Source organism: Lacticaseibacillus hulanensis, assembly GCF_004010095.1.
Classification (GTDB): Bacteria; Bacillota; Bacilli; order Lactobacillales; family Lactobacillaceae; genus Lacticaseibacillus; species Lacticaseibacillus hulanensis.
The window spans coordinates 1-44546 of record NZ_RRYD01000025.1 but is presented as its reverse complement, the minus strand read 5'-3'; the positions used below and the strand labels follow the sequence as shown (position 1 = coordinate 44546).

General features: G+C 50.3%; 57 protein-coding genes and 1 other RNA gene. 10 read left to right on the top strand and 48 right to left on the bottom strand.

All coding sequences use genetic code 11. The annotated features are described in order from the left end of the window. Positions 1 to 178: 178 nt before the first annotated feature. Together EKN00_RS07435 and EKN00_RS07430 are read right to left on the bottom strand one after the other, a co-directional pair. The gene (locus tag EKN00_RS07435) at positions 179 to 1519 is read right to left on the bottom strand and encodes a glucose-6-phosphate isomerase (RefSeq protein WP_127849503.1); all 1341 of its coding nucleotides are present in this window, start codon (positions 1517 to 1519) and stop codon (positions 179 to 181) included. A gap of 299 nt (positions 1520 to 1818) precedes the next feature. After that, positions 1819 to 2676 (bottom strand): GRP family sugar transporter, encoded by an 858-nt coding sequence (locus EKN00_RS07430; protein WP_127849502.1) that lies wholly within the window; start codon positions 2674 to 2676, stop codon positions 1819 to 1821. Between the two features lie 554 nt (positions 2677 to 3230). On the opposite strand from EKN00_RS07430, the gene EKN00_RS07425 reads away from it, so the two are divergent. Beyond that, positions 3231 to 4280 (top strand): tagatose 1,6-diphosphate aldolase, encoded by a 1050-nt coding sequence (locus tag EKN00_RS07425; protein WP_127849501.1) that lies wholly within the window; start codon positions 3231 to 3233, stop codon positions 4278 to 4280. 114 nt (positions 4281 to 4394) lie between these two features. On the opposite strand, the gene EKN00_RS07420 is transcribed toward EKN00_RS07425, so the two are convergent. After that, on the bottom strand, positions 4395 to 5039 hold the full coding sequence (locus EKN00_RS07420) for a VanZ family protein (protein ID WP_127849500.1): 645 nt from the start codon (positions 5037 to 5039) through the stop codon (positions 4395 to 4397). Between the two features lie 274 nt (positions 5040 to 5313). Here EKN00_RS07420 and EKN00_RS07415 point away from each other — a divergent pair, with 274 nt between their 5' ends. From EKN00_RS07415 to EKN00_RS07405, 3 genes are all read left to right on the top strand, one after another. Next, the gene (locus tag EKN00_RS07415; RefSeq protein WP_127849505.1) at positions 5314 to 7497 is read left to right on the top strand and encodes an LTA synthase family protein; all 2184 of its coding nucleotides are present in this window, start codon (positions 5314 to 5316) and stop codon (positions 7495 to 7497) included. Positions 7498 to 7734: 237 nt separating this feature from the next. Then, a complete protein-coding gene (locus EKN00_RS07410; RefSeq protein WP_127849499.1) occupies positions 7735 to 8568 on the top strand; it encodes a hypothetical protein in 834 nt (277 codons plus the stop codon). 119 nt (positions 8569 to 8687) lie between these two features. Beyond that, positions 8688 to 9137: a hypothetical protein gene (locus EKN00_RS07405; RefSeq protein ID WP_127849498.1), complete on the top strand. Its 450-nt coding sequence runs from the start codon at positions 8688 to 8690 to the stop codon at positions 9135 to 9137. A 230-nt stretch (positions 9138 to 9367) separates the two neighbouring features. Here the strand turns inward: EKN00_RS07405 and EKN00_RS07400 are convergent, their stop codons facing one another. The 42 genes from EKN00_RS07400 to EKN00_RS07205 all read right to left on the bottom strand — a co-directional run bounded on the left by EKN00_RS07400 (position 9368) and on the right by EKN00_RS07205 (position 38104). Beyond that, on the bottom strand, positions 9368 to 9580 hold the full coding sequence (locus EKN00_RS07400) for a helix-turn-helix domain-containing protein (protein ID WP_127849497.1): 213 nt from the start codon (positions 9578 to 9580) through the stop codon (positions 9368 to 9370). A gap of 473 nt (positions 9581 to 10053) precedes the next feature. Beyond that, positions 10054 to 11235, bottom strand: coding sequence for a LysM peptidoglycan-binding domain-containing protein (locus EKN00_RS07395; protein ID WP_127849496.1), 1182 nt, complete (start codon positions 11233 to 11235; stop codon positions 10054 to 10056). Continuing rightward, entirely contained in the window at positions 11222 to 11644 is a 423-nt protein-coding gene (locus EKN00_RS07390) for a hypothetical protein (RefSeq protein WP_127849495.1), read from the bottom strand. Before EKN00_RS07390 ends, EKN00_RS07395 begins: the two co-directional genes overlap by 14 nt. Positions 11645 to 11646: 2 nt before the next feature. Beyond that, entirely contained in the window at positions 11647 to 11937 is a 291-nt protein-coding gene (locus tag EKN00_RS07385) for a hypothetical protein (RefSeq protein ID WP_127849494.1), read from the bottom strand. 36 nt (positions 11938 to 11973) lie between these two features. After that, positions 11974 to 12420, bottom strand: coding sequence for a hypothetical protein (locus tag EKN00_RS07380; protein WP_127849493.1), 447 nt, complete (start codon positions 12418 to 12420; stop codon positions 11974 to 11976). A gap of 154 nt (positions 12421 to 12574) precedes the next feature. After that, positions 12575 to 13030, bottom strand: coding sequence for a hypothetical protein (locus tag EKN00_RS07375; protein ID WP_127849492.1), 456 nt, complete (start codon positions 13028 to 13030; stop codon positions 12575 to 12577). A 168-nt stretch (positions 13031 to 13198) separates the two neighbouring features. After that, the gene (locus EKN00_RS07370; protein ID WP_127849491.1) at positions 13199 to 13633 is read right to left on the bottom strand and encodes a hypothetical protein; all 435 of its coding nucleotides are present in this window, start codon (positions 13631 to 13633) and stop codon (positions 13199 to 13201) included. An 18-nt stretch (positions 13634 to 13651) separates the two neighbouring features. After that, complete coding sequence (locus EKN00_RS07365) at positions 13652 to 14104, bottom strand: fibronectin type III domain-containing protein (RefSeq protein ID WP_127849490.1); 453 nt, start codon at positions 14102 to 14104, stop codon at positions 13652 to 13654. 13 nt (positions 14105 to 14117) lie between these two features. Further along, a complete protein-coding gene (locus tag EKN00_RS07360; protein WP_127849489.1) occupies positions 14118 to 14633 on the bottom strand; it encodes an Ig-like domain-containing protein in 516 nt (171 codons plus the stop codon). 16 nt (positions 14634 to 14649) lie between these two features. Continuing rightward, a complete protein-coding gene (locus EKN00_RS07355) occupies positions 14650 to 15624 on the bottom strand; it encodes a hypothetical protein (RefSeq protein ID WP_127849488.1) in 975 nt (324 codons plus the stop codon). 11 nt (positions 15625 to 15635) lie between these two features. After that, the gene (locus EKN00_RS07350; protein ID WP_127849487.1) at positions 15636 to 17546 is read right to left on the bottom strand and encodes a phage tail spike protein; all 1911 of its coding nucleotides are present in this window, start codon (positions 17544 to 17546) and stop codon (positions 15636 to 15638) included. Then, entirely contained in the window at positions 17546 to 18274 is a 729-nt protein-coding gene (locus tag EKN00_RS07345) for a phage tail family protein (protein WP_127849486.1), read from the bottom strand. The genes EKN00_RS07350 and EKN00_RS07345 overlap by 1 nt, the downstream gene beginning before the upstream one ends. Then, positions 18258 to 22445, bottom strand: coding sequence for a phage tail tape measure protein (locus tag EKN00_RS07340; protein WP_127849485.1), 4188 nt, complete (start codon positions 22443 to 22445; stop codon positions 18258 to 18260). The genes EKN00_RS07345 and EKN00_RS07340 overlap by 17 nt, the downstream gene beginning before the upstream one ends. Positions 22446 to 22517: 72 nt before the next feature. Further along, a complete protein-coding gene (locus EKN00_RS10850; RefSeq protein ID WP_164848069.1) occupies positions 22518 to 22667 on the bottom strand; it encodes a hypothetical protein in 150 nt (49 codons plus the stop codon). A gap of 58 nt (positions 22668 to 22725) precedes the next feature. Then, positions 22726 to 23049 (bottom strand): phage tail tube assembly chaperone, encoded by a 324-nt coding sequence (locus EKN00_RS07335; RefSeq protein ID WP_127849484.1) that lies wholly within the window; start codon positions 23047 to 23049, stop codon positions 22726 to 22728. 3 nt (positions 23050 to 23052) lie between these two features. Further along, positions 23053 to 23721 (bottom strand): phage tail protein, encoded by a 669-nt coding sequence (locus tag EKN00_RS07330; RefSeq protein WP_127849483.1) that lies wholly within the window; start codon positions 23719 to 23721, stop codon positions 23053 to 23055. Between the two features lie 3 nt (positions 23722 to 23724). Beyond that, entirely contained in the window at positions 23725 to 24114 is a 390-nt protein-coding gene (locus EKN00_RS07325; RefSeq protein WP_127849482.1) for a DUF806 family protein, read from the bottom strand. A 4-nt stretch (positions 24115 to 24118) separates the two neighbouring features. Continuing rightward, positions 24119 to 24517, bottom strand: a complete 399-nt coding sequence (locus EKN00_RS07320) for an HK97 gp10 family phage protein (RefSeq protein WP_127849481.1) — start codon at positions 24515 to 24517, stop codon at positions 24119 to 24121. Further along, positions 24504 to 24866 (bottom strand): phage head closure protein, encoded by a 363-nt coding sequence (locus tag EKN00_RS07315; RefSeq protein ID WP_127849480.1) that lies wholly within the window; start codon positions 24864 to 24866, stop codon positions 24504 to 24506. Before EKN00_RS07315 ends, EKN00_RS07320 begins: the two co-directional genes overlap by 14 nt. Further along, positions 24823 to 25146 carry a head-tail connector protein gene (locus EKN00_RS07310; RefSeq protein WP_206611271.1) on the bottom strand — a complete coding sequence of 108 codons (324 nt, stop codon included), beginning with the start codon at positions 25144 to 25146 and terminating at the stop codon, positions 24823 to 24825. Before EKN00_RS07310 ends, EKN00_RS07315 begins: the two co-directional genes overlap by 44 nt. 65 nt (positions 25147 to 25211) lie before the next feature. Beyond that, positions 25212 to 25493, bottom strand: a complete 282-nt coding sequence (locus EKN00_RS07305; RefSeq protein WP_127849479.1) for a hypothetical protein — start codon at positions 25491 to 25493, stop codon at positions 25212 to 25214. An 89-nt stretch (positions 25494 to 25582) separates the two neighbouring features. After that, entirely contained in the window at positions 25583 to 27292 is a 1710-nt protein-coding gene (locus tag EKN00_RS07300; RefSeq protein ID WP_127849478.1) for a phage major capsid protein, read from the bottom strand. Then, positions 27292 to 28395, bottom strand: a complete 1104-nt coding sequence (locus tag EKN00_RS07295) for a phage portal protein (protein ID WP_127849477.1) — start codon at positions 28393 to 28395, stop codon at positions 27292 to 27294. Before EKN00_RS07295 ends, EKN00_RS07300 begins: the two co-directional genes overlap by 1 nt. Beyond that, complete coding sequence (locus tag EKN00_RS07290; RefSeq protein WP_127849476.1) at positions 28392 to 28583, bottom strand: hypothetical protein; 192 nt, start codon at positions 28581 to 28583, stop codon at positions 28392 to 28394. The genes EKN00_RS07295 and EKN00_RS07290 overlap by 4 nt, the downstream gene beginning before the upstream one ends. A gap of 60 nt (positions 28584 to 28643) precedes the next feature. Continuing rightward, complete coding sequence (locus EKN00_RS07285; protein ID WP_127849475.1) at positions 28644 to 30548, bottom strand: terminase TerL endonuclease subunit; 1905 nt, start codon at positions 30546 to 30548, stop codon at positions 28644 to 28646. Further along, entirely contained in the window at positions 30548 to 31081 is a 534-nt protein-coding gene (locus EKN00_RS07280; RefSeq protein ID WP_127849474.1) for a phage terminase small subunit P27 family, read from the bottom strand. The genes EKN00_RS07285 and EKN00_RS07280 overlap by 1 nt, the downstream gene beginning before the upstream one ends. Before the next feature lie 224 nt (positions 31082 to 31305). After that, positions 31306 to 31560, bottom strand: a complete 255-nt coding sequence (locus EKN00_RS11055; RefSeq protein WP_241559470.1) for an HNH endonuclease — start codon at positions 31558 to 31560, stop codon at positions 31306 to 31308. Between the two features lie 271 nt (positions 31561 to 31831). After that, a complete protein-coding gene (locus tag EKN00_RS07270) occupies positions 31832 to 32650 on the bottom strand; it encodes a hypothetical protein (protein WP_127849472.1) in 819 nt (272 codons plus the stop codon). A gap of 75 nt (positions 32651 to 32725) precedes the next feature. Continuing rightward, on the bottom strand, positions 32726 to 32986 hold the full coding sequence (locus tag EKN00_RS07265; RefSeq protein WP_127849471.1) for a hypothetical protein: 261 nt from the start codon (positions 32984 to 32986) through the stop codon (positions 32726 to 32728). A 185-nt stretch (positions 32987 to 33171) separates the two neighbouring features. After that, positions 33172 to 33450, bottom strand: coding sequence for a crAss001_48 related protein (locus EKN00_RS07260; RefSeq protein WP_127849470.1), 279 nt, complete (start codon positions 33448 to 33450; stop codon positions 33172 to 33174). Beyond that, positions 33443 to 33856, bottom strand: coding sequence for a hypothetical protein (locus tag EKN00_RS07255; protein ID WP_127849469.1), 414 nt, complete (start codon positions 33854 to 33856; stop codon positions 33443 to 33445). The genes EKN00_RS07260 and EKN00_RS07255 overlap by 8 nt, the downstream gene beginning before the upstream one ends. Then, positions 33856 to 34083, bottom strand: a complete 228-nt coding sequence (locus tag EKN00_RS07250) for a helix-turn-helix domain-containing protein (RefSeq protein ID WP_164848068.1) — start codon at positions 34081 to 34083, stop codon at positions 33856 to 33858. Before EKN00_RS07250 ends, EKN00_RS07255 begins: the two co-directional genes overlap by 1 nt. After that, on the bottom strand, positions 34064 to 34282 hold the full coding sequence (locus tag EKN00_RS07245; RefSeq protein WP_127849467.1) for a hypothetical protein: 219 nt from the start codon (positions 34280 to 34282) through the stop codon (positions 34064 to 34066). The genes EKN00_RS07250 and EKN00_RS07245 overlap by 20 nt, the downstream gene beginning before the upstream one ends. Further along, positions 34279 to 34458, bottom strand: a complete 180-nt coding sequence (locus EKN00_RS07240) for a hypothetical protein (RefSeq protein WP_127849466.1) — start codon at positions 34456 to 34458, stop codon at positions 34279 to 34281. The genes EKN00_RS07245 and EKN00_RS07240 overlap by 4 nt, the downstream gene beginning before the upstream one ends. A gap of 2 nt (positions 34459 to 34460) precedes the next feature. Then, on the bottom strand, positions 34461 to 35276 hold the full coding sequence (locus EKN00_RS07235; RefSeq protein WP_127849465.1) for a rolling circle replication-associated protein: 816 nt from the start codon (positions 35274 to 35276) through the stop codon (positions 34461 to 34463). A 180-nt stretch (positions 35277 to 35456) separates the two neighbouring features. Then, on the bottom strand, positions 35457 to 35696 hold the full coding sequence (locus EKN00_RS07230) for a hypothetical protein (RefSeq protein ID WP_127849464.1): 240 nt from the start codon (positions 35694 to 35696) through the stop codon (positions 35457 to 35459). Beyond that, complete coding sequence (locus EKN00_RS07225) at positions 35680 to 35913, bottom strand: hypothetical protein (RefSeq protein ID WP_127849463.1); 234 nt, start codon at positions 35911 to 35913, stop codon at positions 35680 to 35682. Before EKN00_RS07225 ends, EKN00_RS07230 begins: the two co-directional genes overlap by 17 nt. 10 nt (positions 35914 to 35923) lie before the next feature. After that, the gene (locus tag EKN00_RS07220; RefSeq protein ID WP_127849462.1) at positions 35924 to 36325 is read right to left on the bottom strand and encodes an ORF6C domain-containing protein; all 402 of its coding nucleotides are present in this window, start codon (positions 36323 to 36325) and stop codon (positions 35924 to 35926) included. Continuing rightward, a complete protein-coding gene (locus tag EKN00_RS07215; RefSeq protein ID WP_127849461.1) occupies positions 36318 to 37196 on the bottom strand; it encodes a DUF3102 domain-containing protein in 879 nt (292 codons plus the stop codon). Before EKN00_RS07215 ends, EKN00_RS07220 begins: the two co-directional genes overlap by 8 nt. A gap of 12 nt (positions 37197 to 37208) precedes the next feature. Beyond that, complete coding sequence (locus tag EKN00_RS11085; protein WP_277749630.1) at positions 37209 to 37343, bottom strand: hypothetical protein; 135 nt, start codon at positions 37341 to 37343, stop codon at positions 37209 to 37211. Between the two features lie 11 nt (positions 37344 to 37354). Next, complete coding sequence (locus tag EKN00_RS07210; RefSeq protein WP_127849460.1) at positions 37355 to 37696, bottom strand: hypothetical protein; 342 nt, start codon at positions 37694 to 37696, stop codon at positions 37355 to 37357. A gap of 180 nt (positions 37697 to 37876) precedes the next feature. Continuing rightward, positions 37877 to 38104, bottom strand: a complete 228-nt coding sequence (locus tag EKN00_RS07205) for a hypothetical protein (protein ID WP_127849459.1) — start codon at positions 38102 to 38104, stop codon at positions 37877 to 37879. A gap of 81 nt (positions 38105 to 38185) precedes the next feature. Between EKN00_RS07205 and EKN00_RS07200 the strand changes: the two genes are divergently transcribed. After that, positions 38186 to 38527, top strand: coding sequence for a hypothetical protein (locus EKN00_RS07200; RefSeq protein ID WP_127849458.1), 342 nt, complete (start codon positions 38186 to 38188; stop codon positions 38525 to 38527). Here the strand turns inward: EKN00_RS07200 and EKN00_RS10845 are convergent. Together EKN00_RS10845 and EKN00_RS07195 are read right to left on the bottom strand one after the other, a co-directional pair. Beyond that, positions 38524 to 38676, bottom strand: a complete 153-nt coding sequence (locus EKN00_RS10845; RefSeq protein WP_164848067.1) for a hypothetical protein — start codon at positions 38674 to 38676, stop codon at positions 38524 to 38526. The genes EKN00_RS07200 and EKN00_RS10845 overlap by 4 nt on opposite strands. Before the next feature lie 28 nt (positions 38677 to 38704). After that, on the bottom strand, positions 38705 to 38956 hold the full coding sequence (locus tag EKN00_RS07195; protein WP_206611270.1) for a helix-turn-helix domain-containing protein: 252 nt from the start codon (positions 38954 to 38956) through the stop codon (positions 38705 to 38707). A gap of 158 nt (positions 38957 to 39114) precedes the next feature. On the opposite strand from EKN00_RS07195, the gene EKN00_RS07190 reads away from it, so the two are divergent. The 3 genes from EKN00_RS07190 (at position 39115) to EKN00_RS07180 (ending at position 41331) form a co-directional block, all read left to right on the top strand. Continuing rightward, on the top strand, positions 39115 to 39558 hold the full coding sequence (locus tag EKN00_RS07190) for a helix-turn-helix domain-containing protein (protein WP_127849457.1): 444 nt from the start codon (positions 39115 to 39117) through the stop codon (positions 39556 to 39558). Next, positions 39555 to 40025: an ImmA/IrrE family metallo-endopeptidase gene (locus EKN00_RS07185; RefSeq protein WP_127849456.1), complete on the top strand. Its 471-nt coding sequence runs from the start codon at positions 39555 to 39557 to the stop codon at positions 40023 to 40025. The genes EKN00_RS07190 and EKN00_RS07185 overlap by 4 nt, the downstream gene beginning before the upstream one ends. A 169-nt stretch (positions 40026 to 40194) precedes the next feature. Next, entirely contained in the window at positions 40195 to 41331 is a 1137-nt protein-coding gene (locus EKN00_RS07180) for a site-specific integrase (RefSeq protein ID WP_164848066.1), read from the top strand. A gap of 165 nt (positions 41332 to 41496) precedes the next feature. Here the strand turns inward: EKN00_RS07180 and ssrA are convergent. Further along, positions 41497 to 41861, bottom strand: a transfer-messenger RNA (tmRNA) gene (gene ssrA / locus EKN00_RS07175). A 195-nt stretch (positions 41862 to 42056) separates the two neighbouring features. Between ssrA and EKN00_RS07170 the strand changes: the two genes are divergently transcribed. Together EKN00_RS07170 and EKN00_RS07165 are read left to right on the top strand one after the other, a co-directional pair. Next, on the top strand, positions 42057 to 42779 hold the full coding sequence (locus EKN00_RS07170; protein ID WP_127849454.1) for a response regulator transcription factor: 723 nt from the start codon (positions 42057 to 42059) through the stop codon (positions 42777 to 42779). Further along, positions 42776 to 44212, top strand: a complete 1437-nt coding sequence (locus EKN00_RS07165) for a sensor histidine kinase (protein WP_127849453.1) — start codon at positions 42776 to 42778, stop codon at positions 44210 to 44212. Before EKN00_RS07170 ends, EKN00_RS07165 begins: the two co-directional genes overlap by 4 nt. The last annotated feature ends 334 nt before the right edge of the window (positions 44213 to 44546 follow it).

The following is a 44546-nucleotide window of genomic DNA, read 5'->3' as shown; positions in this document are numbered from 1 at the left end:
AATACTGGAGTGAAGCCATTTAGAAATAGACAAAACTTTATATTATTTCATCTGTCAACTTGACAGGGCCTAGTGCAACCAGTTTCGGGAGTCTATTCTTTTTTCTATACCATTTTACGAGTGAAGTGAATTTATTGCCCTCATCGGGAAACTATCACAATCACTGTAAGTCGCGCCATTACAGGCGTGCGTTCAATTCCTTGGTCTTTTCTTCGTAACCAGGACGGCCGAGAAGGGCAAACATGTTGCTCTTGTAGGCTTCAACACCTGGCTGGTCGAATGGGTTAATCCCGTTCAGATAGCCGGATACAGCAACGGCTGCTTCAAAGAAGTAAATCAGGTAACCGAGCGTGTAGGCGTCCTGCTTAGGAATGGAAACGGTCATAACTGGGACACCACCATCAGTGTGAGCCAGAACAACCCCTTCGTAGGCCTTCCGGTTAACTTCGGCCATGGTCTTGCCTTCGAGGTAGCCTAAGCCATCAAGGTTCTTCTCGTCGGTTGGGATCTTAACGTCGCGGTTAGGCTGGTCAACCCAAACAACGGTTTCCATGAGGTTACGACGGCCTTCTTGGATGTACTGACCGAGGGAGTGCAGGTCGGTACTGAAGTTAGCGGAAGATGGGTAAATCCCCTTCTGGTCCTTACCTTCAGATTCACCCATGAGCTGCTTCCACCATTCGCCGAAGTACTGGAGCGTTGGTTCGTAGTTTTCGAGGAGTTCGGTGGTGTAACCCTTCCGGTAAAGAATGTTGCGGAGTGCAGCATACTGGTATGCTTCATTCTTGCTCAGGTCATCAGAACTGTATTCCGTGCGTGCGTCAGCAGCACCTTGCATGAGAGCATCGATATCAAGCCCTGCAACAGCAATTGGGAGCAAACCAACAGCGGACAGAACGGAGAAGCGACCGCCAAGATCGTCAGGAACAACGAATTCTTCGTAGCCTTCAGCGTCTGCTTCAACCTTGAGGGCACCCTTAGCGCGGTCGGTGGTTGCAAAGATCCGCTTAGCAGCTTCTTCCTTACCGTACTTGTCAATCAGCTTAGCCTTGAGAACACGGAACGCAATGGATGGTTCCGTCGTGGTCCCAGACTTGCTGATGCAGTTGATGGAGAAGTCGCGGTCGCCAATCACGTCAAGCAGGTCAGCCAGGTAGGTACTGCTGATGGAGTTACCAGCAAAGTATACTTCTGGGAGCTTGCGGGATGGGTCAGCGTTACGGAATGTGTGGCTGAGGAAATCAATTGCTGCACGCGCACCGAGGTATGAACCACCGATACCGATAGCAACGAAGACTTCGGAGTCTTCCTGAACCTTATTCGCCGCAGCTTTAATCCGTGCGAATTCGTCCTTGTCGTAGTTCACTGGCAGGTCAAGGAAACCACGGAAGTCAGCACCAGCACCGGTACCTTCACGTAATTCCTTGTCAGCAGCCGTAACCAGAGCCTGCATCTGGCCAAGTTCGTTCTCGTGAACAAACTTGCCCAACTTAGATGAATCAAAAGAAATGTGAGCCATTATTTAGGTTCCTCCTAATTTTCACTAAAAACCACCATTAACTCTAGACGCAAAAGGTCAAAATTGCAATAGAACAGAACATAACGCGCAACATTTTTCCGCATTTGTGTATCCTTATTTGGGTAAGCATAAACCCGTAATACGCATCACGAGGCCGCCTGCCGAATTCCAGTAACCATCTGCCCGAATCCCGCGTGTAAGCCGCGGATAAACAATCGAAACACGCCCAATTCCGCACTATTAAAGTAAAAAAGGAATCAGCAACTTGGCCAATTCCATTTTACACCACATTTATTGCGTTAGGCTTTCATAATCCCGAAGATTACCCCACCGGCAATTACCAGCAGGCTCCCAACGGTCACGTAAATCATTTCGCGCTTGGTCTTGTGTTCCCCAAGGAAGAAGATTGAACCGTACGTGGAGATAACAATCCCCATCTGGGACAGGGAGAACGCAACAGCGAGGCCGACTTCCTTGGTGGCCATCAGCATGAAGATGTTCCCAACACCCCAGAAAATCCCGGTGATGATGTTCTTGGCGGTCGCCTTCGCGATTGGCTGATGCTTGGCCGCAAACACGATTGCACCAATCAGCATCCCAATGCTCTGTGGCAAAACAACTGCGGTTGCATCGAGTCCCGCCCACGTGTAGACGATTGTGTAGCCGGCGTAACCGATTGTGGAAATAATCAGGGCCTGAATCCCAGCCGGCATGTTCATGTTTTGCTTTGGTTCGCCTGCCACCTTATCGCGGTGCGCAGTGAGGGTTGCCCCAACAACGAGCACGAGAACTGCAAGCAGACCCAGCGTAATATCGTGGCCACTCTTCCATTCGTGGAAAAGCAGTGCCCCAGCCAGTGCGTTTGCCACAAGCTGGGCACCGGTGGAAACCGGCACGGTCATGGACACCCCGACGAACTTCATGGACCGGAACTGGTTGGATTGACCCAATGCCCAGAACAATCCGGATACCACACCGAAAATCCAAGTGTTGGTGTCGACGGTTGGCTTAGCAAAAATAAACGTGCCAATCCCGAACAGTAATGCCCCAATGGTCATCCCCAGTGTTTGCTGATAAGCGTTCCCACCGAGTTTGCCACTCACGAGTCCAATTGATCCCCATGCAATCGCTGGAATCAACGCAATCAAAATAGCCATTTGCCCTAATTACCTCTTATCTATATATATGTCTGCGCCAGATATCGGCCCAGCTAATACAACTTTGCGACGTTAGCGGTGTTCCGCTAGACAACAATTTGGTGCCGACTGCAATGTTGGCTTATGCAATTTACCCAGGCATAATCCCACATTTTGTCAAAAAATGTTTATTGAAAACAATTTAACGAACTTTTTTGCACAATTTTGCACATTTAGCGTTAGAATCCGGTTTCAAGACCGTATATGCAAAAAATTAGACTTAACACCCTGAAAAACGTCGCTACGGCGGAACGTAACCGCGTTAATTAAAATGCGAATCTGAAAATAAATTGTATCTGAATTTTTGAAAACGGTCAACCACAAAATGTTACCGTTGTCACATTTCTCCTTATTTTTTCGTGAAAGCATTGTCATTTAGCGTGAAGATATCTGGAAGTGTTTTCTGAATCTCACCGGAAAGCGCACTTTTGTTCATTTGACTTGATAATACCGGTTACATTTTGTACAATGTAGACGTTAAATCAATTGTTTGAATCTCTGGAGGGATTATCCATATGGCAAAGAAAGTCATTACACGCGGTAAGTTTGATAAGCTGCAGCAATTGTCCAACAAGAACGGCGTCATCGCTGCTCTTGCAATTGACCAGCGCGGTTCAATGAAGAAGATGATGGCGGCTGCTGACGAAAAGGCCGGCACCGAATACAGTCTCGAACAGATTTACAAGTTCAAGGAACTCGTTTCTAAGGAACTGACGAAGTACGCTTCATCTATCCTGACCGACGAAGAACTTGGTTTCAAGGCAATGGCCGCTAAGGATCCTAGTTCTGGTTTGATTCTCTCCTACGAGAAGACTGGTTACGACGTTAACACTGTTGGTCGTTTCCCAGAACTGCTCCACGGTGAAAGCATCGAACGCCTCGCTGCTAAGGGCGCTGACGCCGTTAAGGTTCTGGTTTACTACAACCCACACGACAAGGACGAAATCAACAACGAGAAGCACGCATTCGTTGAACGCCTGGCTAATGAAGCTCGTGGCGCTGACATGCCTCTCTTCCTCGAAGTTGTTACCTACGACGATGCTATTCCTGACGCAAAGAGCTTCGAATACGCTAAGGCAAAGCCAAGCCTGGTCCTTGACGCACTTAAAGAATTCACCAAGCCTCAGTACGGTGTTGACGTGCTGAAGGCCGAAGTTCCAGTCAACTGGTCCTTCGTTGAGGGTCACACCGCTGATGGTGTCAAGCCTGCATACACCGAAGCAGAAGCTGCTGAATACTTCAAGCAGGTTAACGAAGTTGTTGACCGCCCATTCATCTACCTCTCCGCTGGTGTTCCTGCTGAAACATTCCGTGAAGAACTCACCTTTGCTGGTGAAGCTGGCAACAAGTACAACGGTATCCTCTGTGGTCGTGCAACATGGCGCGATGGGATTCAGGTACTCGCTGATGGCGGTGAAGACGCCTTGGACGAATGGCTGAAGACCACTGGTAAGCAGAACGTTGAAGAACTCAACGCAATTCTCGACAAGTACGCAAAGCCTTGGTACAGCTGGTACGGCGGCCTCGACAACATTGAAGTTGTTGACCCTGTTGTTACCAAGTAATAACAAGCTAATTAATAAAACCACCGCCAACAAAATGGCGGTGGTTTTTTGTGTGCTCTGAAAATGTTGAGCCAGGTCATTAATCCCGGGTTCTGTTCATGTTGCTACGGCCCATCATTTGCGCGGCGCGCGGTTAACTATTTTGGTCAGCCACAAACGGATGCGGTGCAAAAGAACGTACATCAGCGAGCCAATCAGCGCCCCGGTTGTGTTGAAAATCACGTCATCGATATCCGCAATGCCCGTGTGCATGTAAAACTGCATTGTTTCAATGAATAGCGACAAGAGGATGCCCCAGAAGATTACGTGGACGGCCTTGTGTTTGGTCCTGAGCATCAGCGGCAGTAGCAACCCGAACGGCACGAACCAGCCCACGTTGCCGAGGGACTGGTAGTAAAAATCAAAGTGCGACAGGCCAAGGCGCAGTTTCCACGTCTCCGCCAAGATCACGGTGTTGGCATCGTGCCATTTGCGGCCCCAGTCCATGGTGATTTGCCACGGATAGTAGACACCACGAAACACCGTGAGGAACAGCAGTAGGATCACGTACGCGGCAAAGACGAACACAAGCAACTCGTGGCCCCAGCGCACCTTTTTGTGCCTGTGCCACAGCCACAATGCGCGCAGGACCACAAAGAGCAGCAGGTACAGAATCGTTTTATCAACGCTATATGTAACGAGACGAATTAATGGAAAATGATGAATGCGTACAGCGTAGTTGGCCTCTAACCACTTGTACACAGGCCCGAGAAAAATCATAATTGCCCTCCACTGAATTAATTGTACCAAAGCTGCCTGCAAATGGCGGGATGCGCCCAAAATTTTATGCAAACCCAAAGTAATCGTGTACACTGTTATTCTAGCTACTAACTGGTCCCCTTGCCTTTTGTTAAAACTTCGGCCTTAAAGTTGGAGCAAATGCAAATACGCGGTAAAATGTTAGTCAGTATACACTGGAGGTTCTGCTTTGAAGGCGAAATTACACCAACTCACACATACCCGTCTGGGGTTCATCATTCTCTTGATTCTCCTCATGTGGATTAAGACTGTGTTCGCCTATTTTGTCGACTTCAGCCTTGGACCAGAAGACCCCCTGCAATACATATTGATGATCATTAACCCACTTGGCGCCAGCGTAATTGTGATCTCGGTTGGCCTTTACTTCAAACGGGCGCGGAACGTTGTTATTGCGGGCTTCATCGCTTACCTCGCACTCTCCGCCCTGCTCCTCGCCAACGCCCTGTATTACCGGGAGTTCACCGACTTCATCACCATCAACACGGTATTAGCGCTACCCAAGGTCATGCAGGGGCTCGGCGCTAGCGGCTCCTCCATGATGGCCTTCAAGGATTTGGTGCTCATCCTGGACATCATCATCGTTGCCGTTGTGCTCATTGCCTACGCCGCCCTCAACATCTGGCGCTACATTCAGCATGAACAACTCATCTGGCCAACCTTTGGCATCCACCTGGACGACAAGCCGGCCCAATACCACCTGCCCCAAGCAACCACGGTTGTAGGGATTGCACTTTTCATGGTCACCCTCGCCGTCAGCGAACTAAACCGGCCGCAGCTGCTGTCCCGCACGTTTGACCGCTCGTACATCGTTAAGTACCTCGGGTTTGCACCATTTACGATTTATGATGGCATTAAAACGGCGCAGACCAACACCGTCCGTTCCTCTGCCGACAGCGCGGACACGGACAAGGTCATCAAGTTCGTGCGGAAAAACTACGCACAACCCAGCAGCGACTACTTCGGCGCGGCCAAGGGCAAGAACGTCATCATAATTCACCTGGAAAGTTTCCAGGAATTCCTGATTGGGCAAAAAATTAATGGGCGTGAGGTCACGCCATTTCTGAACTCGCTGATTAAGGACAAGAACACGCTCAGCTTCAGCAACATGTTCAACCAGGTTGGCCTGGGGAAAACCAGTGACGCTGAGAACATGCTCGAGTCGGGCACCTTTGGGATTAACAACGGGTCGCTGTTCTCCACTCTGGGCAGCACCAACACCTTCCAGTCCGCCCCGGCCATTTTGGACCAAACCGCGGGCTACACGAGTGCCGTCATGCACGGGGGCAAGGGGAGTTTCTGGAACCGCAGCGATACCTACCAAAACATGGGCTACCAGTATTATTTCGATGGTGATTACTACGCCCACAGCACCGACATGGACACCCAGTACGGCATCAAGGACAAGTTGATGTTTGCCGAAAGCGCCAAGTACTTGGAGCACCTGCAGCAACCCTTCTACGCGAAGATTATCACCACGTCCAACCACGACCCGTACACTATTTCGGCTGAAGATTCAGATTTCCCTGACGCCGGAACTGACGACAAAACGGTTAATAGCTACTTCAAAACCGCCAACTACCTGGATTCCGCCCTCAAGGAATTCTTCACCTACCTGAAGGAATCCGGTCTGTACAAGAACTCGCTAATCATGATGTACGGGGACCACTACGGCATCGGCAACAGCCGCAACAAGGATCTCGCGCCGCTGCTTGGCAAGAGTGCGGAGACCTGGTCCGACTTTGACAACGTGCAAATGCAGCGCATCCCCCTCATCTTCAACATGCCGGGATTAAAGGGCGGCCAAAAAACCACGTACGGCGGGGAAATTGACATCCTGCCAACCCTGTTGCACCTCCTGGGTCTGAACACAAAGCAGTACGTCCAGTTCGGAACGGACCTGCTGAGCCCAAGCCACAAGCAGGTCGTCGCGCAGCGGAACGGGAACTTCATCACCCCGAACTACACGGTCGTGAACGGAACCCCCTACGTCAATAATGGAGCAGAATCCGGGCGCGAGGCCACCAACCTCACCCCCGCAACCACAAAGCGGCTTAAAGCTGACCAGGAGCACGTGAACACCGAGTTGCGCCTGTCGGACACGGTGGCCAATAAGAACCTGCTCCGCTTCTACACGCCGGCGGGATTCACCCCGGTCAACGGGACGGACACGGACTTCAACACAAGTCTGCAGCGCCTGCTGACCGTTGAGCGCAACGCCAGTGCAAGCAGCACCAGCGAATACAGCAAGAATAACAATGAGGACGTCGCGGGCAAATACAAGTCCGACGCTCCAGAACTGAAGAACAACAGATCTGTTCTAACTGAGTACCCCGCCAAGGTTGCAAAACAGGCTGTGAATAAGGGTAATCCCCTTGAGCAGATGATTCGCCGGGCCAAAACAAGTAGCTTCAGTAATTAAAATGCACCCCTGAACAACGGATTATGCCGCTGGTTCAGGGGTGTTTTTTGGCTGCGAGTAACCCGATACAGGTCGCCATTGCGCGCATAATTCATGCGTAGACGCCATGCCGCCAGCTTAGCGGGTCGCCGGTATTCACACTACTTGCCATTCATCTTCATAATTTGTTCACGAATTGTGAATATACTAGTAACAACAAGTAGATTGAGATAGTTACGCGAAGCAACGGAGGCAGTGATGCGGTTCATTGAGCGAATAATTCTTGGCCTGCGTTATCACCGCAAGCTACACATCAAAATAATTATCGTAACGGTCCTGTTCACGGTGCTGGGGCTCTTTTTGCAGACGAACATCATGCTGGAAAATCAGGCGCAAAAGACGTTCACCGCGCGCATTTTCAGGCTCACTGTGCCCGAAACCAGAGCGCAAGGTCAAACTGGCCAGATTAGTGGTAAGGGCGACATGGGGACGAAGGCTCTGCCTGGCAAAACCATCTCGCCGGTCACCAGGCGCGCAATCACCAAACACATCAACCAGATATACCAGCGGCAAACAAACTTCTACAGCACTGCCTTCATGATTATCGTTGCGGCATTTACAATCTGCATCATGACCATCATCATCAACTTCGCGCGCGGCAACCACAGCGAAACCAGGGCACTAATGCTAATGGGGCGACGGTCCAGTGGCATTGCCGCCCAGAACAGCTTGGAATATCTCACGAGTTTTGGCGTCACTTTCTCCATCGTGGCGATGCCCTTCCTGCTATTCACCAGCCCGATTCTAAAACTGATTGAACAACTCAACCGAACGGTCTTTCTGCACGCACTCACGAGCACGGCGGACAAGTCGGTGGCGTCAATCGAAGTGTCACTGGCAAAGCTGCTGCACAACCACATCACCGACTTCACGTCGAGCTCCCTACTGATTGGCCACGACTTCGGCAGCAGCAAGATTACCCCTTCAATTTCCGGATTCACCATCATTTTCATGTTGGGCACTTGCATTATCCTTTTCGTGTCGTTCATCACCACGCTGATTTCGGCACGCTCAATTCGCAAATCGTTCTAACATTCACGAAAGGAAGCGGTCAGTTGCTCTTTAAAAAAAGGACAAAGCACGACGGAACACTCAATCCAGTATTAAAAAATTCTGGTCTGCACCTAATGTGCGTTCAGGATAGTGACAGGGTGTTCACTACTTATGTGGAAACGGTTCTGACTTCCCCCCTGCGCGCGCAGACCGGGGTCATCAGCAAAACCAGTGCCATCATTCCCTACCTTTCCGTCCGCGCTAACATCTACATCGACGGTCCGGAACATGATTTCTCCGTGTTGCCGCCCGAACTGAAGGACGACATCGACTTTTTGAATAGTAACGCTGACAACTTGAACCTGCTGCAGCGTCTCGTCGTCGAGTTTTTCCGCAGTGTACTCGCGCAGAAAAAGCTCATAATCATCGCAGACATCCTCACCCAGCTGAGCGGCCCAGAAGCCACACATTTCCTGACCGTCGCCCAAAACACTGCACGCAACATGGGGGTAAGTGTCGTTCTCCTGACCACCGACAGCACCCTCGCCGCCCAGTTCCCGGAGAACACAGTACCGTTTACGACGCAGCTGATTATGGAAGCTGAGTAGTAACAATAGTCAGTCAGGGTGCCCAAATCGACTTAAATCAGCATAAACAAAAAAGAGAAACGTTGAATTGTCAACGTTTCTCTTCAATCGGGGTACCTAAAATGGAGATGAGGGGCAACAAACCTGCCTCTAATCCCAGTACTTTTGGCGTTCCGGTCGCCGAGTGGTCACCGAAATATCTAAACAAATTAATACAGTGTGATTGCTGTGTAGCTTGCCGTTTTGGCAGGCTATTTTTTTCGGGGATCTGGCTCACCAGTGGCGGATTCCATCCCCTCAACGGTCACAACAAGCTGACGGCCAAACAATCGCCAGCTTCCTGCGGGCCATTTTTCCGGGGCCTGTCGTAAACTGGTTCTTACATAGGTTGGGTTCTTCCCCCATATTTCTGCCGCTTCAGTCGCAGACATCAAGGCCGAATCATTCAGATTAATTTTTGTCATTCTTCCCGCCTCGAATCCAAAACACAACGGTGATGAGTAAAGCAAACGTGCAGACGTCAGCAATGCCAGAGATGACTGGCGACCCGATGCTGAGCAATACATTAATTAGCGACCACACGTTAAACACCGCCGTCACTAGCGACACTAGAAATAAGATGATATTCTTGTTCATAGAGTAACCGATGAAGGTACGGCAAAGCAACGGGCTGCCACCCGTTGCTTTACTGATTATTTCTTGTCCTTCTTCTTGGATGCTGCCTTAATTGCCGCTCCGGCTGTTAGCAGGCTTGCAATTCCTGCTGCAACATTCTTGAATACTTCGGACCAATCAACTGCGTCCTTCATCTCTTGCCCTCCTTTCATCTATTATAATAACTCTCCTTGGCGTTATTGTCAACTCTAAGGAGAGTTATTATTTTGCATTTTTTACAAAAAAATAGCCCCATCAGCCTTGAGCTGACAGGACTATATCACTACTTGTATCGAATGTTTTGCCCTACTCGAATCACGTTCGGGTTGGCGATATGATTGAGGCTCACCAGCTTCGCGGTTGTGGTACCATGCCTGCTTGCAATCACAGACAGTGTGTCACCACGCTTGACAGTGTATGTGGCAACGGTGGCCTTACCAACTTGTTTTGCTTGTGTTGCGGTTTGTAGGATTTCCACATTGCTCCGGTCAATCCAGCTTAGGATACCGGCCAGCAGTATGCGGTCGCCCTTAATCTGCTGAACTTTGTACGTCTTGCCCGGCACCCAGTTAGGCATTGATGCGCCATTAGCCCACTTTTTGGTGCCAAAGTTAACCTTGACGGTGTAACCAGTCGCAATAGCAGACTTCTTTGCCTTGTTGGCAGTTAGCCCACTCTTAACCGCAGCGGTCTTTGTCTTAGGCTTGACCGTCACCTTACCTGTGCTAGACGTCTTCGCTTTACCATACCCAGCATCAGTGATGCCAGTCATGTCAACCGAGTAATCAAGCCCACCAGCAAGTGCGGTGCTAGTGAACTGCCACATTGCGACGCCAATCATTGACGGGAAATACTTGTAGTTTGGGCTAAGCGTCACCTTGGAGCTGGGGTAACGGGCAACCCAGAGAATGCTACCGAACTTACTTTCAATTGTCGCAATGTTCACGTGGTCTTCAAAGTAAGCCTTACCTGAGTATAGAGCGGGCTGATACCCAGCATCTTTAATACGCTGAAGTGCATAAACCAGTGCATTCGTGTTGCCAGTTACGCTACTGGATGCCCCCGCTTCATAATCCAACGCCACAATTGAGCCCTTTGGCGTTTGAATTTTCGGCAAGAAGCGATCAAGGGCTGCTTTGGCAAGCGCCTTGCTACTCCCTACCTGGAACCAAATGTATGAGTGTGCCCTCTTGCCAGCGGCAATCGCGGCAGCCACTTGAGTCTTATACGTTGTTTGGTCAACGTAGGAACCACCGTAAGTACCACCAACCTGCGCAATAACGAACTTGTCATTAGACTGTGCAAACAGTCCCTGCATCCCTTGGTACTTAGACCAATCGGGTCCGAGGTCACCCTTAGCTGCAAATACTTGCGCGGGCGGAGTGATTAGCGCGGTAGTTGCAAGCGGTGCAGCCAAACTAATAGCCGCAAGAATGCTCATCGCGGCCTTACTACTTCGCTTCATCTTGTGTTGCTCCCTTCGTGGAATCCGTGGTGGTCGCATTCGTTACCTGTGGAGTTGCAGCTAGTGCCGCCTGAACCGCCGCATTAATCTTGGCGGTCTCTTCGTCACTTTCTGACTGCTTATTTGCAGCAATTTTGGTTGATACGGCAGTTGTCACAGACTTACCAGCATCAACTACTCCTGACGTACCGAACCCGGTCAGCAAACCTTCCAGTGCTCCGGCCAGATAATCCGTGTCACCAGTCACCTTAACGGCCACAATACCCGCAATCACACCTACTCCCGCGGCGACGAATGGCAGGTATGCACTAGGCAATTTTGTCTGCTTAACCGCCTGAGTTACTGCCGCCACCACTGCTGCAATAATCGCGACTTCCGTGGCTGAAACTAAATTAAGATTATCAATCATCCTTAATCCTCCTTGATGTGTGTGATGCGTGACGGTATACGTTTAAGACCCATTGAATTGAATACCGACTGAATTTCACCGTCATGTTTTGTGAGTACTTCAGCATTGTTGTTCACTACTGAAGTTGTGTGCTGGGTCTGCTTGCGAATCTGCTTAAATTCCTCAACCATTTCGTGCATCTCATTCACAAACTTAAACATCTGATACAGCGCCCCACCGCCTAGGCTAATCAGTGTGAACACTGCTACCCAGTCCCCGGGACCCATTCCCAAAAATGTCACTCCCGCGCTCATAATCCCGCGCCCTCTTTCTATTTCATTCGTTCAACATTAGTCGTCCACCGAGTAAGTCAGGGTAAACGGCGCCCATGCACCACTGGCAAAGTCGAGTGTCTTCGCACCCGCACCGTGGCGGTCCATGGTTAGCTTACCGTCCGATGTCGCGGACAATAGCCAATGATTTTCATAACTCCCGCTCATTACGGCGTTCTTGCCAATCTTTGGAATAAGATTAGCAGGCAGCGTGCAGATGGTACCAGTTGAACCCGCTGTTAGTGTTGTCGAGGTTGTAACCACACCCGACAGCTCAACTATGGGGCCAACTTTGGTGTAATGCACCGCACCCGTGGCCTTCTTGGTGGAGTAATCCACAAACGGCGACGTGGAGTCAATGACCCCACTCGTCACAGCCGTCCGGCCATCGAGCTCCGTAAAGTTGCTCATGATGGCTTCAACGCCCTTTTCCATGCCAACAAAAATCTTGGTCAATGCTGTCATTATTCAATTCATCCTTTCGCTTGTGCGAGTGGGTGAATCTGGCAGAATCGACCCACCTACTCGCTAATCGTTATAAAAAGAGGCGTTAGACCACTGTCTAACCCCCCCCCGAAAATTTTGTAGCTGTTATTGTTGAGCATGTTATTCATCCTTTCTATTCATCAATTACAAAAGCACCGCCAAGCATAAGCGAGTATCCCGCTTTGCATACGGACGGCACTAGGTCAGCCTTAGCGTACATATACCGGCTAAATGTAAATGCGTTACCACCGGTTGCGAGCACCCAGAAACCGCCATTAGTCCCCGGCTGTTCATGTGACTGCTGTCCAGCTAAACTGAATGGCAGGTTTTCAATCAGATGCTGTGCGTTGTTATTAGCAGCAACATCTCTTGTTGGGGTTAGCACCCCTTGTAGCAACACAATTGAGCCAATGCGGCGATACTTACAGTAAAAGCCACTAGCAACCGTAAACGGTGCGGCCACGTTACTACTAGCATCAACCCATCCAGAGTCGTCTGGAATCGCTGCTAGTAGTGTGTTTAGGTTGGCCATGATTTTTTCAGGCCCGTTTTCCATGCCCTTAGTAATGGGCGTCAATGTAATGCTCATCGTTCTGCCTCCGATGCCCCGCGCGTAACCGGTAGCAGATGGCAGTAGGCCACCAGCTAAGGCGGGTAATTGTTATTTTTAGGAGCGAAAAAGCCGGTGTTACAGCTTAAATGCCCCCCCCCCGAAAATTTCGGGGTGCTTTTTAATCAGCATGTTATCTACCCTTTCTTAGTCAACAAAATAGTCGAAATCAAACCATCCCGAGCCTTGCACTACCGTAGCATTATCCCCAATACCACCGGCATAAATCGTGCCGGTTGGCTTGATGAGTAGGTTGAAAGGCGACAGGATGTGGTTGTTATCCCACGTCATAGTGGCAAAGGCAGTGCTCTTTGGCGTTGCCCATGTTGGTAGCGTGAGAATATCCTTATAACGCAGTGCGGTCGTGCCGCCTGTGTTGGTGACACTAAATGATCCCGTTACACGGTTACCCACGCGACGAATATAACCATCTGAAATCTTGTAACCGTTGAGTGCCGTAATATCAGCGGCCAACGCGATTTGTTCCTTGTGTTCATCAGCAAGAGCTTGGAAGTTGGCCTGAATATCTTCCGGCCCGTCCTCCATGCCCTTGGTGATTGTCTTGAGAGTTAGATCTGCCATCTCACTCGCTCCTATCTGTTATGAGTAGTAAACAGCCTTGTACCCGTTGAACGCAGCATAAGTGCCGTCCGGTTGCAAGGTTAGTTTTGTTCCGTCCGCAAACGTTGTGTCTGCGGTTGTCAGCTCGACGACACTACTGCCGCCACTGTTACTCTTTACTGTCGCCGTCAGCGTTGAGGCGTTTGTCCCACCGAATGCTCCGGCCGGTTCCGTGCCAATTGGCACAAGCCCGAGCGAGTAGTCCAAACGCCGCAATGTGACGGATGCCCCCACAGTCAGCGTCTTGGGAATCGTCAGCTGGATACCGCGCGTCTTAACGGCGAGTGTGACCTTGGCTGACTCCCTCACGCCATTCCACACAGATACGCCAAAGGTGTAAGAGGTGAGTGGCGTCAAGCCGCTTGCTGTGTACGTGAGTACATTGGTGACTGTGGTGAGCAGCATCGTACCGTTATAGATGAGATACTGCATGTGGAGTCACCTCCTAGGCGGTAGTCCAATTGAGAATCACTGACGTGGTGGTTACAGTGCCCTTGGTCAGAGTTGCAATCGTCTTGAGTGCCTCGTAAACCGTCACAGTGATAGCCGTCGAGGATACCTCGCCAATGGCTGCCGTAATCTTGGTAGTGCCCGGCGCCACGGCGGTCACAGTAGAACCAGACACGGTAGCAACGTCGGTGTCGCTAGAGGTCAGCTTAGGTGAACCAGAAGTCTGGTCGGTAGGCGTCACCGTTACAGTGAGCGCACCCTTACCACCAACCTCGAGCGCGGTCTTGTCAATCGACAGAGTGATGCCGGTCACAGGAATAGCGGAGGTTGCGACGGTCAGTAGCGTTGACTTCGCGGATTCGCGGAGGCCGTTGTATGCCGAAACCTGAAAGTAATATGTCGTGTTTGGCTTGAGTCCGGTAATCGTGTACGTAAGCTTGTCGGTTACCGTGGCGACTTTAGCCGCGTCGGAACCATCTGACTTCGTACTCTGATAGATGTAATAATTCATTAATTTATTGTCCTTTCTAGTCGTCCCAGTCGAGCCGTTCAGTGGTGGCGTCGAGCTGGATTGCTGTCAAATTCGTCGGGGTCGCGGGCACTTCGTCGGTTGGGTCGGTCGTGCCCCCAGTGTCTGGATTGGTTGTGCTACCACCTGTATCGGTGTCGCCACCCGTGTCAGTGCCCGGGTCGGTCGTGGTGCCACCATCATCAGGGACGGTCGTCCCAGTGTCAGGCACACCGCTAGTCGACCCGCCACTAGTGTCAGGGTTGTCCTGCGTTGTCAGACCGAGGTCAAACCGCAACACCTTGTAGCCGTCGATGATGTACCAGCGTTTGTCTGCCGACTGGTAGTACACGTCACCCGACAAAGCAAACGCAGCAGGTAGCTCAATCTGCACCGTATTGGCGTCAGGATACGACACGGTAGCCTGCAAGGTTGTCGTGCCAGTACCACCAAAACTTCCATCCGGCCCAGTACCAAGCCCCGCGGGTTCCATCCCCAGTGACCACTCGTAATAAACGGCGGTTACCGTCGGATTGCGACCCAGTCCATGCTTGATTGTGACCGTAAAGCCACTAGGCACAGCGCTACCGAGGATGCGCTCGATATTGTCGAGCCGTAGCCCCAGCGTGCGAAATGCCCCATACAGGGACGAGTCACGCGCGAGGATTAGCTCACTGTCGGTGGTCGCGTGCGCAACGACATTCAAAAACTGGCTTTCGAGCGTCGTCTGTCGAACCTCTACGTCCCCTTGGCGTAGTGTGACGTTGCCCATGAGGGTTTTTACGTCGCCTTCAAATGCACTAATGTCCCCGTCATACAGGGTCATAATGGCCTGTGTATATTCAACCCACCGTGCCAATGCTTCACGAACATCAACACCATACATCTTCGTGCGCAACCAAGTCGCCACGGTGTCGGCAAGCTGGTCGATATTGTCACGTGTCGGCGTTACCTCATCTGGAATTGGTGAGGAATCTTCGTATTTTACTGCCAAATTTTCACCCCCTATCCTTTCGTGAGGAATACCTTGAACTTCGTACTTGGGTCGGTGCTCATATCAACATCCCCGCTAATGCCAGGAACGGTACCAACAGATGTGTATTGCCATAGGTCGTAAGCAACATCTGGTTTGGTCGAGCCACTCACTGTGCCATCATTGGTGCCGTAACGAGGTACCCATAATGCGGCGGGCCGTATCGTGTTAATTGACGAATACAGCGACGTCGAAACGTACACAACAATTCGCGAATCCGGAACTCCTAATACATTGAGTTGGTCCATGTAGGACGTCAGTGCCGCCTTCAGCGTCCCTTCAGTCACTGGGTTGGTCTCAACATCAATCATCCATAGCCGTGGCTGGCGCTGACTCCCAACAACGGACTGCACCCGCGTATAGAAGTCACCCGCCTCCGTTTCAGCATCCGTTTCAGACACTGCACGGAAAAATGCGTAGACACCATAATTGGCACCGGCATCAATCGCACCTTGAATGTTGGTCTTGTAATACGTATCAGCAACGCTTGACCCGTCCTGAATCCGAATGACTGCTATCGCCAGGCCTGCGCTCACCAGCGTCGGCCAGTTTATGTCAGCCTGATACTTCGAGACGTCCAGAATGTAACCGGTCGGGTCATACTGCACGCCGTCATCACTGGCAGTCGTAAGTGCATCAACCTTTTTGCTTAATGCGGCCAACTGGGTCACAGCATTGTTAGCAGCGGTCAACGCGGCGGTTGTCCGCACACGGTCAGCGATTAACTGCTTGTTGAACTTTTTCAGACCTGCGAGTGCATTGGTCAGTACGGCGTTATAGCTTTCCTGCCCAACAACTCGATCACCAAGCGTGATTGTTCCGGCGGTTGCATCGTTCAAGTCGAGTGTCTGCTGAGTGATGCGCAATGATTCATCAATACCCATTACTGGCACCTTCGTCGGATACGAGTACCCGCAAAGTAGCTCATCGACGTCTCCGCCTAGAACCGAAACGTCAACAGCTGACACCTGCACTGAAACCGTCGCCGTGTTCAGCGTCTTCAGATATGCTTGCCCCGTAGTCAGCAACGTCTTGGCATCAGTAACGTCATCCCACTCGTTGGTGCCAACAATCGTGCCGAATTGGGCAACCATGTCAGCGTCCTTCAGATAAGGGCTCCCACCGTTTGCTGAAGCAATCGTTAACCGTGCGGTGCTTTCATCCGTGTTCGTGTCGGCGGACTCTGCCGCCTGACCCAGTGGCTTCAGCACCGTGATGAGTGCGGACGGGTCAATTGAGCGTGTGGCGCTCAGCAGGTTGCCCTTCAGACGTATCTGCTGAATACCAGTACCACCGATTGACTTGGCGCAATCCACATACAAACCGTCTGATTCATGGCGAACCGCCAACTCAAAGCCGCTTGCTAAAATCAGCGTACTTATGTTGTCGTAAGTTGTTGCTGAATCGTCCGTGTAAGTGTCGGCTACCTTGGCAGTGCCCAGGCTCACATTGCCTAGCTTCAACTGCTTGTAGCTATCCACCTGCGTGTTGTGTGCTGTAATCAATGATTGAAGAATCTGGGCACGCGTTTGACCGGCAAACTTTTGGAACGGCTGCACTGAATCATGCAAAAAAGCCCCAAGCTGTTCGCAAGTGACCTCTTTGTGTAAATCTCCGGAAGTATCCAGCGTTTCAGTTGGCAACAGTACACGCCCTTCAAACACGTTCCGGTGCTTGCTGGGCTTGTAAACCCGCACGAACGTCGTTAGATAGTTCAGCATTGAGTACCCGGGATTGTCAGGGTAAATGCTGAAAGTGAATGCAGGGAACGCCGTCACATCATACGTTATTTGTGGGCTGATTAACTTCAACTCGTTAACATGTGCGCTGTGAATAAGCGTCTCTTCGCCGTTCCAGCCCTGGCGAATAAATACCTGGTACATCAAATCACCTCCCTATGCCATTCAAACGTCGCGGTTGCCCCAGCATCCCCACTAATGCTTATCTGATTGTCACCGGGTACCAGCACCAGTTCAGTGCCAGTATTGCTACCTTGGTCAAGGCTGTAATCTTCCTCATTCAGGGTAAGAGTCAAGGCCTTAGTGCACTCAATCGTGAGTGGCACCTCAGCAAGTCCAGTGTTGATCAGCGTGCCCTGCCCGTTAGTGCCAATTACGTACTTGGTTATCTGGGCAATGTCGTCATCAAAATCAAATGTATCCCAAATGTCATCGAACTCAGCGGTGCGCTTAATTCGGAATGGGTAGCAAGTGAATGTGACGGTTAACTGACCGCTCGCCATTGCCTCCGCCAAACTAGGTGCTTCTTGCACCTCGGCTAGATAGTAGTAATCGCTCATGATGTCATCAATGAGCGGCACTTTCCCAACCGGTCCCATCAACCAGTTAATTAGTTTGGTCCATCCACGGTACATCACCTCTTTCGTCCATGTGTCAGTATCAGTCAGGACAAACGTCATCTGAAGCGTTCGCTCAGCATACGTTTGCCCATACAGGGCAGACAAATCAATGACCCGGTTCGAGCCGGGCGGTAATACGGTCACCTTGTTCTTGGCAGGCATCCCCACAATCTTCGTATCCGCGACGTACGCGCCGAACGTTGATGAATGCTTGCCGTTAAAAGTGACACCGTAGCTAGTTACGGGTCTCAATTGCTAACCCCCTTCCTGATAATTTCTGTCGTTCTAGGTTCTTGGTTGCCGTGAGCGGGGCCTGTGCCTTAGTCAAATCGCGCACGTCAACAACTGCGCTTTTATCAGCAATGATTTTCAGCAGTTTAACCTGCGTCTCACCCATCTGCTTCACCAGCTCAATTAGTGTGTCAATCTTGTCGGCCGTCCCGTCGCTATCACTAACGTCATTAGAGCCGGAATTTTGTCCATTTCCGTTGATGATGCGAACAACCTGCCCCAGCAACTGCCATGCGCGACTGCTCTTAGCAGCAGACAATGGGATTACTGCCTCGGGGCCGTCTTCGCCTATGAGCGCCTTAGTTGCACCAGCAATCAGACCGCCGTTAGCAAATCGCTTGTGACCGGTTGGCCCCCAACCACCTGGCGCGCTAATGTCCTTCAGCCAATTAGAGTCATTGAACATCGCCAGCAGTTGGTCGTACCCACTCAGAATGTTCTTGTGTCCCTTGACTGCCCATGACGCAAACGTGGATGGGATATATTGCAACAGACCCTGAGCAGGGTGACCTGCACGCGAGTTAATATCACTAATTTGCTGTGTAATTTTTTCGTTCCCACCAGACTCTTTCTGCACTCGATGCTGAATCGTCTTCAGACTAGACGCGGTGAGCTTAACGTTCATCTTGTCGGCGGCTTTCTCAATCATCTTGGCTGAGTATGATCCGCTGAAGGAATCTAGTTCCTTCTCAATCTTCTTCAGCTTGCCCTTGAACCAATCTGCAATGTTCCCGGCAAGTTTCTCCATTGCGTCCGCACCAAGCTTGCTGAAGGTGCCAGACTGACCACTGACGGCCTTCTGCACCATTGCATTAACTGCTTGCTGTGGGTGAGCAATCCACTTGCCAACGGCGGTAGCCTTGTCCCAAACACCGCCCAGGAATGACTTCACCCCACCAATCACACCACCTTGTGCATAGTGCTCGATGCCAGACGCCTGCATGATGCTCTTGGTCTGCCCAGATGGGATAACAGTATCGCCCTGTTCCAGCATCACCGGCACGTTCGCGCCTTGCAGCATACCCACAGTGCCGTCATGCTTCACAATCAGTTCGCGGGGGTCAGATGTGCCATCATCGTTCACCATGACTAGCTTCTGCTGAGCGGTAATCGTGCCACCGGTGGCGAGTTTGTCGAGCTTGCTCAATGCCTTGTGACCACTGAAGAACTTCCACACAGCATTGATGGCGCTGATGGCACCGTTAATGACACCAATCACACCGTTCATGCCCGTCTTGGCGGCACTCTTGATGCCATCCCAGATGCTACTGAACTTTTTACCCAGGCTCTTCGTGAACTTGCCCCATGCGGTGCTGATTTTATCGGACATTTTGCCCATGTAATCATGCAATGAGTCCATACCACTGTGACCGTAATCACCGACTTTGCCCCAGAATGAACTCCATCCCTTCTTGGTGTCTCCCCAGAACGAGTTCCAGGCCTTTTTCATCGCCTTGTTGTTCGCGGCTTGCTGTTTTTCCGAACTGGAATGGGCAGTTTTCTGCTTCTTGGCGGTAGTACTCCAAAAGCTGGTCCAGCCTTTGCCAACACCATCCCAAAATGAGTTCCAGGTCTTCTTATTGCGTTTATTGGCGGCAGCTTGGTCCTTATCAACCTTCGCCTGACCTGCCTTGGTCTTCTTGCTCATTGACTTCCACCAATCAGCAACCTTGTCGCCCATCTTGCGGGCGTTCCAACCGATGCCTTCAAGCCAACCCTCGGGCTTTTTCCCGCGTCCGGCCTTGTTCCAACCGTCCGTGAACCCTTTGGCGGCCTTGCCACCCCACTTGCCAATGATTCCGCCAATCTTGGTACCAACGGCTGCACCAAGTGGGCCACCAAAGAATAGGCCAATGCCACCGCCCACCGCTTTACCAGTTGCGGACCCAGCGGCTTCAAATTTCTTGGTCATGTTCTTGCTTGTGAACGCCTTATAAATGTCCGTACCAGCATCCAAAGCAATACCGGCCACAGATATACCAGAGGCGACTTTACCGGCCGTAGTCAGCCCAGAAAAGCCACCAGCGGACTTCAGTGACTGACCCACACCCGCAAGACCGCCCGTTTTGCCAGACGCACCTGATAGGTAATTGACGGCGCTGAACTTACCTGCGGCGGTCTTAGCGTCACCGAGTAGCCCAACGACTTCCTTAATGCTCTTGATGAACGTTGCGGCCTTGTTGACAGCCCAGATACCGGCGATAATTTCGGCGAACGTCTTCACTTCATCCTTGTGCGCAATGGCATACTTGGCAAAGTTCAGCACGCCTTCAGCTGCGTCACCAATCGAGCTAGCGAGCTTCTTCATCATCTTCTGGTTCTTCGGGTCGGCAAGTCCCTTAGTGAGCGCGTCAGCTGCGTCACTCATCACAGGCAACAGCTTCGATGCCATCATAATTTCAAGGTTGTTGGCAGACTGTTTGAACCGTGCCATTGACTGCTGGGCACTCTTGTTGTTCTTATCCGCCATTTTTTGAACATAATCACCAGACTTACCGGCCTCTTCAGTCTTTTTTGTGATTTTTTCGAGTTCGTCGGCTTGGCTTGCCAAAATCTGACCTGCTGCCATCCCAGTAGTCCCGAACAAGCTTTTGAAAATTACCGACTTATCACCGGTACTCAATTTTGCAGTGTGCTTGTTCAGTAGTTCCATCGCGTCAGTTAGAGGGATCAAGTTACCCTTGGCATCACGAAATGACTTAGCGGTTAAGCCTATCTGTTTCAGCGCTTTAGTGTTGGGATCAGTGAGGGAGTTCAACACCTTACGTAAACCAGTACCGGCTTTGTCGGCTTCCAAACCGTTGTTTGATAGCACACCCATTGCGGCCGCGGTGCTACCCAGTGAATAATTCAACTGTTTAGCCGTCGAACCGACGTAGCTCATCCCCACACCCATGTCACTGAATCCTGAAGCAGTGGCATCGGCAGCGTAGGCGAGTTCATTAACCGCCATCTTCGTGTTCTTGGTCATTTCAGCGGTGGTCTTGCCCCGGAGGCCAAATGATTCAAGCGCTTGTGATGATACGGTAACAACATCGGCGAACTTATCACCAGACGCCACGGATGCTTGCAGTTCGGTTTCCATAGCACCAAGTGACTGCTGGGATGAATACCCACGCTTAACCAGGTCTTCATACCCTTCTGCAATTGACTGCTGAGACTTCCCGTACTTCATTGAGTACTCGGCCCCATCCTTCTGCATCTGAGCAATATTCTTGGTTACTTCAGCTTGCTTTTCACCACCGTTAACCAGCAAGTTAGTTGTTTCAGTGTACTTTGCTTGCAGTGAGCTGGCCTGCTTTGCCCCAGAAACGATCATGGCAGTAGAAGTAGCAGCTGCTGCACCGACAGCAACCAGCCCGCCCTTCAGCTTGGAAAATGCAGACTTCGCAACACTTCCAACTTTGTTAGCAGCATCCCCCATCTTGGCGATGCGGGTGCTGGTAACATTACTGCTGGTCGCCATCTTCATCATTTCGGACTTGGCACTTGCCATTTTCGCACCAAGTTCGTTCACACGTGTGGCCTGCTTCTGATACTCGGCACTAGTCTTGCCAGACTGTGCTTCAATCTGCTTCAGCAGGCCAACCTGTTTCTGATACAGCTCACCCTGCTGACGGTACTCAGACCGCATTGCCTGGTACTTGGCAACGTTGGCTTGCTGAGCCTTGCCTTCAGCAGTCAGACGTTCAACGTAAGACCGCGAGTAATCGCCCGCAGTCTTAATCTGCTTGTTGAGTTCAATGACCCCAGACTTCTGTAGGTCGATGGATTGCTTAGCACGTGTTTGCTGTGCCTGCATCGACGCCATTTTTTTAGTTGTGTCGTCAATCTGTTTCTGATACCGCAAGTAGGCTGCTGCGCCTTCTTGTGTGGTCACGTTGACGTCTTGCTGTTTCTTCTTCAGCAAGTCAATCTTGTCCTGCGACTTTTCAATGGCAGTGCCCAAACCCTTGTACCGTGCTTCAGCCGCCTTCAGGTAATCACCCTGGGACTTCATGACGGCTTCCTGAGCCTTCCAAGCATTGGTGGCACTCTTCACAACTGCGGTCAGGTCCTTAATTGACTTGGACGCCTTCAGAGTATCAAGGGCAACCTCCGTGCTCATCTCCGCGCTAATTTTTTCGCTCATGTCTCTTATCTCCCTTCGCGCAAATAAAAAAAGGGATAGAAGACTTTGGTATGTCTTCTATCCCTTTTTTTGTTATCCATGTAATGCCAGGAACTCTGCCCCTGGGTCAATCGGCCGGTCTTCTTTCTCACGTGCTCCCAGAATCTGCATCAGCCGGTAATAATCCGTTTTGTCGAAATCATCAACCGTCCAATGCAACTGAGTCAAAGAACTTTTTGCCATTAGGTCAAAGTCTTCGAGCTTGTTTTCGAGAATAAAGACCAACTGCCACGCTGGAACTTTAGGCAGGTTCTTCGCTTTTCTCGGCGGTTTCTTCGTCAACCCCCATCAGCTGCTGCATGACGGATGAAATTGCATCAGTCAGCGCTTCAGGTTCCAAGGCCAGTAGTGCCTTCTTGTCCTTGGCTGTGTTGAGTCCGAGAACTTCGCCCATTAGGTCAACTTCTTCGTCAACCAAATCCATTGCACGCTGAATCTGTTGAACGGGCTTGAGACCTTTCATGTCCCCAGCCTTTGCTAGCGTGAGCTGCATGTGGAACATGGCGCGCATCATACCCGCCGTCACAGTCACGCTGTATTCCTCTGCGTTGTACTTAATGATCATGTGTTACGCCTCCTTTCCTGATGCAGCAGTGTCATCACTTGCAGGCGTGTTCGTGTTTGCTGCGCCGGAATCATCCTTAGTAGCTAGCTTGTACCCGCCAAAAACAGTCGCATACATCGCCGCCTCATCAAACTTGTCATCAAGGTCTGAATACATCTTGTAGGTCTGGTTGTCCATAGCCTTGGTAGCAAGCGCGGTGTATGTTGCGTCGTCGGTTTCTCGGGTCTGATTGTCGTTATCAGTCCCAATGTTCTGACTTGCGTAAGAAACCTGCCCATTACCGAACCCGTACCAGACCTTATGAACATGGTCAATCGCATGCGTTTCAATCAGCATTGCAACGTGAGGCTTGACTCCCGTCGGCGCCCAGCCACCCTTGCCGTCTGAAACCAGTCCGGCAATCTTGTTGCGCACGTCAAGTGCCAGGTTATTCGCGGTCCATGCAACGGAAGGCGCCGCTGCACCAATTGAAGTATCCTGCGTCGTGTCGTTACCGTAAATCTTCGTTGTTGAGCCTTCGAGTCCGGTAATGTTCGCGGTGGTAGAACCTTGGTCTTTGTAATCGACCTCGTAAATACCGGTTTCAGACAGTCCGTCATCCCCGGCAATAATCTGCTGCGTGGTAGGGTCAACAAGCGCCAACCGTACCATGCTTAAACCAACAACACCCATGTGTTAGTCCTCCTTTAACTGAATGTATCTGTCAAAATAAAATGTTTTCGTTAATTGTCCCGTGTCGGGGTCAATCGTGTGCGGTTCAGCTCGGCGAATAGTCCACCCAGCTTGCTCAAACAGTCGCATGACGGTCAGTTCGACAGGAACAACGTCCTCATTCAAGGTAATTGCCCAAAAAATCTGACACTCAACCGACTGGTCAAGTGCGTGGAATTTGTTGTTACCGAACTCCACCGGCTCATTGCGCGCCTCAGAAATACGAACCGTTGTGTGTTCAACGTCGTTCACATTTTCTTTTGGCACGTTATTGCTGAAGATGCTATCTAATTGCTGAATGTCAGCATCGGTTAGCATCGTCTTAGCTGCTTTAACTGGATTAAGTTCAACCATTCAATCACTTCGCTTTCATGATTGCCGAATATGCAGCGTGCTCGGCGGTAAGAGCGGCCGCTGTGGCTTCACGCCGCGCGTTATCAACGAAATGGTCCCCGCTTCGGTAAATTGTACCGTCGTTCAGAAACCGTGCGATATACGCCTTCTTGTTGCCGAAATAGACGGTTGATGTGCCGTCTTTGTTGCCGTCAACATCGGTTGGCGCGCTCATCACGCTTTCCGCCAGATGTGTTTGCCCACCGTTATCGTCGTTGTAATGCTTTGCACGTGTCACTTCAGCTAGCTTTGCCTGAAACACCTTGGCACCCGCCTGTGTAATCACTGTTCGTTCGGCGACCGACAGCTTAACGGCTTTTTCGGTCTCCTTCAGCCACTGTTCCAGAGCTTCATCCAATTGCACCGGATTTCATCCCCTTAGACTGCCGTAATGTCACATAATCGTATCGAATTAGAGTACCGGTGTCGTCATCTGGCGACACGGTTACCACATCGTAGTCAACGCCATCAATATAAACGTGCTGCGTTTCATTAATCTTGGCGTTGTGTCTAACTGCAATCACGCGGGTATGTTCCAAATCGGTACCGGTCAGCAGGTAGTTTTGTGCCATGCTCCGCTTGATTGCGGCGAAATGCAGCGTTACCTCCGGCTTGAAGGTCGGCACGTTCACACCCTGAGCATTTTCGAGACTAACCAATGAGCCAAACTTAGCCTTCTGCGTCATCTGCGCTGGCGTTAGTAGTTTCGCCACTAGTCTCACCCCCAAAATCAGTACCTTTCAACTGATTAATCATCATCAGGACTCCCTTGCTCAGTCCAGCCTCAAGCGAACGGTCAAAATATAGCTGGGTGACCAAGGTCTTCACTGCACGTGAAAAAATCGGATCAGTATAAAGCTTCGACAGCTCCACGTGTCGGTTAACTGACCGCTGAATAGTAACCTCGGCCATCGCAATCAGGTCAGTTACAATTGCCTCTTGGTCATCGTCGAGATTAAGCTCATCCAGCATTGTTTGCGCGCCAATTGCCATAGTGGCCTCCTTCCAACCGCCCCCAGACTCGGGTATTGTCCATTTCTAGGCGATTAAATTGTTAGCTACCCGGCAGTTGCTGCCGTCACAGTTACTGCAAGCGTGGCAGTCAAGCTGCCACTAGTAAACGTGATGTTTGCCTTACCGTCACCATCAGTGGCAGGTGCGACAAACGTGACGTCAAAGCCACCCCCATCGTGTGGTGCAACCGTAGCAACTGCTTCATTGTCACTTGCCGCTGTAACGGCAGAAATGACTGCTGAGGCGTCCGTTGCATCAGCTGGGTCAGTTGTAACGGTGACGGTCTTAACCGTACCTGCCGCGCCCGTGGCAGTCTTCTGACTCAATACAATCCCCGTTGCGGTAGTTGCAGCAGGTGGCGTAGTCTCGCCTGAATCATCAGCCCCGGTGGTATCACCAGCGCCAGTGTCAGGCGTTACGCTTTTGGGGAGAAATTCAAAAGTTCACCAGCTTCGTCAATCGCAACCACCACATCACTGCGAAGATAAGCACTGAGCTTTTCACCCCAAATGTCGTTGTCGGTCCACTTAACGGTGGTCTCCTTGCGTACCGCATCAAGCACACCAGCCTTCAGGTCACCAACCCAGCCACGAATGGCCGTGTCAGGTGTGTCGGTAGTACCAGCCTGAAGAATTTCATCTTCGACAAAGTACACCGGCTTACCAAGCAGCGTCTGGCCGCTTGCGGAAGTGATGGATGGCTGAAGCAGGTACCGGCCTTCGTTGTCTTTCCAAAGGTCAACAATGTTGTACGCGGACTGTGAAAGAACGAATGCGGTCTTGTAACCGGCCTTAATGTCAACGTTGACGGCAGTCTTCAGGTCATCAGCGGAGGCAATTGTCTTATTACGCTTGAACTTTAGAAGTGCAGCACCGATCAGGCGCTGTTCCGTCAGTCGTGTTGACTGGTTAATGAACTCACTTACGGTTGAGGCAATGCTGTTAGGGTCGTCATCAATCATTTCCTGACTGATTGGCAGCACCCCTGCACGGCTAATCACCTTGTAGTCAACACTCTTGTACTGAAATGCCAGTTCTGGGTTTTCAGCGAGTTCTTCCTTGGTGGTCAGACCCGCACCAGCCCGTGGAATCACAGGTAGCGTACCAGATGGCGTGTTAACAATCTTGCGGTTAACATGCTGATACAGGTCGTTGGGGTCTGGCGCCTCTTCGACAGCGGTCATGATCTGCTTTGGAATCACGGCCTCGTTATCAATCATCCGAACGCCATCACGCGCATGGCCGTGAGACTTAACGTACTGTTCAAAGCTCCGCACTTCCGCATTGGCAGCGGCGTTTTCGGTCAAGTTCTTGCTCATTTTCTTCTTTTCTCCCTTCTTTTGGTCCAGCGGGACGTCCTCGCCGGTTTCTTCCGTGTCATCAGTTGCATCGCCGTCATCGACTTGCTGTGTGTCGTCGCCGTTGTCGTTTGACTGCTGCGATTCATCTTCACTAGCAGCTGAGTCGTCTTCAGCTGATGCTTGTTCATCCTTTTTCTTGTTCTTATCGGTTTCTGAATCAGAACCGGTTGACTGAGCGTCATCCGTATTCTTTTCTTCAGTCTGGTCGTCCTTCACGTCTTTTTCTCCCTTCAGGTAATCGTCATAGGATCGTTTCACCGCCACAGAGGTTTCATCGTATGACGGCAGGCTGGTAAGACTCAGTTCGAACACATCAGCAATCTGATAGACGTGGCGGACTGTGTTGCCGTCATCATCCTCGCCCCAGCCAACACCACCATCGGCGTCAGTGTATCGGAATGAACATCCCTTAACATTCCCATTCTTAATGTTCGTGTAAGTGTCACGTCCCAGCTGAGTGTCGGGCAGCGTAGCAACGAAAAACAGACCCTTGTCATCAACCTTCACGGTCAACGTTCCAGAGTCTGCTCGCGCCAAAATGTTGTTAAAGTCATGTCCGAATAGCAGCTGCACGTCGCTAAGATCTATACCATCTAAGGCACCGGGTTCAATTACTTCATAAAATGGCATCGGTCGCGATGCTTCCCCGAAAAGAGCGGCATAGCCTTCAATCTGCATCCCCGGTGTCTCGCCTTCATCGCTAGTTGCATCGCGGATGTGCACCCCTGTGGGAATCGTCCGCACGTTAATCTTTGAATTGTCCATCACAATATCCCCCTATTCATCAGCATTTGATGTGCTTCTTGTGCCGAAATAATTGGCGTCGCGCCTTTAGTGCCAACGCCTGCGAGCTTTGTCACCATTTCCACAAAATCGGCATTCGTTGCATCAACTGAACTACTTTCGTCAATGTTGAACGGAACACCGAACTTAGCCTGAACTTCTGACTCAATCGGCTTAACGTAACGTCGTAGCGCGTTAGCGTAAAGGCTTTTCACCATGTTCAGGCTTGACTGCTGGTCACCTTGACCGTTCAGGTAACTATCCGGCACGCCGAACGCTTCGGCGATTGCGGTACGTCCAAAGTCCATTGTGTTGAGAAACTTTGCCACATCAGAATTAATCTGAATTGTGCTCATTGATAGGCCTTGGTCTAATACGATTGCCCGCCCAGCGTTCTCCCCGCTAGTCTGCTCTTCAAACGCGGTTCGAATATTCTCTTTGGCGTCCTTATCAAGTTCACCTTGTGGCACGGTAAGAGTGACAGATGGGTTAATTGCGTGCTTTAGTGTCGCCAGCGTCAGGTCATTACTGAACTGTTGCATGTTTAATGGCCCATTGAGTGACTGCAACGGACTAATACCAATTAGTTGCTGGTCGTCTTGTCCACTGGCCAGCAGTCTGAAGTGCAGTACGTCCTTCGACTTGTAACGTTTAATGCCACGTTCATCAGTCCAATTGACGTCGTAGGTTAAATCTTTTGCATAATCAGTTAGCGTTACTGTTACCTGAGACACTGCTGCTAATTCAATTCGCGTGGGTACACCTTGTTTGCGTGCTGTGATGATTGCATAAGCATTACCTGCCAACAGCATTTGAGCCACCACCGATTGCCAAAAATTAAATCCACTAATCAAATTGTTTGGCTGCTCAACTACCTGGTCAAAAGGCTGCGCAATCGAGCGACGAGCACCCGCCACATCGGAAGCGATGAGATTAACCACCGCGAACACGTCCGAGTTTCGTAACGCAAACGTTGCGTCAACCATGTGATTCGGTGTAATCACTCCGTTCGAGATGATAAACGGCTCGCCACCGCTCGGTAACACCCGACTTCGCGTGTTGAATTTCTGAAATGGGTTAATCATCGCTTAGCCCCCATTTCTGGGGTCACAATGTAAGCCACCACAATCAGCGCAAGCCCCAAAGCGGCGTATCCCAAAGTACGTGAGGCAATAAAACCCGCGTATACGAGCGACGCCGCTCCCGCCAGAAACAGAATCATTCCGGCGTTAGCAAAAATGCCGGTTAGGAACGCACTTAATCTGTTTTGCACTTAATTTTCCCCCTTTCGTGAGTTCTCACATCACTAACGTCATTAGAGCCGGAATTTTCGCTAAAATCCGAAATCTTGTTTGAAATAATCGTTAATCTGGTCGTTACTCATCCCTGCGAACGGTCCCTTGGCATCTTTAAGGCCATCATCTGGCGCCACATCGCTGAAATGATAGATTGCGCGGGAAAATGCGTTAATTGTCGCGTCCACAAAGTCAATTTTGCTTGTCGCCTTGTCTTTATCGACCTTAATACCGTTGTTGTCCCGTACCAAAATGGCATTGCGTAAGCTGTACTGGATGATGGGATCATCGACGTACTGAATACGATGCTGCACTAACAGTTCACGGAACTTTCCGGTTGGGTGGTCGAGCGTCCGCGTACCTTGGCGAATCGGCAGCATTAACCAATCAGTCAATTTATCCAGCTTAAGAATAATGTCTGAGGTTTCCCAAGCGTCATAGCAGAAATATTCAACTTTAAGCTCGTTAGCTTCGACAAAATCCATTAACCAGGTGTAAACTTGCTCATCATTAATCATCCCCCAGCGGTTTGAGGCGATACTGGCAAAGCCTTTAGTTTCCGCGGCCTGATAATTGATGCCATCTTGCTTAGACTTAATCATGACGTTACCCTGGGCGCGTGCGGTCGGCACAAAGCTGTGCTGATAAACGTAATAGTTCGGCATACCGTCATCCCCCAGATATGGGAACACCAGTGCAACAGCGGTGTCATCGCTGAAATGGGATAAATCCCAACCGATGTATACCGACTGTCCCCTAATATCTAACGGTGGCGCCTGCACAATCGCATGGTTAATGTCTTCAAGGTCAACGTAATTGTTCACCTTTACCTGCAACCAGATATTGAGGTTCTTGTTCTGGAACTCCGCAATTGTGCCATCGCTCAGTTTGGTGTCACGTTCAGCAATTAGACTTGCCAGCATACTGTCATGCTTGCTTTCAAGTCCAAGAATGGGGTTACTTTTTTCCCATGAGTCTGGCGAGTTAACTTCTTTGGGGTCGTCCTGCTGATACAGGATCATTAAATAGTCATCCAGTGCGCGGTCATCGTCGTGCAGCATTGCTTCATGCACCATCTTTTCATCACCGTAAAGTGGGCTATTGCTATCTGGGTACGCCGTTGAAATCTGCCAAAATTGACTATCACGCACCTGAACCTGACCAGATGTGGCTTTACCGTTGTTCTCGCGAATCTTCCCCATTCGCTTGTCATCCCCGGCTTCATCAGAAACAATCAGGCGAAAGTGATAGCTATCGAGCTGCCCTGAATCATGTGAAAGGCGTACCAGTTGGTTCTGACTCTTGTTCGACCGTACCACGTCATCCAGTGGCTTAATTGCTTGCCGTTCAAACATCGTCCGGAACGGCCCCAACTCAGCAAGCTTTATGAACGTCAACTTGATGTATCGAAATCCTTTTTTTGCTTGCTTCGTGACGGGAGCAATGTATCCGAGGTCTTGGTTGTACAAGCCGTCTGATTCAATCAGGTAGTCATACGCCAGCAGAATATTGGTTTCGTACGTCTTCCCGTTTGTCCGCGCGACTGAAAAAAGCACGCGATGAAATCGTCGTTCATCGCTGAGGTTTCGCCAGCCTTGGCTCCATGCAAATATTGCTTTTTGCCACAGCATAAGCGGTAATGGCTTGCCTGTATCGACGTCGGGACAGATTGACGCAAAACCAAGCACCGCGCGCACCTTCTTCAGGTCATACCGGTAAGGGAAGTCTTCACGCCCTTGGCGCAACAGGTCTTGTAGGTGACGGAACGCCTGAAGCTTAATGTCCTCATCCGCAATCACCTGACCTTCCAACACTGCAAACGCGTATCTTGTTCCGGGGTCGCGGTACTTGGTGAAAATTTCCGTGTATGCTCCCGCATCTCGTTGTTCCTGATACGCACCCAGCACGGTAACATTCTTTTGTGATAGGTCATATTCCCGCACTAGAAATCATCCCCCTTAGTAGCATTGTCAATCAGGTCAGCCACCGTTTCCTCAGCACCATCATCGGGTTTCAGTAGGTCGAGCATCTTGGCGCGACTCTGTGGGGTGAGTCCCAAGGCGTCACACTGCATTTTTATCTTTGCAGTGGCGTCACTCAAAATTAATGTCGACGGATTGCGCCGGTAGCCAACAAAGTCCTTGCCTTTGACCTCACCAAGCGGTGTCACCACGGTCTTGAAGATTTTCGTCTGAATCCCATTCTCCTGAATTTCCAGATACGCCTTTTGTTCCATTTCTAATTGCTCACACAGCAGGCGCACCGTGTACACGTCGGCCGCTGAAACAATTGCCGTCTCGTTCAGCATCGGTACAATTGTCTTCCAAGCCTTGCGGGCAAAACCCTTCAAGTAGGTTGGTGGCCTCAATGGTAGCTTGCCCTGGTCTTTTTGCTTTTCAACCATTTTCTTCGTCAGTTCACGTTGCTCCGGCCGGGCGTCTTCATCGAGCGTCAGCTTGCGTGGTCGTCCCATCATTTTGCGTCATCCTTTCTGAGGCCCCCCTCCCCCAAACTTTCCGACTTTACGGAATTTTTTCGCAAGAAGGCTCCATTGTTATGGCGCTCTTCCGGCGTTTGTATGGGGCGGGGGTTCAATTTCGTTGTTCAAAAGTAATTCACTTTTACACATCTCTAACGTCAATCGCGCCGGAATTTCTGAACGAAAACACAAAAACAGCCCAGGTTTCCCCAGGCTGTTCATTATTTTGTGTGTATTCGCTCGCGTATCACCTTCGCCCACCACTCACAGCTCAGGTGCATCAGCTTAGTATCACCGTTGGGCTGAGCAGCTATGTGCTGTTCTAGCTCAGTCTTGATGGTATGGCACCGATAGCACAACGTCCATAGGTTGCTCGGGTCAAGCGCCTGCGTCCACGTGCATAGCCTTCGCGGTATGATGTGGTCAACTAGTTTGCGGTCTTTCACAACCTCACCACAGGCCTGACACGTAGCCATGTCGCGACTGTACACGTGGTCTCTGACTGGTCGCCACTGCTTGCTGTGATAGAAGGCGTTGGCTTCCTGGTCTCGGCCAGTAGCATTGTACTTCTGATTGGCGGCTGACCTCAGTGCCTTAGTGGCTGCCGCAAGTGACCGGCTAAGCGGTGTGTCAGGTACTGGATGCCTTTGCCGCATAACTTCCCAGTGCTGCCTGCAATAGCGCTGTCCCATTGGAATAACCTTGTGACAGTTGGTAATACCACACTCATGAACTCTTGGCATATTCTCACATCCTCACTATGCGGTGTTCAATCGACGTCAGCCGGTCAGCCACCTCATTAACCAAACGATAACGATCATGCAGCGGTGCGTGCGGAAAGTCGTTGAGCAACATACTCTGGTTACTGATACCAGGCAGTTCGCCAACCAAATCTTCAGCATAGTTACGATACTGGTCAATCCAAATCTGCGTTGAAACATCTGTGTATGACTTCTGTGCCAGCAAGTGGTCAAGCTCAATCAAGCAATTCATCTCACTCATGAGTTCTTCATCCTTACGCGTTTGAATCAGTCCCCAAATCTTCTCGCGGTGACGTGTGCAATATTTTTCTGCTGCCACCAGCTTCGTGCGGAACTGTTTATCAGTCAGGCCCATCAGCTTCATCGTGTGCGCCTTGCCGTGCTCCAATACTAGGCGTGTGAATTCTTGGGTCTTCTTGCTGGCAAACAGATGCGGAATCATCTCAACAGCCTGGTCAACATCGTCAGGCGTCCGTGTCCCCGACTCAAGTCGAATCGTGTCAACGTATCCTGAAGATTCCAGTTGGCGCTGTGCTTGAAGTTTCCGCTTCTTCTCTCGGAAGTGCTTGCGCAACATGTCACGGCGCGAATAAATTATTTTGAAACTAAACGCCATGTCATCGCTAGCAATCGCCTGTGTCACCTGGTCATCATCATAGTCTTTCAGTCGGTGCGTCATTAATTCGGTCAGCAAGTCCGCCATTGCGTCTGCATCCTTAACGTGCAGGCAATTAGCAAGCTTGTGGGATTCTACGGTTAGCGTCTGATACGTGGCTAATCGCTCAATTGTTTCGTTCTTCAGCAACGCCTTCACACCCCTCGCATGGTATAATTAGTTATCGAACTATTACCCATGCGTGCCAGTGCTGGCGCGCTTTTTTTATGCTCTGCGTTTGATAGGATACTTGCGGATGTTAGCAAGGAATACATCCTGAACCTTATTGGTGTCAGCGAACCAGACACGGACTAGTGATGAACCACGGCCACGTCCGCCCCATCCGGCCTGCTTACCGATGAACTTGATGGCGATGCCCATTTGAAGCTTGTGATGCTTGTCGCCAATCGTTCCTGGTTCCTTGACCTGCACCGGTGTGCCCCACCAGAAATCATGTGGTTCCTGCTCAATTGTTTGTTCACTCATGTCGGTCACCTATTCCCAGGGAAAAGGTACTCAGCGCCAATATCAATACAACGCCCAGAACAATCCCAATAACGTCCCACACAATTTGTTTGGTTTCCGCGCCAATCGCTAAATCCATTCCGAGAGAAAGTGCCCATGTGATACTCGCGATTAGATTGAGGCCAATAGCAATCAAGTAAAAGCGCTTATCCGATTTTTTCATCTTCCGCCTTTGCCCTTTCCGTCATGAGCTTGACGCGCACACGTAAAGCGTCTCGCATCCGCAACATGCCCTGATACTGATCAGCCATCGCTATATATTCACGCAACGGAATATCTTTTCGATGCTCCGCCGTGATGAACTTGCCTAGACGTTCAGTCTTGCTTTCATGTATGCGCAGCTCTTCCTGAACCTGCTGAAGACGTGAGCGCACGGGATGTTTCAGCGTCCATTCACGTTCTGCCTCTACTTGTGAATCAGTCATTGTTTCGCACCTCCGTAATGCGGCGGTTGAGCAGTTCCACCTGTGCCGTCAGTGTTTTTTGGAGCATGATGTTTTGACTTGCCTGAATCTCCACCAGCGATGCCTGCTCAAAGTCTCCTTTTGAAGCCAATTGACGAGCTTTTTCTGTGTAATCGGTATGCTGCTCTTTAAGCTCTTCCAGTTGGTGCTTTAAACACATGCCCTGACTCATAAGACTCACAATTTTTTGTTCAGACCTAGAGCACAACTGAACTTCAAACTTTGTGTTAGTGTCGCTCAAACGCTGAAGAAAAGTAGAGACAATTGCGCGGTCACTATTGCTGAGCTGCTCCAACATTTCGCCAACAGTATCATAGGAGTTGGCAACTTTCAGCAGCTTGTCTACGTCAATTTCATGTTTTGCCATTAGTCTTCACTCCCATCCCAGTCTGGCACCAGTAACCACATGGCGCGGTCCGTTGCTTGTGCTATGCGTGCAACCTGGTCAATGTGCAAGCGAGTACGCCCGTGTTCCCACATAATCACCCGTTGAGACGTGACGCCCATTGCTTCAGCAAGTTCATCCTGTGTCATGTGCGCGTGCTCACGTGCTTGACGAATCCTAACCCCTAGGTCAATTAAAAACTCGTGCATCGTCATCCATCCTTCCTGAATACCGCACCGCGTTGGTGCCGTTGCCGTAATAAATTTGCTTCCAACTGCCTGTGCCCAGATACTGCACCATTACCTGCTGAGTGTCGCTGTAAAAGGCCTGCGTGTCTGGTTCCCAGTACTTCAGCATGTGTGCCCGCTTCGGCGCCCGTGCCTTGGCTGTGTGCTTTGGCTTAATCACTTCGCCCACCTCGGTTCTAATTTCAAGTCTTTCACCTTGGTTAACAGCAGCTTCAACTCGCGCCCATCAATGCGATCAATGAGCAGTGCCCCATCAGCTATGTTGGTGTGCAGTGCAAGCCCTTCGAACTTCTGGCCGGTCTCCATGACTGCCTTGTAGTAAATCGTCTTTTCCATGTCTAACTCCTTATGCACTCTTTCTTTTTCCACATTTTGAGGTATGCGCCCCACTCGCCAGTGAGTTCGTTCATTACATACTGGATGGGTGCCACAATCTCCCACTCATCGCCGTATTCCTTTTCAAACATCACATAACCCTTGGCTGGGTCTTCAGCAGCTTCGCGTACCTTCTTCTTGCTGTACTTGTGGTCATTCTTAGTCTCAACTGGGCGCTGAAGATTACGTGATGAACTCCAACGCTTTTTACCCTTTGGTGCCTTAACCATGTACCGTGCTAGTCCCTCAATTTTGTTGTGTTCCTTGTCTAAATCGGGATCAATGCGTTGTGCATCCGGCTTGCCTAACTTTTGTCGTTTTTCCTTCCAGAGACCTTCGAGTGTGTCCCGATCCATGCCATTCATCAGCAAGTGATGATGTGGACGAATCCGAATCGTTCCATCTTCGTTTAACTGATATTCGGTAACCAGGATATATTTGAGGTCTGGTAGACCTAGCTTCTTACGTTTAGCCTTCACTCGCCGAATGAACAAGGTTACGTGGTGCTCGGCTTCCTCAATCGTGCTTGGAAGGTGGTCATCATTGTATGTGAGGGTCACAAACAGGTCGCCCTCATGAAAGTTCCCGTTTGCTAATTGCACCAGGTATCGCTTGCTATTCTTTTCGTTTAAATTAGCCTGCTTCGGTTCGGTAACCTTCTGCTTACGTTTCCGCTTGCCTCTACGAATCGGTTCATCCTGAGCAGTGTCACGTGTGAATATGTCTATTTCCTGATAGCCATCTCCCACAACAACCCGCTTCTCACGAACATACTTCATCTTTGCTACCTCTCTTCACCAGTAACGTCAGAATCTTATTACCTATAACAAGCACCCAAAACCTCATTTGAGGCCTAAAAAATAGCCGTTGACGAATTACGGGTTAGAGACTACGATTACCTTATCCGTAAGCAATCAGAGTCGTTGGCCCCTCGCCAATGACTTTTTTTGTGCAGTTTTTCACGCAATGAAATCAAAGTGTTCTGAAATTTCGTTCTGAAGTTCATCACGCATGGTCTTCGTGTTCAGCAGGCGCACGGTGAGAATGCACTCCTCATCGTCCGCGTATTCCTGCTCAACTGCGACCGTGCCCGCGATGCCCCGCCGGTGTAAGTAATCTTTAACGGATTCGCGTGCAGCCCATGCGTAAGCGGTCGTAACGTCAAACTGAATTTCCTGTGGGCTAAACTTGCTGCTCAATTTTTTCACGCTCCTTAGTCAATGCTTCACGGAACTTAGACAAAGCTTCAATTCCGGCCTTCCCTTCAGCTGCCTTATCCTCGCCGAGTAAGACTGCCATCACATACGGATCACGCACGTGACTTATAATGTCTTCTACCGCGCTGATTTCTCTTAATCGCCCCGCTGTAAAGCCCTGAAGATAGCTTTTTTCAGCAAGCTCATCAATCCTAGCCATGTTGTTCATCCTACTCGTTTGCGCTTTGAATGCGTTCGTATAGTTCAAAATCTGGTTCCCAGTTAGCGTAGAAGTGCTGCGCCCGGTCGAACTCCTTTTTTGGGGTGTCCTGGTATGCTGCAACGCCGAACTTGCGCCGGTACTCAATCATGATGGAACGGAACGCTGAAGCACGAACGGCGGTGTCAGCATACGCTTTGGACTCCTTGCCACCCAGCAGTTTAACTACTCGTTTGCGTCGCGACTGCTCTAACAGATGATCCTGATACTGTCGAATTGGTGCGGTATTCTCAATGTCATCCATCCGCTGCATCAGCTCACCAAACTTTCGACTGAGCTGGTCAACCTGCTTGCCCAGCGCCTTAGTCACCCCGCCACCGGGGTGAATAGTAACCACTTCGTTGTCAGCCATTAATAATCATTCCTCCTTCCACTGCGTTAAGCACTTGCCCCAGTTCAGACGTCAGCGTTGCAAGGTGGTCATACGCGTGCTTGATTGTCTTAAATGCAGGATCATCGGCGTCAAGTTCCTCAATGTCGGCCTTATATAGCATTGGCGATGCCTGATCTATTACTTCGTCAAGCTTGCCCTTCCAGTCGTAAATATTCCCGACTGCCGCCGCTTGACGAATGATAGACTGCTTTTTGCTTTGGGCTTCAGTAATCTGCTGCTGAATCTTCTTGAACTGCTCGGAGCCTTCTTGATACTGCTGAAGCTTCTGCTCCAACTCATCAATCTGTTCCTTCTGACGCTTGTTCGCCTTATACAGAAAGTCCTTGTCTTGCTTGGTCTTCTTGTAATCAGCTGGTTCAACCTCAACCGGAATTTCAACGCGTTCAGGCTCCTGATTCTTCAGGGCCTCGTTCTCTGCAAACAGATTGCTAATTTCTTTCTCGCGTTGTTTCAGTTTTTTCTTGGTTTCTTGCAGTTCGCGAACCGTCATGTCCTTCGGTTTCTTGACATCCCCGTTAGACAATTCTTGGGGCCTGTCGCGTTCTTCTTCAGGGATGCTGGCGATGAGATACAACGCTTGGTTACTTAAATGCGCCAACGTTGTCGTATTTGGTAATTCGCGAGCCACCTTCATGAAACGTTGTGCTTCGCGACGCTCCATTCCAACGGTCTTCAGGAACGTGCCAAACTCACCGTGAGCTAGGTCGTGCTCCTTTACGTGAATCAGACGGCGACCAATCTCAAAAATTGCTGAACCGGCCACGTTCTGGTATGTCTTAATCTCGGTGGTTAAGGTTGTCAGGTTGTCTGACAGTGCTACTTCATTCAATGTGCATCCCCTCTATTTCTCTAATCCAATGTGCTTCATGAATCCGGCGAACCCATTGCTGAGAATGTCGGATAGTGCCATACCTGCGACGAATGCGACCAACACTAATGCCACCGTCGGCCGGTGCGTCATAATCAGTTGAAACATGTTGCCACCTCCTAGTAGCGTTCTGTGCCGTGCTTTTCCATGAACTCAGAGAAATGCTCGGCGTAAATCATGTAGCCGGTCTGGCCTTCAGCAGGGTACCCAACCGCCCAGTTTTCAAGCTCCTGCCGGTAATGATTCAAGAAGCCTTCACGTCCTTTGCGCGTGCGTGTGCCAGCACGTCCAACGAACCATTCATAAGACTTGCCATAGAAGCGTTGCGCTTCAGTGAGATTCATCGTCTGCGGACGTTCCTGGGCTGGTTGCTGTGCTCCGGTCATTGCAGTAATTACCGGGCCAAACACAGCCATTAGCTGGTCCCACTTCTGGGCTTTCTCTTCAATCGTCAGTTCCATCTTGTTCACCTTCTTCAGTACGTTGTTCCTTGTACAACCCGTCTATTGCGCTCACTAGGTCTAACAACACGCTGTGGGTTTCAGATGTATCTCTTCAGCACTCATCCCGACCGTCATGGCCTTCGCAAAACTAATTATTTCTTTATCAATCGGATCGCTTGTTTCAAGAGCGTTGGGAATTTAATCAAGCCGAAATTCTTGTCCCTGCCAAATCATGAATAGATTTCCTTTTGCTTGAGGCCATTGTTTAAAGATGGCCTCTTTTTCATACGTGCTCGGAAGCATTCCTTCTGCACTGGGATTGTTGTCAGCTGTAATTGGCACCTTGTCCACACCAACACACCTTTTTTGCGTATGTGTTTCAACAAAACGTGGCGCCTTGTAATACATCAGACGAACTGTTTGCATCCCCGTCACCTCCTTCCGTTGTGTGTGCTATGTCAGCTGCCTCCCCCGCTGTATAATTACAGCGAAAGGATGGCGTGACTAATGAAAAACTACCAATCAATGCTGAAGCTAATTCTTGCTTGCCCCCAAACATCAGAGGCGAACCCACTTGAACGAGACTTGTCAAAATACTTCGATCACAATTACACCTACTGGCTAAACGACCTGAAGGGGCAAAAGCTAGTTTCAGGTTTCACCAAGCTTGCCAATTATGAAGGAACTAGCAAAAATCTCTGGATTGTTCGGCTTACCGATGAGGGACTGCACTACTTTGATAAACGGAAGGAAGACAATAGGCGCTTTTGGTTCCGTAGCTTTTTGATTCCCATTGCCGTGTCATTCATCACCACTCTGCTTACCAATGCAGTAGCGCACCTGTTCTAGTTAAGCGGCCAGGATAGCATCATTAGAATTGAAACCAGCATTGCAGTGATAACGCTCACGAATATTGGCGTTAGGTAGTCTTCAAATATCTTCTTGTTTGACGCGTCGATTTTTTCATCGAGGCGTTTTTCTTCGTCTTTGTTGAGCAATTATCCCCACCTCCTTCCGTTGTGTGCGCTATGCAGGTTGTGGCTCCTTGTCGCGTTTATGCGACTTTGGCTGTAAAAAAATTTGAATGACTTCAGCATCACTCAACGGAATGTAATCCTTCATCCGAAAAATTTCTTCAGCCGTGAAACGCGTGCCACCTTCGTTAAGTTTGCGATAAAACGTGCTACGGTTAATTCCAATTGCTGATGCAATGGCATCACCAGTAATGTGTCGCTTACTCATTGTTTCTTTAAGCTGGTCAACTTTCACGTCTAGCATTGAATCGCTCCTTTCTTGTCGCATTAATGCGACTTCCATGAACCCATCATAATTTCACCAGGATTGAATGTCAATATAAAAATCGCAAAATTGCGACTTTTATTGTTGCAATTTTGCGACTGCGTTATATACTTAGGGTATGAAATGAGGTGCACTTAATGAATATCGGCGAAACTATTAAGCAATTAAGAAAAGAACGCCACATCAGTGCTGACGCGTTGGCTGAAAAGATTGGCGTATCACGTTCAACAATGTTCCGTTACGAAAAAGGCGACATAGAAAAAGTACCAATTGAAATTGTCGCTAAGATTGCTGAGGCATTAGACGTTGAACCCGCTGTGTTGATGGGTTTGAAGGCTGACACCGTTGATCAGATTTCTAAAGTATCCCGTGTCCTCTTGCCAGACCGGCAGCATAAAGTTCTTAACTACGCTCAACATCAACTGGATGAGCAAAACTCGCCTGCCACCTCCCCTGTTCATGATTATGAGGATCCGGAACTGCTTGCAGCTCACTTGGAGAATCGTAACCTCAACGATGAACAGCAGGAACGTGTTGATGATTATATAGCCAAACTTCTTCAGGAAGAGAAAAAGGAGTGACGTCCTTGGACGTTCAGGAACAACTGTTAGCGAACAACGATCAGTACCAGATTAAGGTTAAACTCGATATGCCCAGCGAACTCGGCGGGCTGACTCACGGACGCATAATCTATCTCAATGGGCGTAAGTCCAAAGCTGAACTTAACCAGAATCTTGCTGAAGAAATCGGCCACGAAAAGTTTACCGTCGGCAACATTGTTCATGAGGACAGCAACAGCGATACTCAGCAGGAAAACAAAGCACGCGTCTGGGGAATGCAACAATTGGTTTCCTTAAATGCCCTTGTAGACGCTTGGCAGGCTGGCGCGTGCAGTCCTCAAGAGGTTGCCGAAGAGTTGGAGGTAACACCCGAATACCTCCTTGACGCAATTGAGATGTGGCGTACCAAGAAGGGACTCACGTTCTGGCACGGTGACTATTACTTTGACCTAACCAACGGCATACAAATACAAAGGTACGACGAATAATGGAATATTAAAGATCGTCTTAGCGGCGACACCGAACAACAAAAAAAGCTCATCCCCGAATAGTCCTGGCAGACCTGGGATGAGCTTAAAAGAAAAGGTACGCTTTGGGCGCACGCTCTTTGCATACCCCATTTTACAGCAATCACACGGAAAATGGGAGGAATTAATAATGGCAAGTTATCAGAAACGCAATGGGCTGTGGCGGTACCGTGTCAGCTGGCGCGACAATGACGGCGTGCGCCACGCCAAAACAAAAGGAGGTTTCCGCACTAAAACGGAAGCATCAGCAGAGGCCACCAAGTTAGAGGCTGACCTCGTAACTGGTACCGACCTCGGGAAGCGTGCAACCACGTTGGTTAAATACTGGCATGACTGGTATACCACGTACAAGCTGGGCAAGCGCGCAGCCATCACAGAAAGTTTTTACGTCAACATTGAGAACACACTGGCGGCGTTCTTTCAGGACACTGAGCTAGGTGAGGTATCCCCCTCATTGTGGCAAAAGTTCATCAATGACTATGGCGCCACTCATGCCCGTATCACCGTCACCAAGGTTAACGGCTACGTGCGGGCAATGGTTCGCACGGCGCTGAACGAACAAACGCTGCACACAGATTTTACGTTTGGCGTTGAACTCACTGGCGACAAAAGCCGAGTCAAATCCGAGTCAGACAAATATCTGCAACTAGATCAGTTTGCTAAGGTGAATGAAGTGGCATTTGACCGCGCCAGTTTTGAACGTCTTTCGTCGGTTGCCGTGTATGTAGGTGCTCAAACTGGGATGCGAATTGCTGAGGTTCTAGGATTGACGTGGGACAACGTGGATGAGGTCAACAGCACCATCACCGTCAACAAATCTTGGGACGGGCGTGAGCTAGATTTCAAGCCCACAAAGACCCCTTCCAGTAACCGCACGGTGGAAGTTCTTCCAAAGGTCATTACCCTGTTACAAAAAATTCACAATCAGCAGGCACAATGGTTAATGAGGACAGGACTTAGGAACAACAAAAACTGTGTGTTCTTTTCTAAGATGGGTCAGGTACTCAGTGGCACCGCCTGCAACAAGTCACTCGGAAAAATCGAAACGGCTGCGGGCATCCCCGAAAATGAGCAAATCACTTTCCACGGTCTGAGACATACCCACGTCAGTTACCTGCTGAGTCAGGGCACTGACATTTATTACATCAGCAAGCGGCTAGGCCATAGCAACGTGCAAATCACGTTAACGACTTATAGTCACCTGCTGCAGTCTCAGCGGGACGCGCAAGCATCAATAGCCCTCAAAGCCTTGTCGCTCTTGGGGTAGCGCGTTTTCGGTGACCAAAACAGCCAAAAACGGCCTGTGGTCACCGTTTGGTCACCGAGTGGTCACCGACTATCCGAAAAGCCCCGAAAACGTCCGAAGACAAAAAAATAGAAACGCCGTTATATCAGCGTTTCTAGCGATTGTCCGAAGTGCTCCGAACGTCAATTATGGAGATGAGGGGAATCGAACCCCTGTCCATCAACCCTGGCAACACGCAGGTCTACACTCATAGTTGACCTACTTGGATTAAACACGAGGGGAGCGCCGGTCAGCCTGGCTAACCCCCAAGTGCGCACCCACTATCTCTTATCAACGCCTCGGGTAGCAGCGTTAACCGTAGTCCAATGATTTGAGACCTGGCTCCGAGCCTTGGACGAACCCGGACAGATCACGCCTTGCTACTTACTAGGCAGCGAGAGCGTAAGAATTGTTGTTTTTTGCAGTTAATAAACTGTGCCGTTGATGACGGAGCCGAGCCCTCCGGAGTGCACCACGTGCCCAAAAATCAATGTCGAGACCATTACATCCCCGATATAACTTAAGCTTATCATCCGTAATCGGCGTTGTAAACCCGCAGCAAGCACTGCTACGGGGACATTGAAAGTTTGCAAGGACTTCAGCAACATTTTTCATGCAATTGGTCCCAATATTATAAAAATCATAGTAAAATCAAGGTAAGTTGGTATCGCTGAAAAAAGGCGTGGGGAACGTAAGGAAGGTAAAAAATGAAAATTCTGATGATTGAAGATAACCAGTCTGTTGCCCAAATGATGGGGATGTTCTTCCAAAAGGAGCAGTGGGAATACGCGAACGCATACGATGGTGAAGCTGGCCTTGCCATGTTCAAGGAAGATCCAAGCAGTTTTGACATCATCACGCTCGACCTGAACCTGCCCAAGATGGACGGCATGGAAGTGGCAAAACACATCCGTGAAATCAGCACCACGGTTCCGTTAATCATGCTCACGGCGCGCGACACCGAAAGCGATCAGGTACTCGGGCTCGACATTGGGGCCGATGATTACGTCACTAAGCCGTTCTCCCCCATCACGCTCATCGCCCGCATCAAGGCATTGCACCGGCGCGCCGACATCACGGAGCCGGTGCAGGCAGCAGCGGCGGAACCCGATTCCGATTTTGACGTTGTGACTAGTCACTTCAAGCTCAGCACCAAGACGCGTGAGGCCTACCTGAATGGCCAGCAAATTGAGGGATTAACCCCCAAGGAATTTGACCTTCTGCGCACCCTTGCCCAGAGCCCCAAGCAGGTCTTCTCCCGTGAGCAATTGCTGCAATTGGTCTGGGAATACGAGTACTACGGGGATGAACGGACGGTTGACGCCCACATCAAGAAGTTACGCCAGAAGATTGAAAAAGTCGGCGCCCAGGTAATTCAGACCGTTTGGGGCGTCGGCTACAAATTCGATGATTCGGGGCTTGATCAATGAAATTAATTTACCAGCAAATGATTGGCTTTCTTTCGCTAATCATTGTTGCCCTGTCGGTTGTCTCACTCATGTTCATTAGCATCACAACCAATAATGCCTGGGAAACTAATTCACGGCAACTGGCTGGCTACACGGAAACACTTGAACAAAATGCCGTGCTCAGCGACATGACCATCAACACCGCCTTCCTCGCCAACAACGAACGCCTGCTCAGTGGTCAGCAAGTCCAATTTTTGATTTATAACTCAAGCAACCAGCAGCGTTACCCCTTCCAGACGGCCCAGGGAAGTATCCCGAAGAAGTACTGGAAGTTACTGAAAAAGGGCGAAAGCGTCAGCGTCCGGGCCACGGCCAGTTTGCCAACACGTAACGGTCACAACCGCACCGTCAACGCCGCGATTTACTACCGGCCCGTCTTCTATTCGGGCAAGCTGCTGTACGTGATTGAAGCCCTCGAACCAGTTGAAACCATCCAGTCGGCAATCAACAAGACGCAAAAGTCAATCTTCATTGCCTTTGTGATTTCGGCCCTAACCGCAGTGGTGCTCAGTTACTTCATCGCAAGACGCCAAGTTGAACGCATCAACCGGCTCCGGAATGCGACCCACGAAATCGCACAGGGTAATTATGACGTCGAGCTCGACACGCACGGGCGCGACGAAATCAGTGAACTCGCTGCGGACTTTGGCGACATGACCACCGCCCTGCAGGATAGCGAAAAGGAAATCGAGCGGCAAGAAGAACGACGCCGGCAATTCATGGCCGATGCCGCCCACGAAATGCGCACCCCGCTGACGACCATCAACGGCCTGCTTGAAGGACTCGCATACGACGCCATCCCTGAAGACATGAAGGCCAAGAGTATTGAGCTGATGCGCAACGAGACCAACCGCTTAATCCGGCTGGTGAACGAAAACCTTGACTACGAGAAGATCCGTACGGGTCAAATTATGCTCAAGAAAAAGACGTTTAACGCCAAACAGGTCCTGCTCAACATCAGCAACCAGCTCGAGAAAAAGGCAACGGATGCGGGCGACCAGCTAACCATCGATGCGCCAGATGACCTGACCGTCTTTGCCGACTACGACCGCTTCGTCCAAATCATCTTCAACATCGTCCAAAACGCGATTCAGTTCACGCAAAGCGGCACAATTAAGGTTGTCGGCAAGCACGGGTTCCACCAATCCGAATTCAGCATCAGCGATACGGGGATTGGGATGACCGATGACCAGATCAAAAACATCTGGGAACGGTACTACAAGGCCGACCCTTCCCGGAAAAACACCAAGTACGGCGAATCCGGCCTGGGCCTGGCCATCGTCCACCAACTGATCACACAGCACGGCGGCACCATCAAGGTCGAGTCCACCCCAAACGTCGGCACCACCTTCACCATTACCTTCCCCGACGACTCACAAGCGAAAGACATGTGATTTTGTCTGTTGTTCCTGTCGCTGTCCGGCAGCGTCAGCTTGGTTGTTGAGGTAGACCAGTGGCGTCGCTCCGCGTTGTGGGGTTTGACCTCCGGGCCCGGGCTGGGCCTCGGGTGTGCTTCGCCGTGATCGCTGTGGCGGTCGTCTGGAGCCGGAAAACCGCCGTCTCCAGACTAAAAATTTAGCTTTGCATCGTCGCAGCCTGAGTCTAACTCGTACGATGTTTGGTATGTGAGCGAAGCCTCTTTCTCGTGCCTAAATCCTGAATGCTCCTCAATGCAAATCTAAATTTTTCCCACAAAGAAAAGGGGTGTGCCAACCGCAAAAACCGCGG

What these genes read in the sequence shown, in the direction of transcription:
- EKN00_RS07385 (WP_127849494.1), bottom strand. Translation starts at nt 11,937, where the DNA reads ATGAGCGCGGGAGTGACATTTTTGGGAATGGGTCCCGGGGACTGGGTA.
- EKN00_RS11055 (WP_241559470.1), bottom strand. Translation starts at nt 31,560, where the DNA reads ATGGCTACGTGTCAGGCCTGTGGTGAGGTTGTGAAAGACCGCAAACTA.
- EKN00_RS07225 (WP_127849463.1), bottom strand. Translation starts at nt 35,913, where the DNA reads ATGGCTAGGATTGATGAGCTTGCTGAAAAAAGCTATCTTCAGGGCTTT.
- EKN00_RS07360 (WP_127849489.1), bottom strand. Translation starts at nt 14,633, where the DNA reads ATGAATTATTACATCTATCAGAGTACGAAGTCAGATGGTTCCGACGCG.
- EKN00_RS07390 (WP_127849495.1), bottom strand. Translation starts at nt 11,644, where the DNA reads ATGATTGATAATCTTAATTTAGTTTCAGCCACGGAAGTCGCGATTATT.
- EKN00_RS07165 (WP_127849453.1), top strand. Translation starts at nt 42,776, where the DNA reads ATGAAATTAATTTACCAGCAAATGATTGGCTTTCTTTCGCTAATCATT.
- EKN00_RS07240 (WP_127849466.1), bottom strand. Translation starts at nt 34,458, where the DNA reads ATGGAAAAGACGATTTACTACAAGGCAGTCATGGAGACCGGCCAGAAG.
- EKN00_RS07340 (WP_127849485.1), bottom strand. Translation starts at nt 22,445, where the DNA reads ATGAGCGAAAAAATTAGCGCGGAGATGAGCACGGAGGTTGCCCTTGAT.
- EKN00_RS07325 (WP_127849482.1), bottom strand. Translation starts at nt 24,114, where the DNA reads ATGGTTGAACTTAATCCAGTTAAAGCAGCTAAGACGATGCTAACCGAT.
- EKN00_RS07220 (WP_127849462.1), bottom strand. Translation starts at nt 36,325, where the DNA reads ATGGCTGACAACGAAGTGGTTACTATTCACCCCGGTGGCGGGGTGACT.
- EKN00_RS07415 (WP_127849505.1), top strand. Translation starts at nt 5,314, where the DNA reads ATGTGGATTAAGACTGTGTTCGCCTATTTTGTCGACTTCAGCCTTGGA.
- EKN00_RS07425 (WP_127849501.1), top strand. Translation starts at nt 3,231, where the DNA reads ATGGCAAAGAAAGTCATTACACGCGGTAAGTTTGATAAGCTGCAGCAA.
- EKN00_RS07260 (WP_127849470.1), bottom strand. Translation starts at nt 33,450, where the DNA reads ATGACTGATTCACAAGTAGAGGCAGAACGTGAATGGACGCTGAAACAT.
- EKN00_RS07235 (WP_127849465.1), bottom strand. Translation starts at nt 35,276, where the DNA reads ATGAAGTATGTTCGTGAGAAGCGGGTTGTTGTGGGAGATGGCTATCAG.
- EKN00_RS07205 (WP_127849459.1), bottom strand. Translation starts at nt 38,104, where the DNA reads ATGCAAACAGTTCGTCTGATGTATTACAAGGCGCCACGTTTTGTTGAA.
- EKN00_RS11085 (WP_277749630.1), bottom strand. Translation starts at nt 37,343, where the DNA reads ATGTTTCAACTGATTATGACGCACCGGCCGACGGTGGCATTAGTGTTG.
- EKN00_RS07335 (WP_127849484.1), bottom strand. Translation starts at nt 23,049, where the DNA reads ATGATCATTAAGTACAACGCAGAGGAATACAGCGTGACTGTGACGGCG.
- EKN00_RS07195 (WP_206611270.1), bottom strand. Translation starts at nt 38,956, where the DNA reads ATGCTAGACGTGAAAGTTGACCAGCTTAAAGAAACAATGAGTAAGCGA.
- EKN00_RS07295 (WP_127849477.1), bottom strand. Translation starts at nt 28,395, where the DNA reads ATGATTAACCCATTTCAGAAATTCAACACGCGAAGTCGGGTGTTACCG.
- EKN00_RS07380 (WP_127849493.1), bottom strand. Translation starts at nt 12,420, where the DNA reads ATGACAGCATTGACCAAGATTTTTGTTGGCATGGAAAAGGGCGTTGAA.
- EKN00_RS07210 (WP_127849460.1), bottom strand. Translation starts at nt 37,696, where the DNA reads ATGGAACTGACGATTGAAGAGAAAGCCCAGAAGTGGGACCAGCTAATG.
- EKN00_RS07420 (WP_127849500.1), bottom strand. Translation starts at nt 5,039, where the DNA reads ATGATTTTTCTCGGGCCTGTGTACAAGTGGTTAGAGGCCAACTACGCT.
- EKN00_RS07410 (WP_127849499.1), top strand. Translation starts at nt 7,735, where the DNA reads ATGCGGTTCATTGAGCGAATAATTCTTGGCCTGCGTTATCACCGCAAG.
- EKN00_RS07330 (WP_127849483.1), bottom strand. Translation starts at nt 23,721, where the DNA reads ATGGGTGTTGTTGGTTTAAGCATGGTACGGTTGGCGCTTGTTGACCCT.
- EKN00_RS07400 (WP_127849497.1), bottom strand. Translation starts at nt 9,580, where the DNA reads ATGACAAAAATTAATCTGAATGATTCGGCCTTGATGTCTGCGACTGAA.
- EKN00_RS07200 (WP_127849458.1), top strand. Translation starts at nt 38,186, where the DNA reads ATGAAAAACTACCAATCAATGCTGAAGCTAATTCTTGCTTGCCCCCAA.
- EKN00_RS07430 (WP_127849502.1), bottom strand. Translation starts at nt 2,676, where the DNA reads ATGGCTATTTTGATTGCGTTGATTCCAGCGATTGCATGGGGATCAATT.
- EKN00_RS07265 (WP_127849471.1), bottom strand. Translation starts at nt 32,986, where the DNA reads ATGAGTGAACAAACAATTGAGCAGGAACCACATGATTTCTGGTGGGGC.
- EKN00_RS07435 (WP_127849503.1), bottom strand. Translation starts at nt 1,519, where the DNA reads ATGGCTCACATTTCTTTTGATTCATCTAAGTTGGGCAAGTTTGTTCAC.
- EKN00_RS07180 (WP_164848066.1), top strand. Translation starts at nt 40,195, where the DNA reads ATGGCAAGTTATCAGAAACGCAATGGGCTGTGGCGGTACCGTGTCAGC.
- EKN00_RS07350 (WP_127849487.1), bottom strand. Translation starts at nt 17,546, where the DNA reads ATGTACCAGGTATTTATTCGCCAGGGCTGGAACGGCGAAGAGACGCTT.
- EKN00_RS07395 (WP_127849496.1), bottom strand. Translation starts at nt 11,235, where the DNA reads ATGAAGCGAAGTAGTAAGGCCGCGATGAGCATTCTTGCGGCTATTAGT.
- EKN00_RS07300 (WP_127849478.1), bottom strand. Translation starts at nt 27,292, where the DNA reads ATGGACAATTCAAAGATTAACGTGCGGACGATTCCCACAGGGGTGCAC.
- EKN00_RS07280 (WP_127849474.1), bottom strand. Translation starts at nt 31,081, where the DNA reads ATGATGGGACGACCACGCAAGCTGACGCTCGATGAAGACGCCCGGCCG.
- EKN00_RS07190 (WP_127849457.1), top strand. Translation starts at nt 39,115, where the DNA reads ATGAATATCGGCGAAACTATTAAGCAATTAAGAAAAGAACGCCACATC.
- EKN00_RS07310 (WP_206611271.1), bottom strand. Translation starts at nt 25,146, where the DNA reads ATGGCAATTGGCGCGCAAACAATGCTGGATGAGCTTAATCTCGACGAT.
- EKN00_RS07250 (WP_164848068.1), bottom strand. Translation starts at nt 34,083, where the DNA reads ATGCACGAGTTTTTAATTGACCTAGGGGTTAGGATTCGTCAAGCACGT.
- EKN00_RS07365 (WP_127849490.1), bottom strand. Translation starts at nt 14,104, where the DNA reads ATGCAGTATCTCATCTATAACGGTACGATGCTGCTCACCACAGTCACC.
- EKN00_RS07370 (WP_127849491.1), bottom strand. Translation starts at nt 13,633, where the DNA reads ATGGCAGATCTAACTCTCAAGACAATCACCAAGGGCATGGAGGACGGG.
- EKN00_RS07375 (WP_127849492.1), bottom strand. Translation starts at nt 13,030, where the DNA reads ATGAGCATTACATTGACGCCCATTACTAAGGGCATGGAAAACGGGCCT.
- EKN00_RS10850 (WP_164848069.1), bottom strand. Translation starts at nt 22,667, where the DNA reads ATGGCAAAAAGTTCTTTGACTCAGTTGCATTGGACGGTTGATGATTTC.
- EKN00_RS07170 (WP_127849454.1), top strand. Translation starts at nt 42,057, where the DNA reads ATGAAAATTCTGATGATTGAAGATAACCAGTCTGTTGCCCAAATGATG.
- EKN00_RS07255 (WP_127849469.1), bottom strand. Translation starts at nt 33,856, where the DNA reads ATGGCAAAACATGAAATTGACGTAGACAAGCTGCTGAAAGTTGCCAAC.